At 70.4% G+C, this 57,671-nt stretch carries 46 protein-coding genes and 1 pseudogene (1 of these 47 running past the window's edge); 22 read left to right on the forward strand and 25 right to left on the reverse strand.

The annotated features are described in order from the left end of the window. Window positions 1–50: 50 nt before the first annotated feature. From F4X11_16595 to F4X11_16605, 3 genes are all read right to left on the reverse strand, one after another. The gene (locus F4X11_16595; protein MYN66623.1) at window positions 51–755 is read right to left on the reverse strand and encodes an ABC transporter ATP-binding protein; all 705 of its coding nucleotides are present in this window, start codon (window positions 753–755) and stop codon (window positions 51–53) included. 144 nt (window positions 756–899) lie between these two features. After that, the gene (locus F4X11_16600; protein ID MYN66624.1) at window positions 900–1,382 is read right to left on the reverse strand and encodes a hypothetical protein; all 483 of its coding nucleotides are present in this window, start codon (window positions 1,380–1,382) and stop codon (window positions 900–902) included. 5 nt (window positions 1,383–1,387) lie between these two features. After that, window positions 1,388–2,653, reverse strand: a complete 1,266-nt coding sequence (locus F4X11_16605; GenBank protein MYN66625.1) for an inositol-3-phosphate synthase — start codon at window positions 2,651–2,653, stop codon at window positions 1,388–1,390. 168 nt (window positions 2,654–2,821) lie between these two features. Between F4X11_16605 and F4X11_16610 the strand changes: the two genes are divergently transcribed. Genes F4X11_16610 through polA form a run of 5 tightly spaced genes read left to right on the forward strand, consistent with a single transcriptional unit; the run spans window position 2,822 to window position 9,009 of the window. Beyond that, entirely contained in the window at window positions 2,822–3,373 is a 552-nt protein-coding gene (locus tag F4X11_16610) for a methyltransferase domain-containing protein (protein MYN66626.1), read from the forward strand. Between the two features lie 17 nt (window positions 3,374–3,390). Next, window positions 3,391–4,476 carry an energy transducer TonB gene (locus F4X11_16615; GenBank protein MYN66627.1) on the forward strand — a complete coding sequence of 362 codons (1,086 nt, stop codon included), beginning with the start codon at window positions 3,391–3,393 and terminating at the stop codon, window positions 4,474–4,476. 16 nt (window positions 4,477–4,492) lie between these two features. Then, window positions 4,493–5,236, forward strand: a complete 744-nt coding sequence (locus tag F4X11_16620) for a hypothetical protein (GenBank protein ID MYN66628.1) — start codon at window positions 4,493–4,495, stop codon at window positions 5,234–5,236. After that, window positions 5,233–6,312, forward strand: a complete 1,080-nt coding sequence (locus F4X11_16625; protein MYN66629.1) for a VWA domain-containing protein — start codon at window positions 5,233–5,235, stop codon at window positions 6,310–6,312. Before F4X11_16620 ends, F4X11_16625 begins: the two co-directional genes overlap by 4 nt. 21 nt (window positions 6,313–6,333) lie before the next feature. Then, the gene (polA, locus tag F4X11_16630; protein ID MYN66630.1) at window positions 6,334–9,009 is read left to right on the forward strand and encodes a DNA polymerase I; all 2,676 of its coding nucleotides are present in this window, start codon (window positions 6,334–6,336) and stop codon (window positions 9,007–9,009) included. A 36-nt stretch (window positions 9,010–9,045) separates the two neighbouring features. On the opposite strand, the gene F4X11_16635 is transcribed toward polA, so the two are convergent. The 3 genes from F4X11_16635 to F4X11_16645 all read right to left on the reverse strand — a co-directional run bounded on the left by F4X11_16635 (window position 9,046) and on the right by F4X11_16645 (window position 13,428). Further along, on the reverse strand, window positions 9,046–9,567 hold the full coding sequence (locus tag F4X11_16635) for a hypothetical protein (GenBank protein MYN66631.1): 522 nt from the start codon (window positions 9,565–9,567) through the stop codon (window positions 9,046–9,048). Between the two features lie 67 nt (window positions 9,568–9,634). Continuing rightward, the gene (locus F4X11_16640) at window positions 9,635–10,993 is read right to left on the reverse strand and encodes a DUF1552 domain-containing protein (GenBank protein ID MYN66632.1); all 1,359 of its coding nucleotides are present in this window, start codon (window positions 10,991–10,993) and stop codon (window positions 9,635–9,637) included. Then, entirely contained in the window at window positions 10,990–13,428 is a 2,439-nt protein-coding gene (locus F4X11_16645) for a DUF1592 domain-containing protein (GenBank protein ID MYN66633.1), read from the reverse strand. Before F4X11_16645 ends, F4X11_16640 begins: the two co-directional genes overlap by 4 nt. 392 nt (window positions 13,429–13,820) lie before the next feature. On the opposite strand from F4X11_16645, the gene F4X11_16650 reads away from it, so the two are divergent. The 3 genes from F4X11_16650 to F4X11_16660 all read left to right on the forward strand — a co-directional run bounded on the left by F4X11_16650 (window position 13,821) and on the right by F4X11_16660 (window position 18,391). Continuing rightward, a complete protein-coding gene (locus F4X11_16650; protein ID MYN66634.1) occupies window positions 13,821–15,443 on the forward strand; it encodes a hypothetical protein in 1,623 nt (540 codons plus the stop codon). Then, a complete protein-coding gene (locus F4X11_16655) occupies window positions 15,440–17,602 on the forward strand; it encodes a carboxypeptidase regulatory-like domain-containing protein (GenBank protein MYN66635.1) in 2,163 nt (720 codons plus the stop codon). Before F4X11_16650 ends, F4X11_16655 begins: the two co-directional genes overlap by 4 nt. 210 nt (window positions 17,603–17,812) lie before the next feature. Beyond that, on the forward strand, window positions 17,813–18,391 hold the full coding sequence (locus tag F4X11_16660) for an NYN domain-containing protein (protein ID MYN66636.1): 579 nt from the start codon (window positions 17,813–17,815) through the stop codon (window positions 18,389–18,391). Between the two features lie 153 nt (window positions 18,392–18,544). Here the strand turns inward: F4X11_16660 and F4X11_16665 are convergent, their stop codons facing one another. After that, window positions 18,545–20,308, reverse strand: coding sequence for an FtsX-like permease family protein (locus tag F4X11_16665; GenBank protein MYN66637.1), 1,764 nt, complete (start codon window positions 20,306–20,308; stop codon window positions 18,545–18,547). Further along, on the reverse strand, window positions 20,284–21,006 hold the full coding sequence (locus F4X11_16670; GenBank protein ID MYN66638.1) for a hypothetical protein: 723 nt from the start codon (window positions 21,004–21,006) through the stop codon (window positions 20,284–20,286). The genes F4X11_16665 and F4X11_16670 overlap by 25 nt, the downstream gene beginning before the upstream one ends. 285 nt (window positions 21,007–21,291) lie before the next feature. On the opposite strand from F4X11_16670, the gene F4X11_16675 reads away from it, so the two are divergent. From F4X11_16675 to F4X11_16690, 4 genes are all read left to right on the forward strand, one after another. Next, complete coding sequence (locus tag F4X11_16675; protein ID MYN66639.1) at window positions 21,292–21,720, forward strand: NIPSNAP family protein; 429 nt, start codon at window positions 21,292–21,294, stop codon at window positions 21,718–21,720. 183 nt (window positions 21,721–21,903) lie between these two features. Continuing rightward, complete coding sequence (locus tag F4X11_16680) at window positions 21,904–23,085, forward strand: ATP-binding protein (GenBank protein MYN66640.1); 1,182 nt, start codon at window positions 21,904–21,906, stop codon at window positions 23,083–23,085. 229 nt (window positions 23,086–23,314) lie between these two features. Next, entirely contained in the window at window positions 23,315–23,731 is a 417-nt protein-coding gene (locus F4X11_16685) for a hypothetical protein (protein MYN66641.1), read from the forward strand. Next, window positions 23,728–25,749 (forward strand): PQQ-binding-like beta-propeller repeat protein, encoded by a 2,022-nt coding sequence (locus F4X11_16690; GenBank protein MYN66642.1) that lies wholly within the window; start codon window positions 23,728–23,730, stop codon window positions 25,747–25,749. Before F4X11_16685 ends, F4X11_16690 begins: the two co-directional genes overlap by 4 nt. A 22-nt stretch (window positions 25,750–25,771) precedes the next feature. Here F4X11_16690 and F4X11_16695 read toward each other — a convergent pair whose 3' ends face one another. The 4 genes from F4X11_16695 to F4X11_16710 all read right to left on the reverse strand — a co-directional run bounded on the left by F4X11_16695 (window position 25,772) and on the right by F4X11_16710 (window position 27,212). Continuing rightward, window positions 25,772–26,290 (reverse strand): putative toxin-antitoxin system toxin component, PIN family, encoded by a 519-nt coding sequence (locus tag F4X11_16695; GenBank protein ID MYN66643.1) that lies wholly within the window; start codon window positions 26,288–26,290, stop codon window positions 25,772–25,774. Then, window positions 26,193–26,495 (reverse strand): hypothetical protein, encoded by a 303-nt coding sequence (locus F4X11_16700; GenBank protein ID MYN66644.1) that lies wholly within the window; start codon window positions 26,493–26,495, stop codon window positions 26,193–26,195. The genes F4X11_16695 and F4X11_16700 overlap by 98 nt, the downstream gene beginning before the upstream one ends. Before the next feature lie 44 nt (window positions 26,496–26,539). Further along, window positions 26,540–26,791, reverse strand: coding sequence for a VapC toxin family PIN domain ribonuclease (locus F4X11_16705; protein MYN66645.1), 252 nt, complete (start codon window positions 26,789–26,791; stop codon window positions 26,540–26,542). A gap of 136 nt (window positions 26,792–26,927) precedes the next feature. Continuing rightward, entirely contained in the window at window positions 26,928–27,212 is a 285-nt protein-coding gene (locus tag F4X11_16710) for a ribbon-helix-helix protein, CopG family (GenBank protein MYN66646.1), read from the reverse strand. A gap of 131 nt (window positions 27,213–27,343) precedes the next feature. On the opposite strand from F4X11_16710, the gene F4X11_16715 reads away from it, so the two are divergent. Next, the gene (locus tag F4X11_16715) at window positions 27,344–28,069 is read left to right on the forward strand and encodes a hypothetical protein (GenBank protein ID MYN66647.1); all 726 of its coding nucleotides are present in this window, start codon (window positions 27,344–27,346) and stop codon (window positions 28,067–28,069) included. A gap of 3 nt (window positions 28,070–28,072) precedes the next feature. On the opposite strand, the gene F4X11_16720 is transcribed toward F4X11_16715, so the two are convergent. The 5 genes from F4X11_16720 to F4X11_16740 form a co-directional block, all read right to left on the reverse strand. Continuing rightward, window positions 28,073–29,491, reverse strand: coding sequence for a hypothetical protein (locus F4X11_16720; protein MYN66648.1), 1,419 nt, complete (start codon window positions 29,489–29,491; stop codon window positions 28,073–28,075). Continuing rightward, a complete protein-coding gene (locus F4X11_16725) occupies window positions 29,491–29,706 on the reverse strand; it encodes a hypothetical protein (GenBank protein MYN66649.1) in 216 nt (71 codons plus the stop codon). Before F4X11_16725 ends, F4X11_16720 begins: the two co-directional genes overlap by 1 nt. 84 nt (window positions 29,707–29,790) lie before the next feature. Next, window positions 29,791–31,149, reverse strand: a complete 1,359-nt coding sequence (locus F4X11_16730; GenBank protein ID MYN66650.1) for a DUF1552 domain-containing protein — start codon at window positions 31,147–31,149, stop codon at window positions 29,791–29,793. After that, complete coding sequence (locus tag F4X11_16735; protein ID MYN66651.1) at window positions 31,146–33,662, reverse strand: DUF1592 domain-containing protein; 2,517 nt, start codon at window positions 33,660–33,662, stop codon at window positions 31,146–31,148. Before F4X11_16735 ends, F4X11_16730 begins: the two co-directional genes overlap by 4 nt. Window positions 33,663–33,776: 114 nt before the next feature. Further along, window positions 33,777–34,766, reverse strand: coding sequence for a hypothetical protein (locus F4X11_16740; protein MYN66652.1), 990 nt, complete (start codon window positions 34,764–34,766; stop codon window positions 33,777–33,779). 106 nt (window positions 34,767–34,872) lie between these two features. On the opposite strand from F4X11_16740, the gene F4X11_16745 reads away from it, so the two are divergent. Genes F4X11_16745 through F4X11_16755 form a run of 3 tightly spaced genes read left to right on the forward strand, consistent with a single transcriptional unit; the run spans window position 34,873 to window position 38,352 of the window. Beyond that, a complete protein-coding gene (locus tag F4X11_16745; GenBank protein MYN66653.1) occupies window positions 34,873–35,715 on the forward strand; it encodes a hypothetical protein in 843 nt (280 codons plus the stop codon). 55 nt (window positions 35,716–35,770) lie between these two features. Further along, window positions 35,771–37,102: a cytochrome c gene (locus F4X11_16750; protein ID MYN66654.1), complete on the forward strand. Its 1,332-nt coding sequence runs from the start codon at window positions 35,771–35,773 to the stop codon at window positions 37,100–37,102. 38 nt (window positions 37,103–37,140) lie between these two features. Continuing rightward, a complete protein-coding gene (locus F4X11_16755) occupies window positions 37,141–38,352 on the forward strand; it encodes a hypothetical protein (GenBank protein ID MYN66655.1) in 1,212 nt (403 codons plus the stop codon). 4 nt (window positions 38,353–38,356) lie between these two features. On the opposite strand, the gene F4X11_16760 is transcribed toward F4X11_16755, so the two are convergent. Beyond that, on the reverse strand, window positions 38,357–39,046 hold the full coding sequence (locus tag F4X11_16760) for a class I SAM-dependent methyltransferase (GenBank protein MYN66656.1): 690 nt from the start codon (window positions 39,044–39,046) through the stop codon (window positions 38,357–38,359). Between the two features lie 115 nt (window positions 39,047–39,161). Beyond that, window positions 39,162–40,055 (reverse strand): hypothetical protein, encoded by an 894-nt coding sequence (locus F4X11_16765; protein MYN66657.1) that lies wholly within the window; start codon window positions 40,053–40,055, stop codon window positions 39,162–39,164. A 654-nt stretch (window positions 40,056–40,709) separates the two neighbouring features. Here F4X11_16765 and F4X11_16770 point away from each other — a divergent pair. From F4X11_16770 to F4X11_16785, 4 genes and pseudogenes are all read left to right on the forward strand, one after another. Further along, window positions 40,710–40,931: pseudogene (locus tag F4X11_16770) on the forward strand (chitinase). A gap of 725 nt (window positions 40,932–41,656) precedes the next feature. Then, window positions 41,657–43,351, forward strand: a complete 1,695-nt coding sequence (locus F4X11_16775) for a hypothetical protein (protein MYN66658.1) — start codon at window positions 41,657–41,659, stop codon at window positions 43,349–43,351. Next, the gene (locus F4X11_16780; GenBank protein ID MYN66659.1) at window positions 43,351–45,714 is read left to right on the forward strand and encodes a DUF1592 domain-containing protein; all 2,364 of its coding nucleotides are present in this window, start codon (window positions 43,351–43,353) and stop codon (window positions 45,712–45,714) included. The genes F4X11_16775 and F4X11_16780 overlap by 1 nt, the downstream gene beginning before the upstream one ends. A gap of 20 nt (window positions 45,715–45,734) precedes the next feature. Beyond that, window positions 45,735–47,090 carry a DUF1552 domain-containing protein gene (locus tag F4X11_16785; protein MYN66660.1) on the forward strand — a complete coding sequence of 452 codons (1,356 nt, stop codon included), beginning with the start codon at window positions 45,735–45,737 and terminating at the stop codon, window positions 47,088–47,090. A 184-nt stretch (window positions 47,091–47,274) separates the two neighbouring features. On the opposite strand, the gene F4X11_16790 is transcribed toward F4X11_16785, so the two are convergent. After that, window positions 47,275–47,793: a hypothetical protein gene (locus F4X11_16790; protein ID MYN66661.1), complete on the reverse strand. Its 519-nt coding sequence runs from the start codon at window positions 47,791–47,793 to the stop codon at window positions 47,275–47,277. Window positions 47,794–47,903: 110 nt separating this feature from the next. Between F4X11_16790 and F4X11_16795 the strand changes: the two genes are divergently transcribed. Together F4X11_16795 and F4X11_16800 are read left to right on the forward strand one after the other, a co-directional pair. After that, a complete protein-coding gene (locus tag F4X11_16795) occupies window positions 47,904–49,676 on the forward strand; it encodes a bifunctional metallophosphatase/5'-nucleotidase (protein ID MYN66662.1) in 1,773 nt (590 codons plus the stop codon). Beyond that, window positions 49,600–50,517: a 1-acyl-sn-glycerol-3-phosphate acyltransferase gene (locus tag F4X11_16800; protein ID MYN66663.1), complete on the forward strand. Its 918-nt coding sequence runs from the start codon at window positions 49,600–49,602 to the stop codon at window positions 50,515–50,517. Before F4X11_16795 ends, F4X11_16800 begins: the two co-directional genes overlap by 77 nt. 51 nt (window positions 50,518–50,568) lie before the next feature. On the opposite strand, the gene F4X11_16805 is transcribed toward F4X11_16800, so the two are convergent. From F4X11_16805 to F4X11_16825, 5 genes are all read right to left on the reverse strand, one after another. Beyond that, a complete protein-coding gene (locus tag F4X11_16805; protein MYN66664.1) occupies window positions 50,569–53,034 on the reverse strand; it encodes a TonB-dependent siderophore receptor in 2,466 nt (821 codons plus the stop codon). A 280-nt stretch (window positions 53,035–53,314) separates the two neighbouring features. Continuing rightward, a complete protein-coding gene (locus tag F4X11_16810) occupies window positions 53,315–53,563 on the reverse strand; it encodes a hypothetical protein (GenBank protein MYN66665.1) in 249 nt (82 codons plus the stop codon). A gap of 167 nt (window positions 53,564–53,730) precedes the next feature. Further along, complete coding sequence (locus F4X11_16815; GenBank protein ID MYN66666.1) at window positions 53,731–55,677, reverse strand: c-type cytochrome; 1,947 nt, start codon at window positions 55,675–55,677, stop codon at window positions 53,731–53,733. A 4-nt stretch (window positions 55,678–55,681) separates the two neighbouring features. Continuing rightward, window positions 55,682–57,055 (reverse strand): DUF1552 domain-containing protein, encoded by a 1,374-nt coding sequence (locus F4X11_16820; GenBank protein MYN66667.1) that lies wholly within the window; start codon window positions 57,053–57,055, stop codon window positions 55,682–55,684. Continuing rightward, window positions 57,052–57,671, reverse strand: the 3' portion of a protein-coding gene (locus tag F4X11_16825; protein MYN66668.1) for a DUF1592 domain-containing protein. The gene runs 964 nt beyond the window's last position; the window shows 620 of its 1,584 coding nt (coding positions 965–1,584); its start codon lies off the right edge, out of view — the gene reads right to left on this strand; it ends in the stop codon at window positions 57,052–57,054. Before F4X11_16825 ends, F4X11_16820 begins: the two co-directional genes overlap by 4 nt.

The following is a 57,671-nucleotide window of genomic DNA, read 5'->3' on the forward strand; positions in this document are numbered from 1 at the left end:
CGTGGACTGGCGACCCGTTTCGTGCCGCAAACGTCCTGCGGCGCAGACTCCTAGGTGACCACGGAAGCAGCGGCGGCGGCCGGCGTCGAGTCGTCCAGTGCTATCGACCCGTCCCTGATCTGAATCACCCGGTGGGCGTGCCGAGCCACTTCCGGCTCGTGGGTGATGAGCACGATCGTGTTGCCCCCGCGGTGCAGCCCTTCGAGCACCGCCATGATCTCGATGCCGGTCTTGGAGTCGAGGTTGCCCGTGGGCTCGTCGGCCAGCACGAGGGAAGGGTTGTTCACCAGCGCGCGGGCTATCGCCACCCGCTGGCGCTGCCCCCCGGAGAGCTCGTTCGGCCGGTGGCTCATCCGATCGTCGAGCTCGACCAGGCTGAGCGCGGCGGTAGCCCGCTCGTGCCGGGCCGCCGCCGGCACACCGGCATAGATCAGGGGCAGCTCGACGTTGTGCAGCGCGGAGGCCCGCGGCAACAGGTTGAACGTCTGGAAGACGAACCCGATCTCCTGATTCCGGATGCGCGCGAGGTCGTCGTCGTTCATCCGGCTGACGTCCTTGCCGTTCAGCAGGTACTCGCCCCGCGTCGGCGTATCGAGACAGCCGATGAGGTTCATCAGCGTCGACTTGCCCGACCCCGAGGGTCCCATGATGGCGACGAACTCGCCGCGCTCGATGTCGACCGACACGCCGCGCAGCGCATGGACCTCCTCCGTCCCCATCCGGTAGGTCTTCCAGAGATCGCGGGTGTAGATCAGCGGCATAGGCTCGAATGTAAGGTGTGCGGCTCCCCCGTGTCTCGTGCCAGTGGAGGCACTAGCACCACAGACGCAGTGCGGGGCCCTCAGGTTCCCGGAAGCCCGCCCGGGGACATCCGGTCCGGCGCCCGGAACGGGCCGGCGTCAGATGGGCGGCGGCGGGGGCGGCACGATGTCCGTGCCTCCATGCGCCGCCGGCGGGGCCGCCCGCCGGAAAAGGAAGGCGCCCAGCAGACCGCCGAGCGTCGAGAAGATCGCGCTGACGATCAGCATGATGACGAACCCGAGGAGGACTCTCAGCGCCACGCTGGCCGACAACGCCTCGATGAGCTCGCGCACCTCCGGCGGCACATCGAGAGCGCCGACGTCGAGCATGCCCAGCGATCCCAGCACCATCTGGACCGGCACCGAAACGACCGCAAAGATGACCGCCCCGGCCACCCCCGCCAGCAGCCCCGCGAGCGCCCCTTCGCCCGGATCGAGAGGCTCGGCCCGTTCGCGCTGCAGCAGCCACGCGGTGATCGCTCCCCCGCCGGTCACCCACAGACAGCAGCAATTGCCCAGCTCGATGAGGGGCAGGGCCGACAGCACGCCGTTGAACGCACCGCCGATCAGGATCGCCTGCATGCGGGTCAATCGTAGTACTCCAGGCCGAGGTGGGTGATCAGCTCCTCGCCCCGCAGGTGCCGGAGCGTGTTCTTGAGCTTCATCAACTGGATGAACAGGTCGTGCTCCGGATAGAGGTCGCGGCGGTGGATGGGGCTCTTGAAATAGAACGACAGCCATTCCTGGATGCCGCTCATGCCGGCCCGTGTCGCGAGATCGAGGAACAGCGCGACGTCCAGCACGATGGGGGCGGCAAGAATGCTGTCCCGGCAGAGAAAGTTGATCTTGAGCTGCATCGGGTAGTCGAGCCACCCGACCAGATCGATGTTGTCCCAGCCCTCCTTGTTGTCGCCGCGCGGCGGGTAGTAGTTGATGCGGACCACGTGGTGCAGGTCGTCGTAGAGCGTCGGGTAGAGCTCCGGCTGCAGGATGTGGTCGAGCACCGACTTCTTGCTCTCCTCCTTCGTCTTGAACGACTCCGGATCGTCGAGCACCTCGCCGTCGCGGTTCCCCAGGATGTTGGTGGAGTACCAGCCGGACACGCCCAGCAGGCGCGCCTTCAGTCCGGGGGCGACCATCGTCTTCATCAACGTCTGGCCCGTCTTCAGGTCCTTCCCCGCGAGCGGCGACCCGGTCTGCAGGGCCAGCTCCTCGAGCGCCGGTACGTCGGCGCTCAGATTGGGGGCCGCGTTGGCGTAGGGAATCCCCTCCTTGAGGGCGGCGTAGGCATAGATCATGCTCGACGGGATGGCGAGATCCGACGCCTCGAGACCGCGCTCGAACGCTTCGAGCGACTGGTGGACGGGCGCCTCCTCCAGGTAGACCTCGGTGCTGCCGCACCAGACCAGGACGAGCCGCTCGACCCCCTGCTGCTCCCGAAACCGGCGGATGTCGGCACGGAGCTGCTCCGCGAGATCGCGCTTGCTGGCGCCCGACTTCACGTTCGGGCCGTCGAGCTTCTTCACATACGATTGATCGAAGACCGCCGGCCAGGGCTGCACCGCCTCGAGCTCCGGGCGGACCTGATCGAGCAGGTCGCGCCGCAGCACCTCGGCGTTGCACGCGGCCTGGTAGCAGTTGTCCTCGAAGATGTCCCAACCGCCGAAGACGAGATCGTCGAGGGCGGCGAGCGGAATGAAGTCCTTGATCAGGGGCGAGCGCCCGTCGGTCCGCTTGCCGAGTCGGATCGTGCCCATCTGCGTGAGCGACCCGGTCGGCGCGGCGAGTCCCTTGCGGATGGCGTGGACACCGGCGATGAGGGTCGTGCTGACGGCGCCGAGACCGGCGAGCAGAATCCCGAGGCGCCCCGTGGCCGGAGCGATCTGGCGGGAGCCTTGCACAGGCGGAGACTATATCATGGTGTTTTGGGCCTTGGCTTCCCCGCCGGCCGCTGCCGCCGGGCCGGGAAGCCGACTCGAGGAAGCCCGGCGCGGGCGCCGGACACGGATGGGGCGACGCCAGTGTTCAAGCTGAGAAAGAGCGGAGGTCCACGCGACCTGGAAGTGTCGATGGTCGGTCTCAAGCTCGGCGCGTCGGTGCTGCAGCTCGGCGGCCGGGATGCGGTGCTGATTGCCGAGCTCGCCAAGGCGGTGGGCATAAGCGGCGAAGCCGGCGTCGTGGCCGAGACGGACGCCGAGTGCGACGGCGTGCGGCGCGCGGCGAAACGCGCCGGCGTGCTGGTGGAGGCCAGAACGGGCCGGCTCGGAGCGCTGCCCTGCGACCCCGAGTCGTTCGACGTGGTCGTGGCGCCCGACCTGCTCGGGAGCCTGCGCATGAACGAGCGTGTCCTGTGCCTCCAGCAGGCGCTCAAGGTGCTGCGGCCGAACGGCCGGTGCGTCGTGATCGAGGCGGCCCCGCGCGGCGGCATCGGCGGCTTCTTCTCCCAACGGGAGCTCGATCGGACCTACCTGCTGAACGGCGGGGCCGCCGGCGCGCTCGAGGCGGAGGGATTCCGGGCCGTACGCCTGCTTGCCGAACGCGAGGGCAAGAGCTTCTTCGAGGGGACGAAATAGGGTGAGCGGAAATGTCCGTGCACCATCCGGCCCAGACCGCCCGCTCGGCGCCCTGCGCGCCTGAGGTCTACTCGGCCGACGAGATCGCGCAGGCGGCCGGCGTCGACCGAAGCGTGATCCGCCGCCTGATCGCCGCCGGCGAGGTGGCGACCGTGGATGGCGTGTTCGTGGCCGAACGGGAGGCGGCGCGGGCTTCACGCCGGCTGCGGCGCGAGCCGATTTCCACGATTCGTCCCGTCTTCGGCGGCGCCCTCCTCGACCGGGAACTCGGGGACTCTCCTTCCGGCGCCGTCTCGGCCGCCATGTCGACGCTGGCCCACGGCGCCCTCATACCCCTGCTGGTCATGTTGACCGCGGTGCAGATGACGACGGCGGCCGATCGCGCGTCCGATACCGACGGCCCCGCTCTGTCGCGCCTGGTGTTCGTGGCCGAGCCCGGGCCGGGCGGCGGCGGTGGCGGAGGCGGGTTGCGGCAGCCGCTGCCGCCGCCGCGGGCGGAGCGCCGCGGCGACAGCCGCACCAGCAGTCCCGTGCCGCCGCGCGAGGAGCCCGTCGCCGTGGAGGCGATCGAGGAACCGCGTCCCCCCGAGCCTCTGGAGCGCGAGGCGCTGCCCCGCATCGTGGCGCCGCTGATGGCGATGCGCGCGGACGGCCGGGATCTGCGCGGCCTGCTCGATCCTCCGCGGGCAACGACCCGGACGGTGTCGAGCGGCCCCGGCCGGGACGGCGGCGTCGGGGCGGGAGCCGGGCGCGGCGTCGGACCCGGTTCGGGGGCCGGTGTCGGCCCCGGCAGCGGCGGCGGGGCGGGCGGAGGACCTTACCGCATGGGGAGCGGCATCTCGCCGCCCGCGATCCGGCACGAGGTCAAGCCGGTCTACACCGCGGACGCGCTGCGGCGTGAGATCGAGGGCGACGTCGTCCTGGAGGTCGTGGTTCTTGCGAACGGGGAGGTAGGCGACATACAGGTCGTCCGCAGCCTCGGTTACGGCCTCGACGAGACGGCCGTGAACGCGATGCGCCAGTGGCGCTTCCATCCCGCCCGGAGACAGGGCGTCACGGTCGACGTCGTCGTCGAAGTGGCGATGGAGTTCCGGCTGCGCTGAGGGAACGATGGTCGAGATGACGCTGATCGCCGTGACGCTGCTGTCGCTGTTCCTGGCCATTGCGATGGGCGTGGTGACGTGGCGGCTGGTACAGGAGGAGCGGCAACGGTCGGCCGCACGGCTGGCGGCGCTCGCGGCCGAGCTCGGCGGCGAGGGATGGTCCGCGAGCGACGATCCCGATCCACTCGCGCCGCGGTCCGCGAACGAACTGCCGGATCGGTCCGCGGGGGACGGTGGCGCCGCGCGCGAATCGGAGGCCGGCATCGGCGGGCTGTTCTCTTCGCCCGTGCCGCCGACGCCGGCGGGCTGGGGGCGCCTCGCCGCCCTCGCGGGAGCGGCGGGCCTCGTACTGGCAGTCGTGGCAACCGTGTTCCTGTCCGGATCCGGTGCCGGTGACGCGGCGGAGTCGCTCGACGACGCCCGTCCGCCGCTCGATCTGATCGCGCTGCGGCACGCGGCCGAGGGACCGTTTCTCGACATCAGCGGGTCGGTGCGCAACCCGCCGGCGGCGGCCGGCGCCGCGCGGCTGTCGGTCGTCGCGATGGCGTTCGACGAAGCCGGAACGCTGGTCGCCACGCGCCGGACACCCGTGGAGACTCCCTCGCTCCCGCCCGGCGCCGACTCCCCGTTCACCATTCGTCTGCTGGCCGCCGGCATCAGCCGGTACCGGATCAGCTTTCTGCTGGACGAAACGACGATTCCGCATATCGATCGCCGCTCGGGCGTGCAACCTCCGGTCCCCGTGGGAGATGCGTCATGAGACACGCGTGCGCCGCCACAAGGTCGATTCCAGCCCTCCTCTCCGCCGTTCTGGTGACCGGTCTCGCGGCCACGGCGCCCGTGGCGGCCGCCGCCCAGGACGCGGATCGGCCCGCCTTCCGGTTCCGCACCGGCGTCGACCTGATCAACGTGAGCGCCACGGTGACCGACCGCCGCGGGCGCTTCGTGTCCGGCCTGGACAAGGACGACTTCCTCGTTTACGAGGACGGCGTGCCGCAGACCCTCACCCACTTCAGCCGCGAACGGGTACCCGTGAGCCTGGGCATCGTGCTCGACACCAGCGGCAGCATGGAGGGCGAGCGGATGGCGGCCGCGCGGAGCGCCCTCGACCGCTTCCTCTTCGACCTGCTCGGCCCGGACGACGAGTTCTTCCTGTATCGGTTCAACTACCAGCCGCGGCTCGTGCACGACTGGACCAACGACCCCGAACGGGTGAGCCGCGCGCTCGGCGGCATTCGCCCCCGCGGGGGCACCGCACTCTACGATGCGGTGGCCGACGCGGTGATGCTGGCCGAGCAGGGGCGGCACCGCAAGAAGGCGGTGGTCGTCATCTCGGACGGCAACGACACGAACAGCGAGATCCGCGTCCGCGACCTGCAAAGGTTGATTCGCGAGACCGAGGTGATGGTCTACGCCGTCGGCATCGACAGCCCGGGGCCGTCCCGGTCCCGCGGCGGCCGGCCGCCGGCCCCGCGCACGCGCCCGCCCGTGCGGGTCCCCTTCCCGATTCCCGGCGGCGGCGGGAGGGGACGCCTGCCGATCCCGCCGACGACCCGCGCGCCCGGCGGCGGCGTGGTGTTCGGCGCCATTGACCGCGTCAACGCGTCCGCGCTGCGGGACCTGACCGACGACAGCGGCGGCCGGACGGAGGTCATCCGCGGCGCCGGCGACCTCGCTGCCGCCACCGCGGGCATCGCCGACGAGCTGAGCCGCCAGTACTTCCTCGCCTATCCGGCGCCGGGCCACGCCGACGGACGCTGGCACGAGATCGAGGTCGAGATCCGGGACTCGCGGTATCGCGTCCGGGCGCGCCGGGGCTACATCGCGACGCCGTAGGGATACACTCCTACCCGCGCGATGGACGCCACCGACACCGTCTTCCTCATCGACGGCAGCTCCCAGATGTATCGCGCGTATCACGCGATACGCGGACTGAGCGCACCGGACGGGCGGCCGACGAACGCGGTCTATGGCTTCGTCACGATGCTCCGAAAGCTGATCGCGGACCAGCGGCCGGCGCTCGTCGCCGCCGCCTTCGACGTCCGGGGACCGACCTTCCGGAACGAGCTCGCCGCCGACTACAAGGCGAATCGCGCGCCCATGCCGCCCGACCTGCGCGAGCAGGTGCCGCACGTGCACGAGGCTTGCGCGGCGCTGGGCGTGCCGGTGCTCACGTACGAGACGTTCGAGGCCGACGACGTCATCGGGACACTGGCCGTGCAGGCCCGCGCCGCCGGTTTTCGGGTGGCCATCGTCACCGGCGACAAGGACTTCTTCCAGCTCGTGGGCGACGGCGTATCCGTCTTCAATCCGCGCGACCCCGGCACCTGGTACGACACCGACGGCGTGCAGGCGAAGTTCGGCGTCCGTCCCGGGCAGGTGATCGACGTCCTCGCCCTGATGGGCGACTCGGTCGACAACGTGAAGGGCGTTCCCGGCATCGGCGAGAAGGGCGCCCGCGAGCTGATCGCGGCGCACGGCTCTCTCGACGCGCTGCTGGCGCACACGGCCGACGTCAAGAAGAAGCGGCAACGAACGGCGCTCGAGCAGCACGCGGACGACGCGCGCAGGAGCCGCGAGCTGGTCACCATCCGCACCGATGTCCCGGTCCCGTTCGAGCCGGACACGCTGCGCTACCGCGGCCCGTCGCCGGATCTCTGCTTCACGCTCTTCAGCTCGCTGGGCTTCCGGACGCTCGTCGCCGAGTACGCGCCGACCGCGACGACGATCGAGAAGGACTACGGCGTGGTGCGGTCGGAGGCGGAGCTTTCCGAATTGCTCGACGCCGTCGGGCGCGCCGGGCGGGTCGGCCTCGGGGTGGTGGCCGGCGAGCCGGACGCGATGCGCGCCGACCTGGTCGGCATCGCGCTCTCGGCCGGGCCCGGTCACGCCCGCTACGTGCCGCTCGGGCACCGGACGCTGGAAGCGGACACCGGCATGGGACGCGAGGCGTTGCTCGGCGCGCTGGCGAAGCCGCTTGCCGACGCCGGCGTGGCGAAGGCGGGCCACGACCTGAAGCGGGCCGCTCTCGTCCTCGGCCGCCATGGCGTCCGGCTGGCGGGACTCGATGTCGACACGCTGCTCGCCAGCTATCTTCTCGACGCCACCCGGCCGGACCACGACCTCGGCGACCTCGCCCTGGAGAAGATCGGCTACAAGGCAATCGCGTCGGAGGACGTCTTCGGCAAGGGAGCCAAGGCGCAGAGTCCCGCCGACCTGCCCGTGGAGGCGGTGGTCGACTACGCCGGCGAGCGCAGCGACCTGGCGCTGCAGGTCGCGGACCATCTCCGCGCACAGCTCGAACGCGACGGGCTCGAGCCCCTCTACCGGGACCTCGAGTTGCCGCTCGTGCCGGTGCTCGCCGACCTGGAGCGCGCCGGCGTCCGACTCGACACCGACGCGCTGGCCGCACAATCGGTCGCGATGGACGCGCAACTTTCGGCGTTGCAGGACGAAATCCACGAGTTGGCCGGGGAGCCGTTCAACGTCAACTCGCCGCGCCAGCTCTCGACCATCCTGTTCGAGAAGCTGCAGCTACCGTCCCGCAAGCGCACCGGGAAGACGAAGGTCGCCTCCACGTCGGTGGACGTGCTCGAAGAGCTCGCCCTCGTCCACGATCTCCCGCGCAAGGTGCTGGAGTGGCGCAGCCTCGCGAAGCTCAAGGGGACCTACATCGACGCGCTGCCGCAACTCGTCAATCCCGAGACCGGGCGGCTGCATACGTCGTTCGCCCAGGCCGTGGCGGCGACCGGACGGCTCAGCAGCCACGACCCGAACCTGCAGAACATCCCGATCCGCACCGCCGTCGGGCGCGAGATCCGCGGCGCCTTCACCGCACCGCCCGGATCCGCCCTGATCTCCGCCGACTATTCGCAGATCGAGCTGCGGGTGCTGGCGCACCTTTCCGGCGACCCGAACCTGAGCGGCGCCTTCGAGCGGGGCGAGGACATCCACGACCGTACCGCGTTCAAGGTCTTCGGGGCCGACAGCGGACTCGACCCGCACGAGCTGCGGCGGCGGGCCAAGATCATCAACTACGCCCTGCTCTACGGCAAGACCGCCTTCACCCTATCGAAGGACATCGGGGTCGCTCCCAAGGCCGCGCAGACGTTCATCGACGCCTACTTCGAGGGCTTTCCCGCCGTGCGCGCCTACCTGGAGCGCACGCTCGAGACCGCGCGTGAGACCGGTGTCGTGACCACGATGCTCGACCGGCGGCGGCGCGTGCCCGACATCGCGAGCCGCAACGGCCAGCTCCGGAGCGCCGCCGAGCGGGTCGCCGTGAACATGCCCATCCAGGGCAGCGCGGCCGACATCCTGAAGCGCGCGATGATCAACGTGCACGCGGCGCTGCCGCCGGACGCCCGGATGATCCTGACCGTCCACGACGAGTTGCTGTTCGAGGCCCCCGAGTCGGATGCCCGGGAGATCGCCGACCTGGTCCGGATGAAGATGGAGTCCGCCGTCGAGCTGTCTGTGCCGCTGACCGTCGACGTAGGAATCGGACGGAACTGGAAGGAAGCGAAGGGCTGAGCGGGGCGCGTCGAGAGCCGACGCGCCCCGTGCGTACTACTCCTCCTTGTGCAAGTCCATATCTCCCTCGTCGTCGGAGACGCAGTCGTCGGTGTGCCAGTCGCCCTCCAGTTCGTCCTCCGTGAACTCGACGTGGGCGTGGACCACGCAGTCGTGGCCAAGGACGTCGTGGAACGCCTCTGCGAACCCGAACTCGAGATCGGCGTGCGCTTCTCCTTCTTCCACCATGCCCATCACGGGACCCCCGAGCTCCTCATCGGTCGACATGCCTGCCGCCATGAGCAGCGCGGCGATCGCCTCGGGCATCTCCTCCATGTGCCAGTCGCCGGTCACGTCCATGCCGGTCTGCATCAGGTGCACATGCGCGTCGCCGTCGATCAGCATGCCATGGACGTGTCCGTGCCACTCGCCGGTAATCATCACCGGCTCGGGTTCGGGCTCGGGCGCCGGCGGCGGTGTCGGCGTCGGCGCCGTCGGGGCGGGGTCATCGCCACAGGCGGCGCCCATCAGCGCAAAGCAGAGAACGACAGCCCAGCGGGCACGGTTGCTCTTGAACATGAAACGATCCTTTGCCTTTCTGCAAGCGCCCCGCCCTCCCTCGGGGCCTTGCCGGGGGTAGCGCCGCTCAGAGGCTGAGCGGCGCCGTGTTGAGTAATCCCGTGCTGTCGCCGAGCTTCTCGGCCGGCACGCCGGCCTTGTCGAGCACCGTCAAAAGCAGGTTCGTATAGGGCGTGTCCGCCGCGTAGGCACGGTGCCGTCCGCCGTGCAGCCGCCCGCCGCCGCCGCCCGCCACGAGGCACGGCAGATTCGTGTGCTCGTGGAGGTTTCCGTTCCCGATACCGCCGCCGTAGACGATCATCGAGTGATCCAGCAGGTTGCCGTCGCCGTCCGGCGTCTCCCGCAGCTTGCCGAGCAGGTACGAGAGCACCTGGACGTGATACGTGTCGATCTTCGCCTTCTTGGCGATGTACTCCGGGTCGTTGCGATGATGCGAGACGGTGTGGTGCTGGTCCGGCACCCCGATCTGCGGGTAGGGCCGCGGACTCGCCTCGCGCGCCATCATCAGCGTGAAGACCCGCGTGACGTCGGCCTGGAACGCCAGCGCCTGCAGATCGAACATCAGCTTGGCGTGATCCTCGAAGGTCTCGGGGATGTCGACCGGCCGCTCCGGCAACTCGACGAAAGACTCGTCGCCGCGCGACTCGGATCGCTGTACCCGCTGCTCGACATCGCGCACCGCGTCGAGGTACTCGTCCAGCTTGTTGCGGTCGTTCGGGCCGAGCGTCCCGCCGAGCCGCGCGACCTCGGCGGTCACCGAGTCGAGGATGCTCCCGGTCTGCCGGACCACCGCCAGGCGGTCGGCGGCGCTGCCGCCCTCGCCGAACAGCCGCTCGAAGACGACGCGCGGGTGCGCCTCCATGTCCAGCGGCGTGGTCTCGTTGCGCCAGGAAATCGTGTTCGAGTAGAAACAGTCGCCGGTGTCGCAGGCGATGGCGGTCGGCTGCTCCAGGGCCAGCTCCAGCGACGGCAGCGGCGTCTCCTTGCCGAACTCGCGCGCCGCGATCTGGTCCGCCGTGATGCCGAGCTTGATCTCGGTCGGCCCCTGGCGCCCGCGGCGCTCCCAGGCATGGACGCCGCTCAGCCAGGCGGCGGTGGCCCGCGGATGGTCGCCGTTGCCGTCGCCGAACGAATCGGCCTGCCGGTGCGCCAGCCCGCTCAGGACCAGCACCTGATCGCGGAACGGCTCGAGCGGACTCAGGATCCGCGAGAATTCGAACCCGCGGCCGGTCTGGGCGGGCACCCACTGCTCCTGGATGACGCCGTTCGGGATGTAGATGAACCCGAGCCGCCGGGCCGGCGCGGCCGCGGCGCGCGCCGCCGAGGACGCGGCCGGCACCATGGCGTCGAGGAACGGGAGGGCCAGCGTGGCGCCCACGCCGCGCAGGAACGTCCGCCGGGGCAGGGCTTTCTGCGTGATGATCATGATTGCGACATCCTCATCTGAAACGGCGTGCTCCGAACGATGCCCAGGACGATGGACGAGAAACGATAGTCGTTCTCCGCCGCCTCGCGCACGATGGCGCGGACGGCGGGCATGTCGTACGACTCGACGTTGCGGCCGAGCGCGTAGGTCAACAGCTTCTCGGTGACGGTGGCGACGAACCGCTCCGGCTCGCGCAGCAGCGCCCCCCGCATCCCGCCCGGGCCTTCGAACGAGGTGCCGTCCGGCAACACGCCCGAGGCGTCGATGGCGTCGTTCGACTCGCTGCGCACGCGCCAGCGGCCCACCGCGTCGAAGTTCTCCAGGGCGAAGCCGAGCGGGTCCATCTGGGCGTGGCAACTCGCGCAGGCCGGGTTGGCGCGATGCCGCTCCATCGCGGCCCGCATCGAGAGCGCCGCGCCGTCGTCGGTCCTCTCCGCCAGGGCCGGAATGTCGGGCGGCGGGGGCGGCGGCGGCGACGCCAGCAGGTTCTCCAGGATCCACTTGCCGCGCAGCACGGGCGAGGTGCGCGTGGCGTAGGAGGTCAGAGTCAGGATGCCGCCCTGCCCCAGCAATCCGCGCCGCGCCGTGCCGTCCAGCGATACGCGCCGGAAGTGGCTGCCGTAGACGTGCGGGATCCCGTAGTGCTTCGCGAGCCGCTCGTTGAGGAAGGTGTAGTCGGCGGTCAGCAACTCGCTGACGCCGCGGTCCTCGCGCAGCACGCTGTCCATGAACAGCGCGGTCTCTCGCTGGAACGCCTGGCGCAGGTTCTCGTCGAACCCGGGGAAAAAGCCGGGGTCCGGCTCCTTGGCCGCGACGTCCCGCAGGTAGAGCCACTGCTCGGCGAAGTTGTCGATCAACGCGCGGGAGCGGCGGTCGCCGAGCATCCGCTGCACCTGCGCCTCGAGCACCGCGGGGTCGCTCAGGGTGCCGTCGATGGCGTGCGCGAGGAGCTCGTCGTCGGGAATGCTGCTCCAGAGGAAGAACGACAGGCGCGAAGCGAGCTCGAGGTCGCTGACGCGGTACGGCGCGCCGGGGGCGACATCCCCGGGGTCGCGCTCGACGCGGAAGAGGAACTCGGGGCTGACGAGCATCCGTTCCAGAGCCCGCTGGACGCCGCGGTCGAACCCACCCTCCGCGCCGCCCTCCTCGTAGAAAGGCAGCAGCAGGTCGAGGTCGGCCTCCGTCACCGGGCGGCGGTAGGCGCGGCGCGCCAGGGCGGAGAGAATCTCGCGCGCGCACGGCTCGGCCGCCGTGACGCCGCCGTCCGGGCGGCAGGTGAAGATGCGCTCGCGGCTCGGCGTGTCGCCGGCCCCGTCGACCCCGTAGGGTCCGCTGAGCGTCACCGTCGAGATGGCCGGCTCGCGACGTTGCCCGCGACGCGACGCGCGTACCAGGCCCTCGTGCCGGGCCCCGGTCTTCTGCAGGAAGGCCACGGCGATCTCGCGCGGCCCCGCCCCGAGCGGCACCCGCACGTCGACCGGCGGCTCGGCCTCGAACGCGAACACGCCGCTCGCCCCCCGCACCAGCGGCCGGCCGCCGATGCTGAACAGGCTGACGCGCTCGCCGTCGACGCTCACCTCCACCGCATGTTCCTCGCGGGCGGCCTGGGCGAACTCGACCGTCAGCACGTACTCGCCGTCCGCCGGCAGGTGGCTGCGGATAACCGTCCCGCCCCGGGTGCCGAGGGGCAGGCCGTCGAGGTGGCTGTCCTGGATCAGGTCGCGGTCGAGCTGGTAGCGGTCGACGATCGGCGGCATGCTCGTGTCGCCGACGGCCAGGCGGCTGATCCTGCGCGCGGCGGCCAGGTAGCGCTCGAGGGTCGACGGAGAAACGAACAACAGCTCGGCGAGGTTGTCGAAGCCGCTGGTGACGTTGTCGGCCGGCAGCAGGGTCGAGACGTCGAACTCCTTCGGTAGATCATCGAGGGCCAACAGGTCGCGCACGGCATTCTGGTACTCGGTGCGGCTGAGGCGGTGCAGCGCGGGGCGCCGCCCCGGATTGGGGGCGGCGGCGGCGGCCCGGTCGAGCTCTTCCTCCAGCCAGCCGACGACCTCGCCGTACGTGGCCTCATCCGGCCGGGGACGGCCGACCGGCGGCATCGTCCGCGCCTCGAGCTTGCGGATGACGCGCTCCCACGCGTCGGAGTCCTCCCCTACGTGACTCGCATCGAGCGCATCGAGCGCGAGGCCGGCGGTGCGCAACTGCGAGACCAGCATCGACGGCGCCGTACCGCGGCCGTTGACGATGCGCTCGTTGTGACAGGTCACGCAGTAGCGATTGAGTGTCGCCTCCACGGACGCGGCGTTCACCCCACCCTCCGCGGCGGCCGGCGCCGACATGGCCGGCGACGCTGATGCGAGCAGGCAGCCCGAAGCCACCGCCGCCACCGCGCTCCGAACCCGGCGCAAGGCCCGCTCGTCTCGCCGCGTCGTCATCACACCACCCCTCGGCACTGGCTACGGGAGGACCGATCCTCGGAAGACGCTCGTTGAATCCCGACGGCTCGCGGCTCTCGGCGGACCGGCCCGAGCGCACGCGTCCGCAGAAATTCGCCCAGCTTCGATTTCGTTACCTGCCCTTTGTACGCTTCTCGCCGGGTGTTGTCAACGCAGACGCGAAGCGATAGCGCCGCCAAAAGGGGTCGCAGGATTCCGCGTGCGGCCCCAGCCCACGCCCCAGGACCCGGCGCCTCGGACCGCACCGCGTTGCGTTCTACGGCGCAATCTCCTAGCATCCGCAATTGTCTATAAACGCGAGGCGCGATGCATCGCCGGTCGGATGCCGCGGGCGCTGGCCACGGGCCGCCGGAACCTGGGAGGGATGTCTCATGCGCGAAGAACGGGGCCGCCAGCCGTCCATGCTCGTCGCGGCTGCACTCGTCGCCGGTACGATGGTCCTGCCCTGGACCGCCGCGGCCGCCGATGCGCCGCTAATCGAGGCCGCCCGCGCGGGCGATGCCGCTCGGGTAGCGGCCCTGCTCGCGGCGGGAGCCGACGCGGCGTCCGCAACCGCGGACGGCACCTCGGCGCTGCACTGGGCGGCTCGCGCCGCGTCGGCGGAAGCCGTCGGGCGCCTGCTCACGGCCGGCGCCGACGCGAAGAGAGCGAACCGCTACGGCGTCACCCCGCTCGCACTCGCGGCGGAGAGCGGCGAGCCGGCAGTCGTCGGCGCACTGCTGGCAGCCGGGGCCGACCCGAATACCGCTACCCAGGCGGGTGAGACCGTCCTGATGGTAGCTGCGCGGACCGGGCGCGTTCCGGTGCTCGATCAGCTCCTCGCAGCCGGCGCCGCGGTCGACGCCACCGAGAGCTGGCGCGGCCAGACCGCCTTGATGTGGGCCGCCGCCGAGAACAACGCGGACGCGGTCGCGCGGCTGCTCGCGGGCGGCGCCGACGTCGAGGCGCGCTCGAGCACCGGACTGACGCCGCTGCTGTTCGCGGTCCGCGAGGGGCAGATCGACGCCGCCCGGACGCTGCTGGCCGCCGGCGCCGACGTCAACGCCGGGGTGAACAACACGACGGCGAGCACCGGCTCCTACTCGCCGGCCGCCACCGGCCACACGTCGCCGCTGGCGCTCGCCATCATCAACGCGCACTACGAGCTGGCCGCGTCGCTGCTCGATGCAGGGGCGGACCCGAACGCCTACGATGCGCGCGGCTCGCTGCTCCATGCCCTGGCCTGGATCCGCCGCCCCGGCTCGGGCCGGCCGCCGGCCCCGACGGGGAATCTCGCCAGCCTCGACCTGGCCCGGCGCCTGCTCGCGGAGGGCGCCAATCCGAACGTGCGCATCGCGTGGCGGGAGATCCCGTTCGAGGTCGACCTGGGCATCGTCAAGCCGCCGCCCAACATCTCGGTCGGCCGCAACTTCATCAGCTTCGTCGGCGCGACGCCGTTCTACCTGGCCGCCAAGCACGCGGACCTGGACCTGATGAAGCTGCTGGTCGACTACGGCGCCGACCCGCTGGCCGCGACCGGCCAGGGCGTGACCCCGCTGATGGCGGCGTCCGGCCTCGGGTTCTGGGACGGCGAGAGCCCCGGTCCGCTCAACGGCACCCCCGAGCGGGTGCGGCTCGAGGCGGTGAGGATGACCCTCGCCCTCGGCAACGACCTGCACGCGGTGACCGACTTCGGCGACACGAAGCTGGAGGGCGACGGGGTGGACCTGCTGCTGCGCCACCCGCTGAACCTGCTGCAGATGGACGCGCAGCGCGACCGCGGGGACATGCGCTGGGGCGGCTGCACGGCGCTGCACGGCGCGGCGATGATGGGCTCGAACCTGATCGTGCAGTACCTGATCGACCAGGGGGCGGACATCAACGCGCGCAACGCGATCGGCTGGACGCCCCGGATGGTGGCCGAGGGCGTCTTCGTGGCGAATACGGAGAAGGCGTGGCCGGAGACGGTGGCGCTGCTCAGTGAACTCGGCGGAGAAACGGTGGAACGACGATGACCATGACAAGACTGGGAAGCCTGACGGCCGCGCTGGCGTGCGCGGCGCTCGTCGCCGCCGCGGCGCCGGGAACGATCGCGGTGGAAGCGGCGGACAACGACGGCGTCATTCGCGGCACCGTCACCAGCGCCAACGGCCCCGAGGCGGGCGTCTGGGTGATCGCCGAAACGGACGAGCTCGAGACGGTGTTCCGCAAGATCGTCGTCACCGGCGACGACGGGCAGTACGTGCTGCCGGAGCTGCCGGACGCGACCTTCGACGTCTGGGTCCGCGGCTACGGGCTGGTCGACTCCGAGCCGGTCGCCGGGCGGCCGGACCAGGAGCTCGACCTCACCGCGGTGGTGGCCGCGACCCCCCAGGAAGCGGCGCAGGTCTACCCCTCCACCTACTGGCTGTCGCTCATCAACCTGCCCGCCGCGCACGAGTTCCCGGGCACCGGTCCCGAGGGCAACGGCATCAACCCGCAGATGGGCAGCCAGGCCGAGTGGATCAACAACCTGAAGGGCTGCCAGCGCTGCCACCAGGTGGGCAACAAGCGCACGCGCGAGATCCCGGACCTCGACGACTTCGATTCCGCCCGCTCCGCCTGGGCGGACCGGGTACAGCGCGGGCAGCGGGGCTCGCTGATGAACAGCTTCGTCACCCGCTTCGGCCCCGACGCCGGCCTCGACATGCTGGTCGACTGGACGGATCGCATCGCCGCCGGCGAGGCGCCCCCGCCCCCGCCCCGGCCGCAGGGCATCGAGCGCAACGTCGTGCTCACGATGTGGAACTGGGGCGACAACGTCGCCTTCGTCCACGACGAGATCGCGACCGATAAGCGCAACCCGCGCGTCAACGCGAACGGGCCGCTTTACGGCGTGGACATCGGCAACGACTTCCTGCTGGTGACCGACACGCTCGAGCACAGCTCGAAGATGATCAAGATCCCGCTGCGCGAGAACGACCCGCCGGTCCCGTCGATGTTCCAGACCGAGGGCTTCAGGCCATGGCGCGACTTCGGGGCCGAGGCGGTCTGGAACGATCCCGCCAACCCCCACAACCCGATGATCGACGCCACGGGGCGCGTCTGGCTGACCACGCGGGTCCGCCACCCGAACAACCCCGACTGGTGCCGCGAAGGGTCGGACAACGCCTACGCGCAGTACTTCCCCGTCGACCGGGCCGGCCGCCACACCGGCTACTACGATCCGGAGACCGAGGAATTCGTGCTCATCGGCACCTGCTACGGCACGCACCACCTGCAGTTCGCCGAGGACGCCAACGACACGCTGTACTTCAGCGGCGGCGGCGCCGTCATCGGCTGGCTCGACACGAAGGTCTACGACGAGACCGGCGACGAGCAGCTCGCCCAGGGCTGGTGCCCGACCGTCATCGACACCAACGGCGACGGCGTCATCACGAAGCCGTGGAACGAGCCGGCCCCGCGCGGCAGCCGCGAGGAGCCGCCGTTCGACCCGGCCCTCGACACGCGCGTGCGGGTCGGCGCCTACGGCATCATCGCCAACCCGCTCGACGACGCGGTCTGGATCGTCTCGGACGACTTCCCCGGCCGGATGCTGCGCCTCGAGCGCGGCGACAACCCGCCGGAGACCTGCATCAGCGAGCTCTACACGGTGCCGGTGGAGAAGGGCTACCGCACCCGCGGCCTCGACGTCGACCGTAACGGCGTGCTGTGGACCGCACTGGCCGGCAGCAGCCACTTCGCCTCGTTCGACCGCAGCGCGTGCACCGTCTTCGGCGGCCCCGAGGCACGCGACGGGCGGCAGTGCGACGCCGGCTGGTCCTTCTACAAGGCGCCGGGCCCGAACTTCCGCGACACCGACATCGGAACCGACTTCCACTATTACAACTGGGTCGACCAGTTCAACACGCTCGGCCTCGGCGAGAACATCCCGATCGCCAACGGATCGAGCTCGGACTCGCTGCTGGCCCTCGATCCGGAGACCGGCGAGTGGACCATCCTGCGCGTCCCGTATCCGCAGGGCTTCCACAGCCGCGGGCTCGACGGTCGCATCGACGATCCCGACGCCGGCTGGAAGGGCCGCGGCGTCTACGCCACCTACGGGGCGGACGCGGCGTGGCACGTGGAAGGCGGCCCGGTGGAGCCGGGGAACCTGGTGAAGTTCCAGATCCGGCCGGACCCGCTGGCGCACTGAGGTCGGCTACTGCGGTTCGTGTCGTTTCCCACAGCCCGACCGTCCGGACCTCCGGGGCGGTCGGGCTGCTGTTCGTACCGGCCATGCCCACTTCTGCTGGTTGTCGTCTGCACACCAGGGGAGAAAGACGCCGTTGACGCGAACACCTGCTCCGATGTACGATTCATTCCTCGTACGACTCCCCGGCGTTCAGCCGGTTGGGCGGCCTAAATGGCCGCCTTTTCCATGTGTGCTCGCAAGCCCCGAACCATCGTGTACGTGGACGGCTTCAACTTCTACTATGGAGTCGTCAAGAACACCGGTTACAAGTGGCTCGATTTCGAACGGTACTTCACACGTCTCCGCGCCAACGACGACATTCGAAGGATCAAGTACTTCACGGCACTTGTAGAACCGGGTGCTCGCCGCGTACGTCAAGAGACCTTCCTGAACGCTCTGCAGACGCGCCCGCTCATCGAGACGATTCTGGGACGCTTCAAACGGAAGCGGGTCAAGTGCATGTACCCCGCTTGCACGACAACCGGGCTCGGCGACCGTGTGTTCGACGTGCCGGAAGAGAAGCGCACGGACGTCAACATCGCCATCCACATGCTCGACGACGCCTATCAAGGCTCGTGCGAGCAGCAGATACTCGTGAGCGGCGATTCTGACCTGGTTCCGGCGCTGCAGATGGTCCGGCACCGCTTCCCGGCCATCGGGACGGTCGTCTATGTCCCAGCGAGAACGCAGACCAGGGTAGAGCTTTCGAGCTCCGAGGAGCGGCCCACCACCACCGAGACCTTCCGCTGACGTTGCTGGCGAAGGCACAATTCCCTGCACTGGTTGCGGACGGTACTGGTGGGTTTATCGAGAAACCAGCCGAGTGGTAGATGCTGCTCGTCTCGGCTGTGGCGTCTGCCGGCGGAGCGCGAACGGAACCGGCGCCGTGCTCGACGATTCCAGCTACTCGGCCAGGGCGATGGCCGGCGCGATACGGGCGGCGCGCAGCGCGGGGGCCAGGCCGGCGAGCAGGATGACCAGCACGATTGTCCCCGTCACGGCGACGAACGTCGCCGGATCGCGCGGCGCCACGCCGAACAGGAACTGCTCGACGAGGCCGGTGAGTGCGAACGTCGCCCCGACGCCGGCCGCGGTTCCGACGCCGGCATGGAGCAGCGTTCTCGACAACACCGTTCCGACAATCGCCGCGCTGCTCGCCCCGAGAGCGATCCGGATGCCGACCTCCCGCGTCCGGCGGGTCACGGCGTACGCGACCGAGCCGTAGACCCCCATGATCGCCAGGACCAGCGCCAGGCCGCCCAGTCCACTCAGCAACGAGGCGCCCATCTGCTGCGGCATCGCGAGGGTCAGAACGCGGTGCTCCAGCGTGGACGCTCCGAGGATCGGCACGCCCGGGTCGAAGGCGCGGATCTCCCGCTGCAGCAGGGAAACGAGGGAACCGGCGTCGCGGGAGGCGCGGCCGATGATGGTTCCGTTGAAGCTGGCGAGTTCGCGATTCTGCGCCCACGGAAGGTAGATGGCGAATCCCCCGACCTCACGGAACCCGCGGTACTTGCCGTCGCTGACGACGCCCACCACCAGCACGTCCTGCAGCGGCATGGAGGTGAAGCGCTCGCCGAGAGGGCTCCGGCCCGGCCAGAGCTGCCGAGCGAGGGATTCATTGACGAGCGCTACCGGCTGCGCCCCCGCGACGTCCCGTTCGCCGATGTCCCGCCCCGACCGCAGCGCCAACCCCACAGTCGGGAGGTACTCCGGACCACAGAAGAAGACATGGGCCATTCGAAGCAGGTGCTGCGTATCCCCGCGAACATCGACCTGCCGAACGCCCGGCGAGTTGCCCGCCAGCGGAAGACCGCCGAAGGTCACGCGCTCGACGCCCGGAACCGCGCCCATCCGAGCGACCAGCGACTCGTAGAAGCTCGCCACCCGCGCTCCCTCGTAGCGCGACGTCGAGAAGTTCACCGACGCATAGAAGATCCGGTCGACATCGACGCCGACGTCCGCCGTCACGGCGGCGCGCAAGCTGCGGACGAACAGCGCCGCCCCGATCACGAGCACGAGGGTCATTGCGACCTGTCCCGCCAACAGCACCGCGCGCATGCGCCCGGCTCCTGCGCGCCCGCCCATCGGGTGCCCCTGCAATACGGGCAGGGCCTCGATGCGCAGGATCTGCAGCGCCGGCATGAGTCCGCAGAGAAGTGCTGTCGCGACAGCCGCAACCAGACCGCAAGCCACCAGCGACCCGGACCACTCGAAGTCCAGCGCGCCAATCGAAACGCCTCCCGGCAGCACGAACCGGCCCACCACCTGCAACAGCCAGACCGAGACCAGCAGGCCGGCGAGCGAACCGCTGCCCGCGAGCAGGAACGTCTCGGTGAGAAAGAGCCGCAGCAGGCGGAACCGGCTCACGCCGAGAGCCACCCGGATCGCGGCCTCCCCCCGCCGGTGCTCGTTCCGCGCCAGCATCAGCCCGGCCAGATTCGCGCACCCCACGAGGAGAACCAGACCGACCACGGCGACGAGCAGGCCGACGAAGCGTTCCGTCTCCGCCCGGGACCGGAACGGCAGGGCCGCCGACGCGGTCGGCACGAGCGTCACCGCTTCGGACTCCTCGGCCGCGGAGCGCGGGGCGGCGAGCACGGTGAGCCCCGCTTCGGCGCGGGCGGCGCTCACTCCCGGTCTCAGCTTTCCGGTGATGAGATCCAAAGCTCGGGCGAGAACCCCAGGCCATCGATCGTGATGACGGTATCGGCAAGGTAGTTCGACGGCGGCAGGACCAGAGGCGCCGCCCGCAGCGGCAGGAAGAGGTCGGCCGGGCGAGTCAGATCCAGGCCGCGAAACCCCCTGGGCAGGACGCCCACCACGGTCGCGTCGCGGTCGCCTGCCCGTACGCGGGCGCCGAGCACGTTCGGGTCCGCGCCGAGCCGCGAACGCCAGAAAGCGTCGGTCAGGACGACGACCGGGTCCGCGCCGAGCCGGTGTTCCGACGTCGCGAAGCCGCGGCCGAGGACCGGCCGCGCGCCCACCACCTCGAAGAACCGCTCCGTCACGAAGCCGGCGGAAACCACGCGGGCGCCGGCCGGCGTGGTCACGCGCGCACCACGGACTCCGCTTCCGGCCACGCCCTCGAACAGCTCCCCGGATGCCTCTCGAATCCGTTCGAACTCCGGGTACACGAACCCGCGGGATACGCCATCCTCGAAGTGCCTCTGCAGCGTGACGGTCCGATCCGGATCCTCCAGCGGGAGCGGCCGCAGCAGCACCGCGTCGAGGAGTGCCAGGACCGCGATCGTCGCCCCCGTGCCGACGCCGAGCGTCAGCACGTTCGCGGCGGTGAACCCGGGGCTGCGCAACAGCGACCGGCATCCGTAGCGGAGATCGGCGAGCACCAGGACCTCTACGATTCATCGCAAGCGCGGCCGGCGCAACGGACGCCGCCGTCGGTCAGAGACGAACCCGACGATCGTCGTCTGCGGCTCCGATTGCCGGCCAGCCGGGCCTGCCGGAAGTCTACGCCGCTTCTGCGGCGCAGAACTCCCGACCTGACCGACCGTCGTTCCCACGCCGGCGGGCACGGCTTCTTCCATACCACCCTGCGACGCGTTCCCCCCGCGTCCGCCGCCGGCCGGCCTATAATCGGCGCTCTCCGTATCGCAACGGACACCTAACACGTTCAACCGGAGGCAACGATGCGCAAGTGGCAGATTCTCGCGTTCGTCGGGTTCACGTTCGGGATCATCGGCAGCGGCTGGGCGATCGCCGAGCAGCAGCGCGCGGCATCCCAGGTCTACGAGCTGCGCGTCTACAAGACGACGCCGGGCAACCGGGAGGCGCTGGCGAACCGCTTCCGCGACCACACGGCGGCGATGTTCGAGCGGGCCGGCATGACGAACGTCGGCTACTGGAACGCGGTGACGGGCGACGACGTCGAGGATACCTTCGTCTACATGCTCGCGTATCCATCCCGCGAGGCGCGCGACGAGATGTGGCGGGAGCTCGCCACCTTCGAGGACTTCCAGGAGATCATCATCGCGGTCGAGCGGGACGAGAACCGCGCGCTGGTCGACAGCATCCGCGCGCGGATCCTGGAGCCGACATCGTACTCTGCGCTGAAGTAGCCCCCGGGCGGGCCGCCAAACGGTAGTCCCGCGTCGTGGGAGTCTGCGCCGCCGAGAGCCTGACGCAGACACAGTGGGACAAGGGTCTGCGCACAGAAACCACGGAGCGCGGACGGTTGCGCTGAACAGATCGCACCCGCGTGGTAACCTTGCAATTACGGATCATCGATCCCGAATTGCAAGGTGATAACCAGATCCCTCGCCGCAATCGTCACCGCCCGCCTCCGCCAGTTTCCCGCCGTCGCCCTGATCGGGCCGCGGCAGGTCGGCAAGACGACCCTGGCGCGCTGGCTGGCCGGGACCGCCGACAGCGTGTACCTCGACCTGGAGGACCCCGCCGACCTGGCGAAGCTTGACGATGCGGCCGGCTACCTGCGCACCCTGCCCCGCGGGCTCGTGGTGATCGACGAAGTGCAGCGCGCGCCCGGGCTGTTCCAACTGCTGCGCGTACTCGTTGACGAACGGATTCGGGCCGGCGAAGCGGCCGGACAGTTCCTCTTGCTCGGATCGGCCGCTCCGGATCTGCTGCGGCAGTCCGGCGAGAGCCTGGCGGGACGCATCGCGTACCTCGAGCTCTCCCCCCTGGACGTTCGCGAAACGGGCGGCGACCTCGCATCGCGGTTGTGGGTTCGCGGCGGATTCCCCCCGAGCTTGCTGGCGGAGAGTGACTGGGCGAGTGCCGAGTGGCGGGAGCAGTTCATTCGCACCTACCTGGAGCGGGACGTCCCGCAGTTGGGGCCGCGCGTGCCGTCCGAGACGCTGCGGCGGCTCTGGACCATGCTCGCGCACGGACAGGGAAGCCTGCTGAACCTGGCCGCCCTTGCACGCTCGTTGGCCATCGACGGCAAGACCGTGGCGCGATACGTCGACCTGCTGGCCGACTTGTTCCTGGTGCGCCGCCTGCCGCCCTTCCACGCCAACGTCCGCAAACGGCTCGTCAAGTCCCCGAAGGTCTACGTGCGCGACAGCGGCCTCGTGCACGCGTTGCTCCGCCTCGACGACAAGGACAGCGTGCTCGGTCATCCGGTCGCCGGCGCAAGCTGGGAGGGCTTCGTGCTGGAAACACTGATCCGGGCGGCCCCCGCCCGGGCGCGCGCCAGCTTCTATGGCACGGCGACGGGCGTGGAGATCGATCTGCTGCTCGAGCTGCCGGACAATCGACTCTGGGCGATCGAGATCAAGCGGGGAACCGCCCCCAGGGTCGAGAAGGGTCTGCGGATCGCAATGGACGATCTGCAGCCGGACAGGACGTTCATCGTCTATTCCGGCGACGAGCGCTACCCACAGGCCGGCGGCATCGAGGTGATCGGACTCACGGCCATCGCCGACGCGCTGGCAAAACTCGATCCAACGCAGGGGACATGAAGATTCCCTCTCATGGCCAGTTGCCGGACCTGCCTGTCGGGTAGTTCGATGGTCATTCGCATGGCGCGCGTCGGTGCAGGACGACGAGTCTTGCACTCCGGCGCTGCTTGCGGCAAACCTCCGGCCTGCCCTCGCAAAGAGAGCACTCCTATAATGTGAGGCTCTGCGCTTGGCGGCCCGCCTCATCACCCGGCGGGAACGCTGACGCGCGCGGCGGATGGAGGGGCTCATGAGTGCGGAACGACTGGCAGTGGCAGGGCCGCGGGCTTGGCAGGTGTGGCTCCGCACGATCCTCGGGGCGGTGGCGGCCAATCTCGTCCTGCGCGCGGCGGCGCTTGCCGTCTTCGACATTCCACCCGAGTTCGAGCCGTTGGCGACCGCAGGGCCGACGGCGTTTCTGACGGTTGTGGGCGTCGCGGCGGGGCTGGGTGTAGCCCTCGCTGTCGACCACAGGTCCGAGCGTCCGGTCCCCTTGTTCCGCCGGATCGTTCTCGTCGCCCTGCTGCTCTCTTTCATCCCGGACCTGTGGATGCTCACCGACGGCGGAGGTGAGGCGAATCCGGGCGCCACCGTTCCCGCCGTGGTGGTCCTGATGCTGCAGCACGTGGCGGCCGCCGCCGTCGTGCTGTGGGGCGTGGAGCGATGAACCTCACCGACCGAAGCAGCGGCCTCGCACGGCCCGCAACGAACGCGGAGACGAAGGAAATGGCAGACAGCAGGACGGCACGCATTTCTCAGCGGCGGCACATCGGCGCCCTCGTTTTCATAGCGGCGCTCGCCTGGGCCGGCACGGCCCCGGCGCAGCAGGGCGTGAGCGGCGAATGGCGCGTCCACGGCGGCGACGCCGGCTACACGCGCTACGCGGCGCTGGACCAGATCGACGCGGGGACGGTGGGCGACCTGCAGATTGTCTGGCGGCGCGAGGCGGTCGACCCGTCGCTGCGGGAGCGCTGGCCGGAGCTGCGCTACTCGAACCAGCTCCGCTCGACGCCGATCATGGTCGACGGCGTGCTGTACGCCTCGAACGGCATCGGCCTGGTGGAAGCCTTCGACCCGGGCACGGGCGAGACCCTCTGGGTGCAGGATGCGGCCTTCCTGGGCGCGGAGACGCCGCGCGGCGCGCCGAACCGAGGCGTCGCCTGGTGGGAATCGGAGGATGAACGGCGGCTCTTCGCTATCCGTCCGCCGTACCTGATGGCGGTCGACGCCGGGACGGGCGAGTTGATCGACTCTTTCGGGGAAGCGGGACTGGTCGACCTGACCTACGACGCCGAGACCGGCTATTCGGGCACGTCGCCGCCGATGGTGGTCAAGGACGTCGTGATCCTCGGCAGCGCGATGGCGGACCATCCGTTCACGATGGAGCAGCACCCGGGCGACGTCCGCGCCTACGACGTGCGCACCGGCGCGCTGCGCTGGACGTGGAGCCCCATCCCGCGGGCCGGAGAGCCGGGCGTGGAGACGTGGCTCGACGACTCGTGGGAGTACTCCGGGATGTCGAACGTCTGGACGATGTTCAGCGCCGACCTCGAGCTCGGCTACGTGTATCTGCCGACCGGGGCCCCGACCAACGACATGTACGGCGGCCACCGCCCCGGCAACAACCTCTACGCGAACAGCCTCGTCTGCGTCGACGCCGAAACCGGCGAGCGGGTCTGGCACTTCCAGATGGTGCACCACGACCTGTGGGACTACGATAACAACGTCGCGCCGATCCTGATGGACGTCACCGTCGACGGCCGCGAGATCAAGGCGGTGGTCCAGCTTACCAAGCAGGCGATGGCCTACACCTTCGACCGCGTGACCGGCGAGCCGGTCTGGCCGATCGTCGAGCGCGAGGTGCCCGGCTCGAACACGCCGGGCGAGTGGATCTCGCCGACGCAGCCGTTCCCGACCAGGCCGCTCCCCTTCGACCGCCACGGCATCGGCATCGACGACCTGATCGACTTCACGCCGGAGCTGCGCGCCGAGGCGATCGAGATCGTCGAGCCGTACATCCTGGGGGAGATCTTCACCCCGCCCTCCATCCGCGGCGAGGATGCGACCGACACGAAGGGAACCCTGCAGCTACCCGGTTCCGTAGGCGGGGCCGAGTGGGGCGGGGCCGGGTTCGACCCCGAGACCGGCATGCTCTACGTGCCATCGGTCACCGGCGCGTTCGCGGCCGACCTGACGCCCGGCAACCCGGACCGCATGAACGTGCGCTACACGCGGGGCACCCGCGCGTTCCCGAACGGGCCGGAGGGACTGCCGCTGACCAAGCCCCCCTACGGCCGGATCACCGCCATCGACATGAACACCGGCGAGCACGTCTGGATGGTCCCCAACGGCGACGGGCCGCGGAACCATCCGGCCATCGCCCACCTCGATCTGCCGCCGCTCGGGCAACCGGGCCGCTCGATGACCCTGCTCACGAAGACGCTGCTCTTCGTCAGCGAGGGCGACCCGGTCATGGTCCGCACCCCGCCGGGCGCGGGTCCCGACGCGGGCCGCAAGTTCCGGGCGTTCGACAAGGAATCGGGCGACGTGGTCTGGGAGACGGAGTTCCCGGCGGGCACCAACGGCTCGCCGATCACCTATATGCACGAGGGCCGGCAGTACATCGTCCTGCCGATCGGGTCGTTGCGGCACCCCGGCGAGTGGGTCGCGCTGGCGCTGCCGTAGGAGTCGGCCGCGTTCTCGTCCGTCACGGCTGTTTCAGGCGGAGGAACCGCTCCCACGCGGCGCGCGGCGAGCACACGGTTACGGGCCCTCGGCACCTCGGCGGGAAATGCCTGACGTTCCCGGTGACCAACGTGCGCTCGGGCACCCGAAGGGCGACCTCGAGGAACATGGTGTCGTCCTCGTCGGGCGGCGCGGCGTGCATCCAGGGTGGAGCCGAAACGTGCTCCTGGAATTGCACGATCGCCAGAAACGCTTCGCGACGGGACGAGTCGATGCCAAGGCGGGAGCGTGCCAGAACATCCCGATACTCGGCCTCGATGCGGTCGTCCGTTGCGATCCGCAGGCGTCCGCTCTCCACAAGATCGACGAGCCGGCCGGGTGGCCCGAAGGGCGACAGTAGCCCCGAAACCAGCACGTTGGTGTCGAGCACCCACGTGGGTGCATCACTCACCGTGAGATCTCTGCCTGCGCGCACGCCTCGACGCCTTGATCTCGCGATCGATGTCGGCGCCCGTGAGATTCGCGGTACCCGTTTCCGCAGCGCGCGCTCGAATCTGCCGGACGGCCTTGCGTGCCCGTGCGAAGACGATTTCGCGAACGTCCTCGATCAGCGTGGCGTCGCTGGTAGGGACCATGATGCTGCGAGGGACCCCGTCCTTCGTGATGATGATGGCGCCTTCCTTCTCCAGATCGGCCCAAACCCTGCCGGGGCTCGCTGCCAGCACTCGAGATGCGATCGTCTTCATGCACTACGATTATACGATGAACTGTTGTGCACGCATCGGCACCATTACGTCCCGTACAACCGAAAGCCAGCCGCCGCGAAGTGGCGGTCGAACGCGAGTGCTTCGTCGATTTGGCACCGGCGCATCACGAGAAAGCTCACCTGATCGACGAGACCGACACTCCGTGGCGCGCCGCGAAGCGCAGCAACGGCCGAGGCGTGCAGCGACTCGTCCACCCACTCGATCTCGAACGCCCGCGCTTCGGACGCGAAGGCGAGCGCCGCATCCCGGCCGAGGCGATGTTGCAGCAGCGCCATCGATCGGAGAGCACGTAGCTGTGGGTCAGGACCCGGCGCCGGGCCCGGAGCAGTGCGTCGAACCTTCGCCGCGCGTCGTGATGGTTCAGGTCGCGAGCGCTCGCCAGTGCGAATACCGCCGACGAATCGATGAAGATCATGTCTCGTCAGACTCATCCCCGCGACTGGCGATGGCCTCGGCAAGCCACTTGTCGTGATCGACCGACACCGGCAGATCCTCGGGCGGCTGCGGATCGACACCCATGCCGACGAAGGTGAAGTCCTCGATGGTCCTCTGCGGCTTCTGCGACGGGCTGGCCGTTCCGAAAGCCTCTGACAGCGTCTCGCGGACCACCGACGCCATCGAGCGGCCCCGTTCGTAGGCTCGTCGTCGAACCGCTTCGTAGGTGGCGTCGTCGAGTTGAATCTGTGTGCGTCTCATGCGCGCGCCTCCCACCTCATGATCTTCCGTACGCTCACTACAGCATGACAGCATGCGCTGGGTGCGCGGGCAAGCGTGGACGTTGTGTAGTACGTTGAATCGAGCGCCTAGTCGAGAGGGAGGAGTACGGCATGTCACCCACGCTGATTCGCCCAGTTTCGGTGCTGTTCTTCGTGCTGGCAGCAGGTCAGCCGGCCGGTGCGCAGGACGAGAACGGCGGTCGGTGGGACGGTTCGCCACATTCCGTTGCCGATCACGTGGCACCGCAGTTCCCCGCCTACGAGCGCGTGATTCCGAGAAGTAGCGATCCCGACGACGCGAATCGGGAGCCGGACTTCCGGATACTGGCCACTACCCGCGTGTCCACCATGGAGCGGGAGCTCAACGAAGCGGCAGCCGAGGGCTTCCGCCTAGTGGTCGTCGGCGACGACATCGATTCCGGCGAGGGCCTGGTCGACGAGATCTTCGCGCTCGTGCTCGGTGATACACGACCGGGCAGGTTCAGCTATCGGCTCGTAACTCTGAAGGACCTGACGACGATGGAAGCGGAGCGTGCCCGGGCGCTCACCGCGGCGGCCGCGGAGGGCTTCCGCTACCGCGGACTGGTGCAGGCGCCGCTGGGAGGACACGCCGTGGTGGTCCTGGAGCGCGACGCCGACACGGCGATTGTTCCTCTCGAGTATCTGGTAATCGCGACGACGCGGCTGTCGACTCTCGAGCGGGAAATCGAGGAGGCTGCAAGTCTCGGCTACCGCGTCATGGCCCTCACGATGAACGGCGGGGGCGCATTCGACAGCAACGACAGGATTGCCGTGCTGACCCGTCCCCACTCCGCCGACGCACCGGCGGGACCGTAGCGGCTACTGCTCGACCACCGGCTCCCGCGCGCCGAGGGCGCGCAGGAGCTCCGCGGTGCTCTCGGAGGGGGCGTTGGCGTTGCCGTACTCGACCAGGTAGAGCGGCGTGCGGCCGCGGTTGTCCTCGGCGTTGACGTCGGCGCCCTGGTCGACGAGGAGCTGGATGACCCCGTCCTCCCACATCGCGGCCGCCCCGTGGAGGGCGGTGGTGCCTGCCGGTGTGACCGCCGCGACGTCGGCGCCCAGCTCGATGAGCAGCGCCACGGTCTCGATGACCCGGTGGTCAGCCGGGCGGCGCGCGTCGTTCTCACCGAGCCCGGCGGCGACCATGAGCGGCGTGGTGCCGAACGCGTTCGGAACAAACGGATCGGCCCCGGCATCGAGCAGCAACCGCATCATCTCCAGGTTCGCGGCGCGGGCAGCGAGCCAGAACGGGGTGGCCCCCTTGTACGGCCTGCGCGAGATGTAGTCGCCGCGCAGGGCGGCCACGGGATTGGTGAAACGGGCGTCGATGTCGGCGCCCGCTTCGATCAGAGCCCCCGCGAGCCGCGGCCTGTTGGTCTCGACCGCCGCATGCAGGGAGGTGCGGCCAAGCCGGTCCGCGGCGGCCACGTCCGCGCCCCGCTCGATGAGATAGAGCGCCGTCTCCTCGTGACCGCTGGCGTACGGGATGATCCGCCAGTCGATGCCGGCCAGCGCGTCCGTGCTGCGGCTGGCGACGAGTAGCGGCGTGCTGCCGTCGATGGCCCGCGCCTCCAGATCGGCGCCTGCCTCCAGCAGGAGCTGCACTGTCTCCAGGTCACCGGCGCGGGCCGCGAACATCAACGCCGTGAACCGGCCGGTCGTCCGGGCTCGCACGCCTCCCCCGGACTCCAGCAGCCGGCGCGCCACGTCGGAATGCCCGCCCGCGGCGGCCCACATCAGCGCGGTCTGGCCCCGCTCGTGCTCGGCGAGCCGTGCGTCGGCGCCGCGCTCCAGCAACCGGGCGACGATGGTCCCCAGCCCGTGCCGTGCCGCCGTCATGAGCATCGTCTCGCCGGTAGTGAGACTGGCGTTCGGATCGGCGCCGGCCTCGATGAGCCGCAACGCGACATCGACGTTCGCGCTGTCGAGCGCGATCCAGAGGGGCGGCACGCCGAGATCGTTGAGGGCGTCGACTTCGGCGCCAGCCGCGATCAGCCGGCCGGCCGTCTCCGCTTCGTTCCAGTGCGCGGCCCAGTGCAGCGCCGTGGCGCCGTCCGGCTGGGTTGCCGTGACATCCGCGCCCGCGTCCGCCAGCGCGCTCACCGCTTCCCAGTCCTGGCGCTCGGCCGCCTCGACGACGCGGAGGCCATCATCGGCGCCCGCCGCCGGCGCCGGGACACCGTAGACTGCAAGAAGGAAGAGAGCGGCCAGGAATCCGGCCCTGACGTGGCTGCGCATCAGATCTGTCTCCGTTTCCAAGTGCGGGCCGCGACGGCCAGGAACCAGACGGACGCGACCGCGACCATCGCCCACTCCAGCAGGAAACTCGGCTCGACGCCGGTCGTGATGTCGTCGAGGGCCAGGAGCACCAGCAGCGCCACCAGGCACGTGACGACTCGGCCGGCGTACCTCCGCAAGCGAGCCGGCGTCTCCGCGGAGACCGGATCGCTCATCGTCATGCTCCTCCGCTGCGCGCCCGCAGGCATCCGAACCCCGCACCGCTCGTCGACGCGGCGCGGGGACTCCGGCGCGGAACGCTAGACGCCCGACAGCTCCTTCAACTCCCCGGTGCTGTCGCCGATCGTCTCCGGATGCACGCCCAGCTTCCCGAGCACGCTCACAAACAGGTTCGTCACGGGCGGATCGTCGTGGTAGCTGAAGTGGCGCCCACCCTTGAGCGTCCCCGAGCCGCCGCCCGCCAACACCATCGGCAACTTGTGGTGGTTGTGCGTGTTGCCGTTGCTCATCCCGGCCCCGTACATCACCATGGCGTGGTCGAGCAGCGAGCCGTCGCCGTCCTCGGTCGCGTCGAGACGCCCGAGGTAGTACGAGAACAGCTCGGCGTGATAGGTGTTCACCCGGATCAGCTTCTGGACCTTGTCCTGGTCGCCGCCGTGGTGCGACAGCGGGTGGTGGGCGTCCGAGACGTCGATCTCCGGGTACGCCCGGTTGCTCGTCTCGTGGGCCACCATGAAGGTGATGATCCGCGTCAGGTCGGCCTGGTAGGCCAGCACCTGCAGGTCGTACATCAGCTTCGCGTGCTCGCCGAACGTGCCGGGGATGCCGGCCGGCTGCTCCATGGCCACCGACAGGTCGGTCAGCCCCTGCTGCTCGGCCATCCGGATGCGGCGCTCGACGTCGCGAATGGCCTCGGTGTACTCGTCGAGCTTGCCGCGGTCGCGCGCGCCGAGCGAGCTGCGCAGCCGCGCGAGCTTGTCGGCGACGGCGTCGAGGATGGTGCCGTCCTCCTCCATCCGCGCCAGCCTTGCCGCCGCGTCCGTGGTGCCGCTGCCGCCGAACAGCCGCTCGAAGACCACCCGCGGGTTGTTCTCCATCGGGAGCGGCGTCGTGTCGCCCAGCCAGTTCAGCGTGTTGGCGTAGACGCAACTGTAGCCGGGGTCGCAGGCGCCGAGCGGCTCCTTCGAGTCGAGCGACAGCTCCAGGGAGGCGAGCTGCGTCTCCGTCTCGAGCACGCGCGCCGCGATCTGGTCCATCGAGATGCCGGCGCGGATGTCGGCGCCCGCCGTCTTCTTGGGATGGACGCCGGTCAGGAACGCGCCGGCCGCCCGCGCGTGGTCGCCGGCCCCCTCCCCGGGGAGCGCGTCGCCGTGCTTGTTGGCGAGGCCGCTCAGCACGGTCAGGCGGTCGCGGTACGGCGAGAGGGACTGCATCACCGGCTTGATGTCGAACTTCGTCCCGGTCGCATCGGGCGTCCACTGCTCCATGACGATGCCGTTCGGAACATAGACCACCCCGAGCCGCTTGACCGGCGCGGCGGCCGACAGGCGTAGCGGCGTGAACGCCGGGACCATGCCGTCGAGCAGCGGCAGCGCCAGCGTCGCGCCGACTCCGCGCAGGAACGTCCGTCGTGGCAGATGCGTCTTGGTGATGATCATTGCTCTCGCGCCTTCCTCATCTGAAACGGCGTGCTCTCGACGATGCCGAGGATCAGAGACGACCAGCGGTAGTCGTCCGCCTCGGCCTGCCGCACGATGCGCCGGATCCACGGGAGGTCGTAGTACTCCACCCCGCGGCCGAGCCCATAGGTCAACAACTTCTCGGTGACGGTGCCGACGAACTCCTCGCGGTTGGCGAGCAGCATCTCGCGCACGCTCGCCGGCCCGTTCAGCTCCCGCCCGCTGGGCAGCGTGCCCGAGGTCTGCTCCAACGGCAACTCCCGATAGCCGCCGATGGCGTCGAACCCCTCGAGCGCGAAGCCGAGCGGGTCCATCCGAACGTGGCAGCTCGCGCAGACCGGATCGGTCCGGTGCCGCTCCATCCGCTCGCGGACCGACCGGGGGCGGCTCTCCGGATCCGACGGATCGGCCACCGAATCCGAATCTTCCAACCCCGGCACGTCCGCCGGCGGGGGAGGCGGCGGCGCGCCGAGCAGGTTCTCCAGCACCCAGACCCCCCGTTTCACCGGCGACGTCCGGTTGGCGTAGGAGGTCGCGGTCAGCACGCTGCCCTGGCCCAGGATGCCGCGGCGCCGCTCGTCCGGCAGCGTGACCCGCCGGAAGTGGTTCCCCTCGACGTCGGGGATGCCGTAGTGCTTCGCCAGGCGCTCGTTGGCGAAGGTGTAATCGGAGGTCAGCACCTCGATGACGCTGCGGTCTTCCTTGATCTGGCTCTCGAACCACAGCTCGGTCTCGCGCGTGAACGCCTCGCGCAGGTTGCCGTCGAACTCGGGGAACGCGACCGGGTCCGGCTTGACCGACCGCATGTTCCGCAGGAACAGCCACTGGCCGGCGAAATTGTCGACCAGGGCGTCGGCCTTCGGATCGGCCAGCATGCGCCGCACCTGCGCTCCCAGCACGCCCTCGTCCCGGAGCACCCCGCGCGCCGCCGCGTCCAGCAGCTCGTCGTCCGGAATGCTGCTCCAGAGGAAGAACGACAGGCGGGAGGCCAGCTCCAGGTCCGAGATGCGGTACGGCTCGCCGGGCGCGGCCGCCGCCGGATCCTGCTCGATGCGGAACAGGAACTCCGGGTCGACCAGGATGGCCCGCAACGCGAACTCGACGCCCGACTCGAAGCCGCCCTTCGCGTGTCCCACGTCGTAGAACGCCATCAGGGCGGCGACGTCGTCGTCCGTGACCGGCCGCCGGAACGCGCGACGGGCCAGCGTGGCCAGAATCTCCTCCGCGCAGGCCGGCTCTGCCGACGCGTTGTCCGGCGCGCAGGTGAAGATGCGCTCGCGGCTCGGCGTGGCTGCGTCAACCGCCGCCGTGGCGCCGTTGAACGGCCCCTCGATCTCGACGATCCAGACTGCCATCGGCGCGTCGCGGTCCCCCGCATAGTGGTAGGTCTCGGCCGCGCTCACCGGCTCGAGGACCCCCTCCGGCAGTGCGCTCCGACGCAGGAACGACAGCGCCACCTCGCGCATCCCCGCCTGCACCGGCATCCGGAACCGCAGGTCGGAGTCGGCGTTGCGCTCGTAGGGGGTCAGGTTGAAGACCGCGTTCCAGGCCTCGCGCTGCCCGTCGGCGCCGATCTCGAAGCGGGCGACGCGGGCGCGGTCGAGCCGCACCTCCAACGTGTTGCGGCGCTGCAGCCCCTTGATGGCGTCGCCGTGCGTCCGCTCCAGCGTGACCCTGATCTCGTACTCTCCGTCGACCGGAAAGTAGTGCCGGGTCGCAAACCCGCCGCGGCTGCCGAACGGGTGCATCTCGCTCATCCGCGCGTGCTGCATCAGCACCGGCGACGTGGTGTAGACCGCGGTGGTCGACCGGATGGACGGGTCGCCTACAGCCGTCTCGGCGATCTTGCCGGCCGCAAGCATGTAGCGTTCGAGCAGGGCCGGCGACAGCGACAGGACGTCGGCGATGTTGTCGAAGCCGTAGCTCAGATCGTCGGCCGGCAGCAGCTCGCGGCCATCGATCTCCAGGGCCAGCAGATCGCGGATGGCATTGGTGTACTCCGTCCGGTTCAATCGGTGCACGGTCTCGGTGCCCGGGTTCAGGTCGGCAGCGGCGTCACGGTCGAGCCCCGCCTCGATCCATTCGACGAACCCGCCGTACGTCGCGTCGTCCGGACGCGGCCGACGCGGCGGCGGCATCTCCCGCGCCCGCAGCTTGCGGATCACTTTCTCCCAGACTTCCGCGCCCTCGCCCACGTGGACCATGTCGAGCGACTCGAGCGTCAGCCCGGCCGTCCGCAGGCGATCGTTGTGGCAGGTGGTGCAGTACCGATCCAGGACGGCTCGGTACTCGGCGCTTCCGGCGGCGTGCGTCGCGGACGCTTCCGCGGGAACCTCGGGCGGCTGACCGGCGGCATGCGCCGCGGGTGGCGCAACGAACAGAACGGCCAGCGCGACGACCGCCGCCGATACGGACAAACGTCGGAAAATCGCGAGCACTGGACGCCTCACTCTCGATATGGCGGCGAGATCAGCCCCAAAGTATCCGTGCATTATCCGAATCAACCGCCTCGGGTGTCAACCCGGGCGCCACGGAGGCACCACCCTTCCCGCGGAACCGGAGGGCCGGTTTCCTGCGGGGCCCAGGGGGCCCCCGACTTCGAGTCCTTACGGACGCTCCGCAGCTTCGGCCTGTGCGCCGGCGAGGATGTTGTACAGGCCGTAGTTGCCCTCGTGGCACGCATACTCGTACAGCCGGCCGCCGGACCGCGTCATCGTCATCTCGACGCTCCAGGGGCGGGTGAACGCGGTCCGATCGTCGACCGTGAAGCGATAGAGCAGCGTGTCCGCATCGAGCAGGCTGAAGCGTTCGAGCAAGTGAAGATCCGCGCCCAGGGCCTCGAGCAGCTCCATGTTGGGCGCCGGGTGCGCGGTGCCGAGATCCCTGAAGTTCCGGGTCTCGACGACGAGCGTATCGCCCTCCCAGCGGCCTCGCGAATCGCCCCGCCACTGGCGCACCTCGCCGGTCAGCGACGGCTGCCCATCCAGCGGGACGAGCCGCACGTCGTTCACCATCTCGTTGAGAATCGCCACGTGCCCCGGCGTCTGGAACAACTGCACGAAGTTGTTGTACGCCCCGGGGATCATCGGCGGCCCGGAATTGAAGCCGAGGATGCACCGCTCGTCCACGTCGCGGTCCTCGGGGCCGGCGTTCCGGCCGCGCGCCTGCGCGCGGGCGGCCATGCGCGACCTCCCCTCGGGCAGGTACGAGGGCAGCCGCCCGTCCGGCGGGTCGACGATGAGCGACGTGCGGCGGGTCCCGACGACCGTCGTGCCGTCGTCGAACCAGAACCGGTTGTAGCTGCCGGGATCGCCCGGGCGCGGCGCAGCGTCTACCCGCGCGGCGGCCCGCGCCTCGAGCGCCGACACGTCCTCGTCGGTAAGGAACTCCCGGCCCGCCAGATCGGCGGGTCGTTGAAGCGGCGTCAGGGAGCTGAAGTCCCACACGCCCTGCAGGTCGGGCCGGCCGTCCGGCGCGCGCGGCACGGACGACGCGGCGGACGCTGCCGGCTGCGCGGCGGCGAGTGACGGCGCCAGCGCTCCCGACGCGATCACGACGAGGAAAAACCGCCCCACGACAGCAAGCCGTACGTTCATCTGGATATCCCCTTTCGCCGCCACGATCGGTTACCGCAGAGAATAACCTGTCCGACAACCGTCGCTTGCGCGCAGCCGGACGGCGGCGGACTATAATCGGTCGGAAATGCGCCCGTTCACAGTGCTTGCGGCCGGCATGCTGGTCGTTCTGTTCGCGACGCCGTTCGCCGCCGACGCGCAGTCGCGCGACGCGCCCATCCCGTACGACGTCGGCCAGAGCGCGAGCCCCTCGTTCGAGGGCTGGTACCCCAACGACGACGGCTCGTTCTCGCTGTCGTTCGGCTACTTCAACCGCAATTACGAGCAGACGCTCGATATCCCGATCGGCCCGGCCAACCACTTCACCGCCGGCCCCGAGGATCGCGGCCAGCCGACGCACCTGCTGCCGCGCCGGCACACCGGCGTGTTCACGGTGGTGGTTCCCGCCGACTTCGGCGACCGGACGCTGACCTGGTCGCTCACCGCCGGCGGCGAGACGTTCGCCGTCCCCGGCCACCTGCGGCCGGAGTGGCGGATCGACGCGCTGGAGGAGGTGACCAGCGGCAACCGGCCGCCCGAGCTCTCGTTCGATGCCGACGAAGACGAGACCCGCGTCGGCCAGGGCCCCGGCGGCGTGCGGCAGTCGCTGACCGCGGCCGTCGGCGCGCCGCTGACGCTCGCGATCCGGGTCCGGGACGACCGGGTTCAGAAGCAGAGCCTGCAGGGACGTCCGACCCGCATGGGCCTCGTCTGGAGCAAGTACCGCGGCCCGGGAACCGTCGAGATCGCCGATCCGGCGCCGGAGATCCCGGAGGGCGGCCTGACCACGACGAGCGTCACCTTCGGCGAGCCGGGCGACTACGTGCTGCGCGCGCTGGCCTGGGACGACTCGGGCGGGCAGGGCGCCATCATGGCCGGCGGCTTTCAGTGCTGCTGGACCAACGCGTACGTCGACGTTCGTGTAGAGTGATCGATTCGGGGCCGCGCCCGCGGCTACAACGACCCATGACGGCGGAGAAACAGCCATGAAGACGCACAGGCTCGTGCTCGCGGCGGTTGCCTCGATTCTGGCCGGCGGCGCCCTGCCGGCGACGGCGCAGACGGCCGGCTCGAACGACGTCACGTTCGCAAGGGACATCGCACCGATTCTGCAGCGAAGCTGCCAGGCGTGCCACCGCAGCGGCAGCATGGCGCCGATGTCGCTGGTCACCTACCAGGAGGTGCGGCCCTGGGCCCGCGCCATCCGCGAGAAGGTGGCCGAGCGCAGCATGCCGCCGTGGCACATCGACAAGACGGTCGGCATCCGCGACTTCGCCAACGACATCTCGCTGAGCGACGCGGAGATCGCCGCGGTCGTGCGCTGGGTGGACGCCGGGGCGCCGCTCGGCAACCCGGACGACCTGCCGCCGCCGATCGAGTGGCCGGCGGACGACATCTGGCGCCTCGCCGCCGAGTACGAGGAGCTCGGCGAGCCGGACCTCGTGGTCCGCTCGACCCCGTGGACGCAGCCGGCCGAGGGCCAGGACCAGTGGTACCAGCCCGTGGTCGAGACCGGGCTGACCGAGGATCGCTGGGTCAAGGCGCTCGAGGTGCGGCCGTCTCTGGAGGGCCGTCCCATCGTGCATCACGCGGTCACCTACCTGATGCAGGAGGAGAGCCCGGAGGACTTCGAGGCGGCCGTCGACGTGCCGGGCACCGGCTCCTACTTCACCGAGTTCGCGGTCGGCAAGATCGGCGACGTCTTCCGCGACAACACCGGCAAGCTGCTGAAGGCCGGCTCGCGGATCCGCTACGACCTCCACTACCACTCGGTGGGCGAGGAGATCACCGACTCGACGGAGCTCGGCATCTGGCTGTACCCGAAGGGCTACGTGCCGAAGTACCGCGTCTACGCGCAGGCGATGGGCGTGCGGCAGGCCATGCAGACGCTCGACATCCCGCCCGGCCAGGTGACCGAGCACGAGGCGTTCGTCCCGCTGCGGTTCCCGGCGCGGCTCGAGAACTTCCAGCCGCACATGCACATTCGAGGCAAGTCGATGGCGATGGAGGCGATCTACCCGAACGGCCGTACGGAGATGCTCAACTACGTCGACAAGTTCGACTTCAACTGGCACGTCAACTACGTCTACGCCGACCACTCCGCGCCGATCCTGCCGGCGGGCACCGTCATCAAGATCACGGCGTGGCACGACAACAGCACCGGCAACCGCGCCAACCCGGATCCGACGCAGTGGGTCGGCTGGGGCCAGCGCAGCTACGACGACATGTACCACGCGCACGTGAACGTGGTGTACCTCACCGACGAGGACTACGAGCAGATCGTCGCCGAGCGGACCGCGGCGACGGACAACGACTAGCGCACGCTCCGGCTTTCGACCACGGAAGGACGCCGCTCATGCCGGGCGGCGTCCTTCACGTCAGGGGCGAAATCGCCGGTCGACGGCCGGCGCAAGGTGCAGCAACGGCCATGACTCTCACCCGCCTGCGTCCTGCGATCGCGACCTGCGCCGTTCTGCTCCTGACCGTATCCCAACCTCTCGACGAGACCGCGGCCGAGACTTCAGCCGGAGGCGGCTCGCAGTCGGCTTCCGTGCCGACGTTCGAGGTCGACCCCTTCTGGCCGCGGGAGCTGCCCGCGGACTGGCTCCTCGGCAACGTCGTGGGCGTCGCCACCGATTCGAGCGACAACGTCTGGATCATCCACCGGCCGAACAGCCAGCGGGGGGGTGAGCACACACCGCCGGTGATCGCTTTCGACCCCGCCGGTAACGTCATCCACGCCTGGGGCAGCCCCGGCGACGGCTACGACTGGGGAACCCAAACGCACGGCATCCACGTCGACCATGAAGACAACGTCTGGGTCGGCTTCGGCGGCGGGCTCCCCTACGACCTGTCGACCCGTGCCACGACCGACAACGCGCACGTTCTGAAGTTCACGCCGGAGGGCGAGTTCCTGTTGCAGATCGGCGACTTCGGCAGGGGCACCGAAGGAAGTGGCAGCACGGAGTTCCTCGGCCAGCCGACGGACGTGTTCGTCGACCCCGCGAGCGACGAGGTCTATATCAGCGACGGCTATACCAACCGGCGGTTGATCGTCTTCGACTCGAACAGGGGTGAGTACAGGCGTCACTGGAGCGCCTACGGCAATCCGCCGGACGATGGGTTGCAGCCCCGCTTCTCGCGGGACGGGCCGCTGCCGCAGCAGTTCAACACGCCGCACTGCGTCGGCCGCGCGGCGGACGGCCGCGTCTACGTCTGCGACCGCGGGAACCAGCGGCTGCAGGTGTTCGAACCGGATGGCACATTCGTGGCCGAAGCGCTGATCGCCGCGGAACTGCGTAACGGAACCGTCGGCGGCACACCGTGGGACCTGGCGTTCTCACGCGATCCAGCCCAGCGTTTCATCTTCGTCGCTGACGGCAGCAGCCACGCGGTCCACACGTTGTCGCGGGAGACGCTCGAGGTCGTGGCCACGTTCGGCCGCCGCGGGCGGTGGGCGGGCCAGTTCGAATCGCCCCACAGCCTCGCCATCGATTCCCGGGGCAACCTCTTCGTCGGTGAGACCCTCGACGGCCGTCGCGTGCAGAAGTTCGTGCCGGCCCGGTGAGCCGTCAGCCGGACTTGCGGCCCACCACCACCGTCATTCCCACCTCGCGCCAGACGCACTCGGCGTCGAAGCCGGCCGAGGCAACGGCCGCCAGCTCGTCCTCGAGCGGGAAGTAGGTGTCCTCCTCAGCCCACTCCTCGAAGTGCCGGAAGGCCCGCTCCCGGGTGATGCCCTGTCTCACCATGTGATCGGCCCAGGCGCTCCAGATCGCTTCGCCCGCCGCCGGATCCGCCGGCATAGTGGCGTCGGCGTTGACGAAGACGCCGCCTGGATCGAGCGCATCGTGGATCCGCCGGTAGAGTGCCCGCTTGGCCTCCAGCGTCGGCACGTGGTGCAGCGCCAGGGACGCCGCAGCGCCGCTGCAGCGCGGCAACGCCGCGAGGAACGACGTTTCGGTGAAACGGACGCGCCCTGCGTAGGGCTCGAGCCTCGTCCGGGCCCGCGCGAGCATCTCCCGGTCCACGTCGATCAACTCGACGGTCCCGCTCGCGCCCGACTCGAGAATCGCCTCGGCGAGAGCCCCGGTGCCGCCCCCGAGGTCGAGCACCAGGCCCGAGGCCACGCGCACCAACTCGCGGGCGGCCACGTGGAGCATTTCCTCGTAACCGGGAATGAACTGCCGGATCGTCGCGTCGTAGGCGTCGATGGCGACGCGCAGATGACGGCGTACGGAGTGGGATGTGTCGTCCGCCATGCCCGATTGCCGGCCGCCAGGCCGACGCTAACGAGTGAGCCCGAAGATGTCGGTCCCTGGGGCCGGCAGCGGCGACGCCGGCGCACTGGGGTTCATGGGGTGACGGCGGCGCTCCTCACGGCGTGACGGTGACGATGACGTCGGCGGTCGTGGCCAGGCCTCCGTCGTGCGCGATGGCGCGCAGCACGTAGTCGCCCGGCTCGGCGAACGTGGCCTCGGCGACCCAGCGGCCGTCCTCCGGCGGCTCGGGCGTCTTCCACCCGGGCGACCAGGGAGAATCGACGTTGTCGCGGGTGTCTTCCCAGACCTTGATCTGCGGTGGGTCGAACGTCACCGTCCCGGCGCCCCGGTAAACGAACCACGACAGGCGGTGGCCGGTGGCGGTGTCGGTGGTAATGGGACGGGGATAGCGCGGATTCGACGAGATGGACCGGGCCCTCGGCTTGCCGTCATCGGTCGACAGCGCTACGAGTGACAGCGGCTCACCGGAAGGCACTGCAAGGTCTCTCCCGCCTTCGATCTCCAGCGTCGGCGGCTGGTTGTCGGGCAGCTCCGGCGTGGACCCGGCGGCCCCGCCCGCACCGTAGTTGGCCTGAATGACCAGATTGTCGATGAAGTAGTCGCGCTTCAACGTACCGTAGGCGCGCTCGGTCTGCCCGTTGGCCGTCAGTGTCCAGACGAGCTCCTTGTCGCCGAAGTCGGCAGGGACACGGATACGGAAGATGAACCGGTTGCGCCGCGGGTGGAAGCGGGTCGGCTGCCCGTGGTCCGGGCCGCCCGGCTCGATGCTGTTGTCGGGACCGACCGGGACGTCGATCTCCTCCTCCCAGTTCCGGTTCATGTATCCGAAGACCAGGTTGAACGACCCGTCGTCGTTGCGCTCCCAGCCCTCGTAGGCGGGCGAGATGGTCTGGCCCGTCGCGTACAACTCCTGGGCGAGCCCCAACGAAGGAGCCGCGAGCAGCGCTGCCACCACCACCGCGATGCCGAAACGGGCGGTACCGTTCATGACGCGCCTCTCAGTTGCCGCCGCCAGCCGCGTCCGACCCGCCGTCCGAGCCGCAGGTGATGCAGCCGATGTCGCCGACGAGGTCACCGTCGTCGAGCGTCGACTCGCGCTCCGCGACCGCCTGCGCGAACTCCTCTTCGTCCAGGTAGATCGCCTGCATCAGGTTGATGAACATGTTGTCCACGGAGCGATGGCCCGAACCGGACCAGTTGCGCGGATCCGGGACGTTCGGATTCGTCGGCGAGTTGTCGAAGTACCCCTTCAGGTGGAGCACGGTGCCCTTCGGGAGCAGCGGCGCCGCATCGTCCTCGTACTTGTAGACACGCACCCAGTTGTGGTCGTAGCCAGCGCAGTTGAGCGTCCGCACGGTCGATCCCCAGATCGCGTCGAGACACATCCGGACGCCGGGCGCGTGCATGTGCGGCTCGAAGACGCTGATCTTCGCGTTCTCCGGCATGGTGAAGTACGCGTCCGCGCGCTGATTGGACTCCATCGGGCGGATGTCGAGGTCCGGGCCGTTGCCGAAGAAGAGGAGTTGCATCTCCTTGTCCGGCTCGTAGCCCCGCGGATGGAACTTGAAGCCCACGTCGATGTGGGCGCGCGTATCCGTCCCGTTCGCGTGCAGGTGCGTCGACGGAAACAGCACCGTGGTGCCGGCCTCGAGCAGCCGGCCGGCCTGCGCGTCGAACACGTCGGCGTTGCGCCCTACCTCGTGCACGGGCCAACTCACCACGTCGCTCGGCTCGGCGTCCGGTCCGAGGGTGTAGAGCGCCGAGTGATGCACGACGAACAACCCCCCCACGGTGTCCGACCGCACGCCGCGCTGCAGGTCGTTGCGCTCCTTGTATTCGATCGCCGCCACGTAGCGGTCCTCGGTCAGTCCGGTCTCGACCTCGCCCAGGCTGCCCCACCAGTCGGGCGCGTCGCCCGCGATCTCGAACGCCGGCGACGACACGATCAGATCGGGTTCGCCGATTTCCCATTCGTCCACGTCGATGAACGGCGGCGGCTCCGGCATGTCGGCCGGGTCGCCCTGCGGCGCCCCGTTGTCGGCCCAACGGCCAATCGTGGCGATCTCGTCGTCGCTCAGCGACCAGTCGTCCTTGAACCGCTGGATGCCGATGTTCTTCTCGATGTACCAGGGGGGCATGACGCCCGGCTGGTCCCGCAGCCCGGTCCGGTACTTGATGGCGCGCGCCCAGGGCCGCACCTCTTCGTAGGAGATGAGCGACATCGGCGCGAGCGAGCTCGGCCGATGGCACTTCTGGCAACTCCGTTGCAGAATCGGCGCGATGTCCCGGCTGAACGTCGGGTCGTCCGGAACCTCCCCGGCGGACGCGGGAATCGGCAACGCGAGCGCTATGATCGCGGCGGCGCCGCAGAGACCGACCAGCTTCGAAGTCGTCATGATGCGAATCCTCATACGTTTCCCGGAGCCTGAAGACCAAGCTCGATTATATCGCACGCGCCCCGGCCGGCGCCGCAGCGGACCGTGGCGCTTCGGATCAGCCTGTCCGCGGTCGGTACCGGCCACATGCAACCACACTCCTTTCCTTCGGCTGGAACTTGCGTTCGTGGTGCGATAGCATGCCGGTCACGCCATGAACAAGCGCTTTCATGCGCTCGCGCCGGCACTCTGCGCCCTGTTGACCGCGACGGACGCACCGGCGCTGACCGCGGGTGGCATCCACGCCGCTCCCGTTCGGCCCCGCGCCGCGCCGGTCTCGGTCGAGCTTTCGGCGCAGCAGGCTTCCGGCGGCGCGGCCCTGGCCGATCGGCGGCTCGCGGACGCGGCGCAGCGCCGGGAGGTCGAGGCGGTGCGGGCGCTGCTCGACGAAGGGATCGACGTCGACGCGCCCCAGGCCGATGGAGCCACGGCGCTGGCGTGGGCGGTCCACTGGGACGATCTCGCGACGGCCGGTCTGCTGTTGGCCGCCGGCGCCGATGCGAACGCCGCGAACGACCTCGGCGTCACGCCGCTGATGCTCGCCAGCCAGAACGCCAGCGTGCCGATGGTGGAGCTGCTCGTGCGGGCCGGGGCGGATCCGAACGCGGCCCGCCCGGCGGGCGGGACCGCGCTGATGATGGCCGCGCGCTCGGGCGACGCGACCGTGCTGCGGCGGCTGCTCGCGGCCGGAGCCGACGTCGACGCGGCGACGAGGAGCGGGCATACCGCATTGATGTGGGCGGTTGCCGAACGGCACCCCCGCGCGGTGGCGCTGCTGGCGGAGGTCGGGGCCGACGTGCAGGCGCGCACCGCGGTGCATACGCCGCGGGCCCGGACGATCGTCCGCGAGGCGAAGGTGTTGAGCCGGTTCGAAGCCGTCAACCCCGCCGTGCTCCCGCGGGACGGGGACCGGGATCCCCCGCGGCCGGAGGGCGGATTCACGCCGCTGCTCTACGCGGTCCTGGCCGGTGACGCGCCGACCGTGCGCGTGCTGCTGTCCGCCGGTGCGGACGTCGACGATGCCGGACCCGACGGCGTCACCGCGCTGATGCTGGCCCTGGTGAAGCGCCACGAGGAGTTGGCCCTTCTCCTGGTCGCCGCGGGCGCGGATCCGCATCCGGCCGATGCCGGCTTCACGGCGTTGCATCTGGCCAGCGCCACCGGCAGCTTGGCCGTGGCCGAGGCGTTGCTCGCCCGCGGCGCGGATCCGGATGTCCGCCTCGAACGCCCGCAGCGTCTCACCAACTCGTTCGAGATCGGCGTCTTCACGTCTCCCGGCTCGGGACGGCTGACCCAGATCGGCTCCACGCCGCTCATCGTGGCCGCCAAGTCCGCGGACGGCCGGATGATGCGCCTGCTGGCCGCGGCGGGGGCGGACCCGCACCTGACGACCGATGACGGATCGAACGCCCTGATGCTCGCGGCCGGGCTCGGCAAGCGCGCCGCGACCGACATCACCTACTACGCCTGGACCGAGGAGAAGGCGGTGGAGGCGCTCGCCGCGGGGCTGGAGCTTGGCCTCGACGTCAACGCCGCCAACGCGCACGGCGAGACCGCCCTGCACGCCGCGGCCTACCACAACGCGAACCGCGTCATCGAATTCCTCGTGGACAACGGCGCGGACATCGATGCGCTGAACGCGGCCGGGCAGACGCCGCTGCGCCTCGCCGAGGGGCATCTGATCTGTTGCACCACCTTCGTGCGACACCCCGCGGCGGCGATGCGGCTGCGGGAGCTGGGGGCAGACCCCGCCGCCGGCATCCGGTTGACGTTCGGACTGACGAACTACGGCGATCGGGATCAGGCCGCGCCCGAGCCCCGCGGCCCTGCGGCCCGCACGGGACGCTGATGGAGACGATGGCGCTGAAACGGACGGCGGTCGTCGCGGGCATCGTCGTGGCGTCGGGTCTGACCGGCGCGGGTCCGGTACCGGCGCAGGAAGCCGAGGACACCCGGGCGGCCGTCACGGCCCGCGCCGCGCTCGACCGCTACTGCGTCACCTGCCACAACGAACGCCTGCGCACGGCGGGGCTGGCCCTCGACACGGCCGATCCGGGACACGTCGGCGACGCCCCCGAGATCTGGGAGAAAGTGGTGCGGAAGCTCCGCACCGGCATGATGCCGCCCGCACCGCGCCCGCGGCCGGACGCGGAAACCTACTCCGCGGTCGTCGGCTACCTGGAAGCCGCTCTCGACCGCGCCTCGGACGCGAGCCCCGATCCGGGGCGGCCCGCGTTGCAGCGACTCAACCGCGCCGAGTTCACCAACGCGGTCCGGGACCTGCTGGCGCTGGAGGTCGACGGGCGGGCCCTGCTGCCGGCGGACGATTCGGGCTACGGATTCGACAACATCGGCGACGTGCTGTCGGTCTCGCCGGGGCTGTTGGAACGCTACCTGCTGGCGGCCGCGAAGATCAGCCGCCGCGCTGTCGGCGACCCGACGCTGCGCCCGGCCACCGCCGTCTACAAGACGTCGCCGCTGCTCTCGCAGGACGGCCGCGTCAGCGAGGATCTGCCGTTCGGGTCCCGCGGCGGTCTCGCGGTGCGGCACCACTTCCCACTCGACGCGGAATACGTGGTTCGGGTGGCCCTGCGGGGACGCGCACGCGCCGGGCACCAACTGGAGATCCGTCTCGATCGCGAACGCGTCCGGCTCTTCGACCTGGCGGGAAGGGAGCCGCTGGCGGTACGCATTTCGGTGACCGCCGGCGCCCGGCTGCTGGGCGCTTCCTTCGTCGAGGAAATCGGGCGTTCGCTGCCGGTCGACGGGCGGCCGGCGCCGCCCCCGATCACCAGCTTCGCCTTCACGCTCTATCCGAACGCCCCGTCCGTGGAACGCATCGAGGTCGTCGGTCCCTTCGACGGACGAGCGCCCGCGGACACCCCGAGCCGCCGGGCCATCTTCATCTGCCACCCGAGCGAAGAAACCGACGAACGGCCGTGCGCCGAGCGGATCCTCACGTCGCTCGCACGCCGTGCGTACCGGCGGCCGGTGACCGCCGCCGACACCGCGCCCCTCCTCGCCGCCTTCGAGGCGGGCCGGGACGCGGGCAACGGCTTCGACGACGGCATCCGGTGGGCCCTCGAGGCGCTGCTCGTGTCGCCGAAGTTCCTGTTCCGAGTGGAACGCGAGCCGGCGGACGCGGCGCCGGACGCCCCCTACCGTATCGCCGACCTCGACCTGGCCTCGCGGCTGTCGTTCTTCCTGTGGAGCAGCATCCCGGACGACGAGCTCGTGGAGCTGGCCGCCCGCGGGGAGTTGAGCGACCCGGCCGTGCTGGAATCGCAGGTCCGCCGGATGCTCGCCGACCCGCGCTCTCGGGCTCTGGTGGAGAACTTCGCCGGCCAGTGGCTCTATCTCCGCAACCTGCGCACGGTGACGCCGGACACCACGCGGTTTCCCGCGTTCGACGACAACCTCCGGCAGGCGCTCCAACGAGAGACCGAGCTGCTCTTCGGAAGTCAGCTCCGAGAGGACCGCAGCGTCCACGACCTGCTGCGAGCCGACTACACCTACGTCAACGAACGGCTGGCCCGGCACTACGGCATTCCCAACGTCTACGGGAACCACTTCCGCCGCGTGCAGTACCGCGACGACCGGCGGGCCGGCCTGCTCGGTCACGGGAGCATCCTGACGGTGACCTCCTATCCGCACCGCACCTCCCCGGTGCTGCGGGGGAAGTGGCTGCTCGAGAATCTTCTGGGCGCGCCGCCGCCGCCGCCGCCCGACATCCCGGAGCTCGGCGGAGACGACGCCGCCGCTGTACCGGCCACGATGCGCGAGCGCATGGCGCAGCATCGGGCCAGCCCCGCGTGCTCGACCTGTCACGCGAAGATCGATCCGCTGGGATTCGCCCTCGAGAACTTCGACGCGGTCGGACGCTGGCGCGCGAGTGAGGACGGAACGGCCACCGCCATCGACGCCTCGGGCGAGCTGCCCGACGGCGCCCCGTTCGACGGCCCCGCCGCGTTCCGCGACGCGCTGCTGCGCTCGCCGTGGGCCACCGAGTTCGCCACCGCCGTCACCGAGAAGCTGCTGACCTACGCGCTCGGGCGCGGGCTGGACCACCGCGACGCGCCGGCCGTGCGCCGGATTCTTCGGAACGCCGAGGCCGGCGGCTATCGCTGGTCGTCGCTGATTCTCGGTATCGTCGAGAGCGCGCCGTTCCGGATGCGGAAACCGTTGGACGCGAGCGACCACAGCGCACCGTAGCGGACGATAGAGGTGCAGAGATGATCATCACGAAGAAGACGCTTCCCCGCCGTACGGTGCTCCGCGGTCTCGGCGCCTCGCTGGCGCTGCCCCTGCTGGACGGTATGGTCCCGGCGTTTGCGGCGATCCGCAACTCGGCGGCCAGCCCCGTCCGTCGCTTCGGCGCCGTCTACGTGCCGAACGGCGTCGAGATGCGCGCCTGGACCCCCGGGGGAACCGGCACGGCGCTGGAGTTGACGCCCGTCCTCGAGCCGCTGGCGCCGGTGCGCGAGCGGGTCAACGTGCTGAGCGGCCTGGCCGACAAGGTGGCCATCCCGCGCGAGGGCGAAGGGGTCGGAGATCACGCCCGCGCCGCGTCGACGTGGTTGACCGGCGTGCACGTCAAGAAGACCGAGGGACCCGACATCCGGGCCGGCGTCTCCGTGGATCAGATTGCCGCCCGTGCTTTCGGCAACGAGACCCAGCTCGCCTCACTGGAGCTGGCCATCGATTCGGTCGAGGTGCTCGGCGCGTGCGATCAGGGCTATAGCTGCGCCTACACGAACACCATCGCCTGGCGCACGCCGACCACGCCGTTGCCGATGGAGAACAACCCGCGCGCGGTGTTCGAGCGCCTTTTCGGCGCCACCGACAGCACGGACGTCCAGGCGCGGCTGGCCCGCCTCCGCCAGGACCGCAGCATCCTCGATTTCGTGACCGACGAGGCGGACGCGCTGCAGCGCACCCTGGGCGCCGGTGACCAGCGCAAGCTCGCCCAGTATCTCGACGCGGTGCGCGACGTCGAGCGGCGCATCCAGATGGCCGAGCGCCAGAGCGACCGCGAGATCCCGGTCGTCGAGCAGCCGGCCGGCATCCCGGACACGTTCGAGGAGCACTGCCGGCTGATGTTCGACCTGCTGATCCTGGCCTACCAGACCGACCTGACGCGCGTCAGCACGTTCATGTTCGGCAGGGAGGTCAGCGGCCGGTCGTTCCCCGAGATCGGCGTGCCGGGCGGCCACCACGGCTACTCGCACCACCAGAACGACCCCGAGAACCTGGCGATGCTCGCCCGGATCAATACGCATCACATCCGGCAGTTCGGCTACTTCCTGGAGAAGATGCAGTCGATCCCGGACGGCGACGGCTCGCTGCTCGACCACTCGCTGTTCGTCTACGGCGCGGGCATCAGCGACGGCAACCTGCACTTCCACCTCGACCTGCCGACGCTGCTGGCCGGCGGAGCCGCGGGGCGCGTGCGGGGCGGCCGCCATCTGCGCTACGACCACGACACGCCGCTGTCGAACCTGCACGTCGCCGTGCTCGAGAAGCTGGGGCTGCCGGTGGAGACCTTCGGGGACAGCACGGGCAAGCTGCAATACCTGACGGGAATCTAGGACGTTCAGGCGACCCGTCAGCGAGCGGCGCGGCCCACGAGCCCCTGAAAGGTGCGCTCGACGAAGTCGTCCACACCGGGGACGAACAGCACCGAGAGGACCGTGACGGCCACAGCGGCGGCGATGCTCCAGTAGAAGTAGTTCATCGCCCGGTCCGGGGACAGTTCCGGGAATCCCATTGCCGTCAGTCCCTCGGGGCCGCCTCGAAGACCCAGGAATCGCCTGCTTCCACCGACGCGCGGGTCACCTGCGACGGGTACTTGTCGCGGATGGCGGCAGCGATGCCGTCCAGTATCTCCCCGGATTCGATCCGCACCAGCCGGCGGTCGTAGCGCTTGCCCTCGATCCGGAGAACCGCCCGGCCGTCGCGCTCCGCCTGCACCGGCCACCGCTTCCACAACCGCCCCACGGCGGTGCCCATGTAGCCGGACCAGACGTAGAGCCGGCCGTCGTGCTCCGTCGTCCAGATGCGGCGCGACCGGGGAGGATCCAGCAACTGCAGCTCGATGGTGGGGATGTCCCTCACGAAGCTCCAGTCCGGTTCGGGGCCGGCGTACAACTCGCCGGCCACCAGGGGGCCGCCGGAGAACAGCCGGTTCGGTCCATCGGCGAACCGCTGCTTGACCGCCGCGGTGGTGACCGCCGCCACCGGGATCGACAGCAGGCAACCGGCGACGATCAGCACGCGAATGACCATGCTCATGACGCATTCAGTCTAGGGGTCTGCGCCGCAGAACGCAACGGCGTGAGTCCTGCGGCGCAGGCTCCCGCCGCATCCCCCCGGGAGAGGGTCGAGCCCGGTAGAATTCCGCCATGAGGTGCCTGCTCCGGCCGATTGTCGCCGCGCCCGCGCTGGTTGCCGCCTGCGTTCTGCTCGCGGGGGCGTCTCCGGCGGAGCAGGTTCCCTCGACCGATCAGGACGGCGCCATCGACCGCGTCACGCTTTCCATCATCGGCACCACCGACCTGCACGGCCGCGTCTTCCCGAACGACCGACAGGGAGGGGTCGCGCTGCTGGGCGGGTACCTGCGCAACCTGCGCGCGGCGAGGGCGGCCGACGGGGGCGCCGTGCTGCTGCTGGACGCGGGCGACACCTTCGAGGGCGGAATCGCCGCCAACATCTCGGAAGGGGCCCTCGTCGTCGACGCCTACAATGCGCTCGGCTACGACGCGCTCGCCATTGGCAACCACGAGTTCGACTACGGGGCCCTCGACACCGCGGCGCGGGACGGCCGAACGCCCGACATGCGCGGCGCGCTCAAGGCCGCCGCCGCCCGCGCACGGTTTCCGTTTCTCGCGGCGAACTTGATCGATGCGGCGACGGGACGCCCGGTGGCGTGGCCGAACGTCCGGCCGTCCACACTCGTCGACGCCGCGGGCCTCCGGGTGGGCATCGTCGGCATCATGACCCGCTACGCGCTCACGAGAACGCTCGCCGCCAACGTCCAGGGACTCGACACGACGGCGCTCGAACCCGCCGTCGAGCACGAGGCGCGTCGCCTGCGCCGGCGCGGCGCCGACCTCGTGCTGGTGCTCGCGCACGCCGGCGGCGCCTGCTTCCGATTCGACGATCCCACCGACCTGTCGTCGTGCGACGACGATGCCGAGATCTTCGAGCTGGCCCGGCGGCTGCCACCCGGCCTGGTCGACGCGATCGTCGCCGGCCACTCCCACGGGGCGGTGGCGCACGAGGTGGCGGGCATCCCGATCGTCCAGGCCTACTCGCGCGGGAGCGCCTTCGCGCGGGTCGACCTGACCGTCGAGCGCGGCGCCGGGGTCGTGTCCGCCCGGCTCTTCCCGCCCCAGGCGGTCTGCGCCGCCGTCGCGCCGGACGGCTGGTCCTGCGCGACCGGCGGCGGCACGCCCGCGGCCTACGAGGGTGCGCCCGTCCGGCCCGACGCATCGATCGTCGCTGCGATGCAGCCCGCGCTCGACCGGGTGAACCGCTGGCGCGCCGAGCCGCTCGGCGTCACCCTGGACACACCGCTCCCGCGGAATCCCGACGGCATCGAATCGCCGCTCGCCAACCTCTTCGCGGATGCGATCCTGGCTGCCGCGCCGGGCGCGGACCTCGCGATCGGCATGGGCGGCAGGCGGGCGGGGCTGCGCAGGGATCTGCCGGCGGGGGCGCTCACCCGCGGCCCCCTCTACGACGTGTTCGCCTTCGACAACCGCATCGCCGAGCTGGTGATGACCGGCGCCCAGGTGCGGCAGGCCCTGGCCCGCGAGTTGACGCGCGAGCTGGCGCGCAGCCGGCGCGGAATCCCCAGCGTGTCGGGCATCCGCGTGCGGGTGACGTGCGACGGGGATCGGCGGGAGTTGGAGATCTTCCGTCCATCGGGAGCCCCGATCGGCCCGGACGATACGCTCGTCGTGGCGACCACGGATTTCTTCGCCCGGCGCGCCGCGCGCGACGCTGTCGCCGCGCCCCCGGCCGCGGCGCAGGCGTCGGCGCCGCTGGTCCGGGAGGCGGTCTCCGACTGGCTCATTGCCCGCGGCGGACGGCTCGATGCCGCCGATTTCGTTACACCGCCGCGCTGGGACACGCCGGCGCGCGGATCCTGCCTCGCCGGGACATCTCGATAGCGCATATGGCGGATCAGGTCCGGGGGGCCGATTGAGCCGCACCGCCCCGCCGCGGCTCCTGCGCCGCTACCTGCGCATCGCGTCGCTGGCGCTGGTCACCGGGGTCTTCTTCGCCATCCTGTGGACGGCCCTCGCCCTGCTCCTGCCGGCGCCGCGCCTGCGACGGCCTGCCCGCAACGCGATCTTCCGCGCCTGGGCCCGCATCTGCCTGCGCATCATCGGCGGACGCGTGCGGGTGGAGGGGCCTGCCCCGCGGACGCCCTTCCTCCTCGTGTGCAACCACCTCGGCTACGTGGACATTCCGGCGCTGGCGTCCTGCGCCGACGCCTGGTTCGTCGCCAAGATGGAGATGCGCTCGTGGCCGATCGTCGGAATCCTCTGCCGTTCGGTGGGCACCATCTTCATAGACCGGAAGACGGGCCGTGACGTGCTGCGCGTCAATCGGCTCATCGAGGACGTGCTGCGCCGCGGCTACGGCGTTGTCATCTTCCCCGAGGGAACGAGCACGCAGGGGTTCGAGGTCCGCCGCTTTCGCACCTCTCTTCTCGACCACGCGGCGCGCACCGGGATGCCGGTTCACGCGGCGGCGCTCACCTACCGCACGGCCCCCGAGGAGCCGCCGGCGCACCTGTCGGTCTGCTGGTGGGGCGACGCCCCCCTCTTCGCCCACGCGCAGCGGCTCTTCGAGCTTCGGCGCTTCGACATCGTCGTGCGCTTCAGTCCCGTCGCGGCCAGCGCCAGCGACCGCAAGGAACTGGCCGGGCGCCTGCACCGGGAGGTAGAACGCATCTTCGAGCCCGTCGTCCCGCCGGACCAGCGCGCCGTCGAGACCGGCTTCTGACGAAACCGGTTCGCGCTCGCCACGGTCGGGACCCGGGAACCCGTCGCCGCGTCAGAACTCGAAGTGCAGCATCACCGAGTAGGTCCTCGGCGCCCCGAGCATGACCTGGTTGGCATAGATGAACGACGGATCGGTCTGCCCCAGGTAGAAGATGTCGGACCATGAGGCGTACGCCGCGTCGGTCAAGTTGTCGACGTTGAACGTCACGCGCACGGGGTCGAGCGTCAGCGCGACGTAGGCATCCGCATGCGCGTAGCCGTTGAGGACGATCGCGTTCGCGTTGTTGGCCTGGCGATCGCCGACGATGCGCACCGTGGCGCCCGCCTCCAGCGGCGCGCCGCCGATGTTCCGGTAGCTGCCCCAGAGATTGCCGGCGGCAGTCGGCACGTTGGGCGGGGTGTTCCCCGCGAACCGGACGAAATTGGCCGACGGCACGAACTCCGCGTCCGTGTAGGCCACGCTCGCGCCGATCTGCGCGTCGGTGTTCGGGCGAGCGGATACCGACAACTCCAGTCCGCGCGACTGGATGCCGCCGATCGTCGTGGCGCTGTCCAGGGCGAACCGCTCCAGGATGTCGTCCCGCTCGATGTCGAACCAGGCGGCAGTGACCTGCGTGCGACCCCCGTCGAGGTCGGCCTTCAGACCGACCTCCCACTGCCGTGCGTCGGTGAGGTCGAAATCCTGGTTCGCGTTGACCAGAAAGATGTTGGCGTTGACGGGATCCTTCGCGTTGCTCAACTGGCCGTACGCCACCAAGTCGTCGCGCAGGTTCACGACCGCGCCGGTGCGCCAGCTCCACCAGCGGAAGTCGCGCACGAAGCCGCTCGGCTCCACCGCGCCGACGGCGTCGCGATTGACCCGCTCGAGGCTCATGCCGTCATGCCGCAGGGCGCCGGCCAGCCTGACGCGATCGCCCAGCGGCAGGGAGTCCTCGATGAAGAACGCCCACGAATCGATGTACGTGGGACTGACGCCGCGCAGCTCGCGCTGCCCGTAGGTGCCGGGCACCGGGTTGAAGACATCGACCATGTCGCCCGGTACGAGCGGGAGCTGCCGGCGGAATCCGCGACCGCGCTCGAAGTCGAGCGTGGACGCCTCGAAGCCGACGGTGGCCCGGTTCTCGAGCCCGCCGACCGGGGTCCTGATGTCGAGGTGCACGCGGTCCCCGAACAGTTTCTGGTCGTGGTCGACGAAGAAGTAGCCGTAGTAGCGCTGGATCTGGCCCACTGTCGTGCAGACGTCGACGACGGCGGTGCAGTACGGAAAGCCTTCCGCGTTCTGCCAGTTCCGCTTGGCGTTGAAGTTGTAGACCGTGTTGCGCAGCGTGACCTGATCGCTCAGCTGCACCTCGGCGTCGGCGCGCAGCAGGAGCTGCGTCGAATCGTTCACCGCGTCCGTCACGTTGTAATTGAGGAAACGCGTGCGCGCATCGATTCCCTCGCCGGTGGTGGTGGAGATCACGTCGAGCGGTTCGCCGATCACCGCGGCGGGCAGCAGCGGGGTGCCGAAATACGACCCGACGTCGTCGGTCAGGTAGTCCACGCTGAACCGCAACTCGGCCCGCGGGGCGGGTCGCCACAACAGGTTGCCGGTGACGTTGGACGAGCTCGGACTCATGCGCTCGACGAAGCCGTCGGAACCGTATCGGCTGACGTCGAAGCGGTACCAGAGCGTGTCGCTGATCGGCCCGTTCGCGCCGACGGCCGTCTGATGCGTGTTGAACCGTCCGTACGAGAACAACGCGTTGTACTCGGGCGCGTCCGTCGCCATCGCCTGCTTGGTGACGGCGTTCACCGTGCCGGCTACCGCGCCCTGGCCGTTGAGCACCGACGCCGGTCCGCGGAGCAGCTCGACGCGATCGAGGTTGAAGGTGTTCTGCGGCCGCATGACCATGTTGGCGGGGCCGAGCCAGATCCCGTCCCGCAGGACCGTGATCTGCGAGCGCGTGAACCCGCGCACCGAGAAGCTCGACGGCGCGGCCGGACTGTGACCCGCGAGCACGCCCGGCACCGTCTCCAGCGCGTCGCTGATCCGCTGGAAGCCGCGCGTCTGCATGACCGCGCTGTCGATCACGTCTATCGAGGCCGGAATGTCCATGGCGCGCAGGCCCAGGCGGCTGCCGGCCTCCGTCGATTCGCCGAGCCCCAGCTCGCCGCGAATGCCGGTGACCGTAACGCGCTCTTCGAAGGCCGCTACCGGCAGCCGCAGGTCGAGGCGCACGGGCGAGCCCGCGGCGACCGTGATACGTGAGGTGAGCGGCGCGAATCCCTGCCGCCTGACCGTCAGGCTGTAATCCCCGGCCGGCACGTCGCTGAAGCTGAACGCGCCGTCGGATCCCGTGGTGGCCGACCGATCGAGCTCCTCGATAGTGACCACAGCCGCCGCCAGCGGCGCCCCGCCGCCTTCGTCCACGACCGTTCCCTGCACCATGCCCGACGGCTGGCCGGCCGCCGGAACCGCCACAAGCAACCCGAGCGCTGCAGTAAGCGCGGTGATAGCGCCACAGCTACTGCGCACGCGCGTTGCATCGATTACCGGTCCTGAATTCGAATCCGATCTCAATTGTCTTTCCTCTCCATGCTTGTTCGGGCCACCGTACGCGGTCCAATTGATGAGTATCCAATGAAGCGGCCGGCCACTTGCTTAACAGTTGCTTAAGTTTTGCTGAAGCCTCCCGGCGCATCCCTGTCGCCGGCGAGCGTCGCGGATGGCTGCGGGTGATGACGCCCGGCGCAAAGCTGCGGGGATCGCGATGTGGAAATGGAGCGGCGACGCTGGCTAGCGCCGACCGGCCTCCTTACGGCGCCATGTCCAGGTCCCGCACGAGAACCAGCCGCCGCAGCGCCCGCGCCAGCAGCGCCCGCGCCCTCCCGTCACCTCGGCCGCGGCGCACCTCCGCCGCCGCTTCCATCAACGAGGCCGCCGCCAACTCGCGAGCCCGCACCACGGCCGCCGGCCGCGACCACCGGTGCCCGCGCAGCAGCGCCCGCAGAACCCGACGACGTCGACGCGCCTCGACCGAACCGCCCGGATGCTGCAACGTCACACCCCCCCCACCGCGGCCCGTCGAACACGGCGCGCCCGCGACCTGGCCCGCAAGCGCCGCCGGCTGGACCGCGGGCGCCAGCGGCGTAGTCCGCAGCTCGGATCCGCCTCCGCGGTCAGGTCGACCAGGTCGGGGGCGCTCCAGCGTGCGGCATGCACGGCCGGCTCTCAGCGCAGGCTCCGCAGGTAGTTCACCAGGTTCCAGATGTCCGGCTCGCTGAGCCGGCCGCGGAAGGCATCCATCGCGTAGTCCGGTCCGATGCCGTCGCGGATCGCCGCGAAGATCTCTCCGTCGCTGCCGCCATGCCGCCACGTCGTGTCGGCGAGGTTCGACGGACGCGCACCGTAGGCGGCGGTGGCGGCCGCCAGCCGGCCGTCCCCGCGTCCGGTCGGGCCATGGCACGTCGCGCAGTGGGCGCGGTAGAGGGCGGCGCCGGCGGCCACCGAGGCCGAGGTCGCGACTATCGGGTTCGTCAGACCCTGCGCTGCGGGACGTTCACGCGGCCGGACCGGGTGCGCGACGTCCACACTGGCGTCCTCCGTCGCCGCCGATTCCGACAGCGAACGGAGAAGCGCCGCGGTGTCCTCGCGCACGAAACGGTCGCCGCCGATGCCGTCGGCGTAGAAGGCCAGCGCCAGCGGCGTCTCGCCGCGCCGGTTCTCCACGTCCGGGTCCGCGCCGCGTGACGTCAACAACTCGATGACGCGGTTCATGCCGTGCGAGGCCGCGGCGTGCAGGGCGGTGTCGCCGGCATCGTTGGCCGCGTTGACGTCCGCGCCCAGCGCCAGCGCCGCAGCGACCGCCGCGCGGGCCAGGCGCTCCTCGGCGGCCGGGATCGTCGAGCCGAGCGCGGCCGACTCGACCGGGTTGTAGGAAGAGAAGTCGCGCCGATCCCGGATGAACGCGCTGCCGCCGCCCCGGTTGTAGCCCTGGCCCGCCGCCGCCATCAGCGGCGTGGTGCCGTCCCGGCTCGGCTGCCGCGAATCCGCGCCGGCGGCCGCGAGCACCCGCAGCATCTCGACCTCCAGGAACCGGGCGGCGAGCCAGAACGGCGTGGCGCCGACCCACCGATCCATGAAGGCGAAGTCGTGGCTCCAGCGGCGCACCGGCGTGCCGCTGGTCAACCGCGCGTTCGGATCGGCCCCGTGCTCGAGGAGCGCGCGCACCAGCGGCAGCCCGGCCCCCGGATCGTCGTTCGCGACGCCGCGGTCGCGCAGCGTGCCCCGCAGCACCGCCGCGTGCAGCGCCGTGTAGCCGAGCGGCGCCGCGTTCGGGTCCGCCCCCGCGTCGAGCAGGAACGCGGCCAGCGATCCGTGACCGCTGTGGGCCGCGATGTTGAGGGCGGTATTGCCGTCGGCCGCGGTGTCGTGCACGTCCGCACCGGCGGCGATCAGCAGGCGGGCCGACTCCAGGTCGCCCGAGCGCGCGGCGAACAGCAGCGGGGTGGTCCCGCCCTCGGCGACCTCCTCCAGGGCGATGCCGCGCGACGCCGAGCCGGCCGAGCGGCTGCCGCCCATGTTGTAGACCCGACGCCGGGTGCCGGTGCGGGCGTGAATGTCGGCCCCGTGGTCGAGGAGCATCCGAGTGACCGCCGGCCGCCGGTTCGCGACCGCCCACATCAGGGCCGACTGACCGCGCGTCGTCTCGATGGCGTTCACGTGCGCCCCGGCATCCAGCAGGGCGTCCACCGCCCCCGGGCTCCCCGCGCGCGCCGCCGCCATCAGGGCCGTCTCGCCGCTGGCGAGCGCCCCGTTCGGATCCGCGCCGGCCGCCAGGAGGCGCTCGACCAGCGCGCCGTGCCCGCGGGCGCAGGCCATCAGGAGCGGCGTGACGCCGAGATCGTTCGCCGCGTCGACGTCGGCGCCGGCGCCGAGGAGCAGGTCGGCAATCTCCACGCTCTCGCGGTGGACCGCCCAGTGGAGGGCCGTGGCGCCGTCCGGCTGCCGCCCGTCCGCATCGACCGCTGCGAAGAGCAGCGTCCGCACGGCCGCAACGTCCACGGCTCGCACGGCCGAGATCAGACGTGACGCCCCGGATGCGGGTTCCGCCTGACCCTGGACGGCGGCCGGCGCCGCAGCCAGAAGTGCTGCAAGCAGCAGCGCGCATCTCGCCATGGCGCTACAGGTCCAGCCGCCCGGTGCTGTCGTGGAGACTGTCGAGCCGCATGCCCAGCTTCTCCGCCACCGTCAGGTGCAGGTTGGCGAGGGGCGTGCCGCCGGCGACGGACCGGCCGCCGCCCGCGCCGCCGTCGTAGCGCAGGTGCCGGCCGCCCTTCAGGCGTCCCCCACCGCCGCCCGCCACCACCAGCGGCAGGTTCCACGGCTGGTGATCGCCCTCGGACATGCCCGCGCCGTAGTAGAGGACGACGTGATCCAGCAGCGAGCCGTCGCCGTCCGGAGTCGCGGCCAGGCGGCCGAGGTAGTAGGCGAACTGCTCGGCGTGGTGCGTGTTGATGCGGATCAACTGCTCGCGGCTGATCGAGCTGTCCTCGTGCGACAGCGGATGGTGTCCGCCGGGCGCGCCGATCTCCGGATAGGTGCGGCTGCTGAACTCGCGGCCCACCATGAACGTGATGACGCGCGTCAGGTCGCTCTGATACGCGAGCACCTGCAGGTCGAACATCAGCCGCGCGTGGTCCGCGAAGCTCGCGGGCACGCCGGCCGGCTGGTCGAATGCCGGAAGCTCCCGCGCCGCCTGGGCCTCGATGCGCTGGATCCGCCGCTCGATGTCCCGCACGGCGTCTAGGTACTCCGCCAGCTTGGCCGCGTCGCCCGGACCGAGATCGCGGGCGAGGGCGGCCGCCTTCTCGCCGACCGAATCGAGCAGGCTGCGGTTCTGCGCCAGCCGCGCCTGGCGGACGGCCGGGTCGGTGCTGCCGCCGTCGCCGAACATCCGCTCGAAGACCACGCGCGGGTTGTGCTCCATCGGGAGCGGGGTCCGCGGGCCGCGCCACGTGATGGTGTGGCTGTAGGTGCAACTGTAGCCGCCGTCGCAGGTGCCCGCCCCCTTGTCGCCGGACTCCAGCGACAGCTCCAGGGATCCGAGCGCGGTGTCCTGCCCGAACTCCCGGGCGAGGAGCTGATCGAGCGAGACGTCGGCCAGGAAGTCGTTGCCCTCCTGCCCGAAGGGGCGTGGGATCGCCCCGGTCAGGTACTTCGTCGCACAGCGGCCGTGGACCGCTCCGCTGCGCGCGGTCAGGCCGTTCACGTTCTGGGTCAAGCCGGTCAGCACCAGCAGCCGGTCGCGGAACGGCTCGAGCGGCTTCAGGATCGGCGAGAGCTCGAACCCGGCGCCGGCGGCGGACGGCGTCCACCGGTCGATCACCACCCCGTTCGGCACGTAGACGACACCGAACCGTCGCACGGGGCGGGCCGCCGAGCGGTGGAGCGCGGTCAGCGCCGGCGCCATGCCGTCGAGCAGCGGCAGCGCCACCGCCGCGCCGAGGCCGCGCAGCACCGTCCGGCGGGGAACGGCCTTCCTGGTGATGATCATGACTCCGACCTCCGCATCCGGAACGACGTGCTCTCGACGATGCCCAGGATCAGGGACGACCAGCGGTGGTCGTCCTCCGCGGCGGCGCGCGTTACGGCGCGGATCACCGGGCGGTCGTAGTGCTCGATTCCGCGGCCGAGAGCGTAGGTGAGCAGCTTCTCGGTAACCGTCTCCACGAACTGCTCCGAGCGGTCCAGCAACACCCGCCGCAGACCCGCGGGACCGTCGAACGACGTCGTCCCGTCGGCAAGGACCGCCGAAGCGTCGACCGGGAGGCCGGCGTCGCGGGTACGCCAGGCCCCGACCGCGTCGAAGTTCTCCAGCGCGAAGCCGAGCGGGTCCATCGGCGCGTGACAGACGGCGCAGGCCGCGTTGCGCCGGTGTTGCGCCAGGCGCTCGCGCACGGTGCGGGGCTCGCCCGCCTCCCCGCGTGCCGGCAACGGCGGGATGTCCGGGGGCGGCGGGGCCGGCGGCGTCCCGAGGATGTTCTCCAGGAGCCATTTCGCCCGCAGCACCGGGGACGTGCGGTTGCCGTAGGACGTCGCGGCGAGGATGCTGCCCTGGCCGAGCAGGCCGCCGCGCCGCTCGTCCGGCAGCGTCACCCGCCGGTAGTGGC

It is taken from the genome of Acidobacteriota bacterium (genome assembly GCA_009861545.1).
Classification (GTDB): domain Bacteria; phylum Acidobacteriota; class Vicinamibacteria; order Vicinamibacterales; family UBA8438; genus WTFV01.

Excerpts from the sequence above, each read along its gene's own strand:
- F4X11_16775 (MYN66658.1), top strand. The coding sequence starts at position 41,657 with ATGAACAAGCGCTTTCATGCGCTCGCGCCGGCACTCTGCGCCCTGTTG.
- F4X11_16650 (MYN66634.1), top strand. The coding sequence starts at position 13,821 with ATGCGCGAAGAACGGGGCCGCCAGCCGTCCATGCTCGTCGCGGCTGCA.
- F4X11_16690 (MYN66642.1), top strand. The coding sequence starts at position 23,728 with ATGAACCTCACCGACCGAAGCAGCGGCCTCGCACGGCCCGCAACGAAC.
- F4X11_16620 (MYN66628.1), top strand. The coding sequence starts at position 4,493 with ATGACGCTGATCGCCGTGACGCTGCTGTCGCTGTTCCTGGCCATTGCG.
- F4X11_16815 (MYN66666.1), bottom strand. The coding sequence starts at position 55,677 with ATGGCGAGATGCGCGCTGCTGCTTGCAGCACTTCTGGCTGCGGCGCCG.
- F4X11_16715 (MYN66647.1), top strand. The coding sequence starts at position 27,344 with ATGTCACCCACGCTGATTCGCCCAGTTTCGGTGCTGTTCTTCGTGCTG.
- F4X11_16725 (MYN66649.1), bottom strand. The coding sequence starts at position 29,706 with ATGAGCGATCCGGTCTCCGCGGAGACGCCGGCTCGCTTGCGGAGGTAC.
- F4X11_16735 (MYN66651.1), bottom strand. The coding sequence starts at position 33,662 with ATGCACGGATACTTTGGGGCTGATCTCGCCGCCATATCGAGAGTGAGG.
- F4X11_16780 (MYN66659.1), top strand. The coding sequence starts at position 43,351 with ATGGAGACGATGGCGCTGAAACGGACGGCGGTCGTCGCGGGCATCGTC.
- F4X11_16640 (MYN66632.1), bottom strand. The coding sequence starts at position 10,993 with ATGATCATCACGCAGAAAGCCCTGCCCCGGCGGACGTTCCTGCGCGGC.
- F4X11_16765 (MYN66657.1), bottom strand. The coding sequence starts at position 40,055 with ATGAACGGTACCGCCCGTTTCGGCATCGCGGTGGTGGTGGCAGCGCTG.
- polA (MYN66630.1), top strand. The coding sequence starts at position 6,334 with ATGGACGCCACCGACACCGTCTTCCTCATCGACGGCAGCTCCCAGATG.
- F4X11_16655 (MYN66635.1), top strand. The coding sequence starts at position 15,440 with ATGACCATGACAAGACTGGGAAGCCTGACGGCCGCGCTGGCGTGCGCG.
- F4X11_16635 (MYN66631.1), bottom strand. The coding sequence starts at position 9,567 with ATGTTCAAGAGCAACCGTGCCCGCTGGGCTGTCGTTCTCTGCTTTGCG.
- F4X11_16785 (MYN66660.1), top strand. The coding sequence starts at position 45,735 with ATGATCATCACGAAGAAGACGCTTCCCCGCCGTACGGTGCTCCGCGGT.
- F4X11_16790 (MYN66661.1), bottom strand. The coding sequence starts at position 47,793 with ATGAGCATGGTCATTCGCGTGCTGATCGTCGCCGGTTGCCTGCTGTCG.
- F4X11_16730 (MYN66650.1), bottom strand. The coding sequence starts at position 31,149 with ATGATCATCACCAAGACGCATCTGCCACGACGGACGTTCCTGCGCGGA.
- F4X11_16800 (MYN66663.1), top strand. The coding sequence starts at position 49,600 with ATGCCGCCGATTTCGTTACACCGCCGCGCTGGGACACGCCGGCGCGCG.
- F4X11_16685 (MYN66641.1), top strand. The coding sequence starts at position 23,315 with ATGAGTGCGGAACGACTGGCAGTGGCAGGGCCGCGGGCTTGGCAGGTG.
- F4X11_16660 (MYN66636.1), top strand. The coding sequence starts at position 17,813 with ATGGCCGCCTTTTCCATGTGTGCTCGCAAGCCCCGAACCATCGTGTAC.
- F4X11_16750 (MYN66654.1), top strand. The coding sequence starts at position 35,771 with ATGAAGACGCACAGGCTCGTGCTCGCGGCGGTTGCCTCGATTCTGGCC.
- F4X11_16795 (MYN66662.1), top strand. The coding sequence starts at position 47,904 with ATGAGGTGCCTGCTCCGGCCGATTGTCGCCGCGCCCGCGCTGGTTGCC.
- F4X11_16710 (MYN66646.1), bottom strand. The coding sequence starts at position 27,212 with ATGAGACGCACACAGATTCAACTCGACGACGCCACCTACGAAGCGGTT.
- F4X11_16760 (MYN66656.1), bottom strand. The coding sequence starts at position 39,046 with ATGGCGGACGACACATCCCACTCCGTACGCCGTCATCTGCGCGTCGCC.
- F4X11_16645 (MYN66633.1), bottom strand. The coding sequence starts at position 13,428 with ATGACGACGCGGCGAGACGAGCGGGCCTTGCGCCGGGTTCGGAGCGCG.
- F4X11_16625 (MYN66629.1), top strand. The coding sequence starts at position 5,233 with ATGAGACACGCGTGCGCCGCCACAAGGTCGATTCCAGCCCTCCTCTCC.
- F4X11_16820 (MYN66667.1), bottom strand. The coding sequence starts at position 57,055 with ATGATCATCACCAGGAAGGCCGTTCCCCGCCGGACGGTGCTGCGCGGC.
- F4X11_16705 (MYN66645.1), bottom strand. The coding sequence starts at position 26,791 with ATGGCGCTGCTGCAACATCGCCTCGGCCGGGATGCGGCGCTCGCCTTC.
- F4X11_16700 (MYN66644.1), bottom strand. The coding sequence starts at position 26,495 with ATGAAGACGATCGCATCTCGAGTGCTGGCAGCGAGCCCCGGCAGGGTT.
- F4X11_16745 (MYN66653.1), top strand. The coding sequence starts at position 34,873 with ATGCGCCCGTTCACAGTGCTTGCGGCCGGCATGCTGGTCGTTCTGTTC.
- F4X11_16740 (MYN66652.1), bottom strand. The coding sequence starts at position 34,766 with ATGAACGTACGGCTTGCTGTCGTGGGGCGGTTTTTCCTCGTCGTGATC.
- F4X11_16600 (MYN66624.1), bottom strand. The coding sequence starts at position 1,382 with ATGCAGGCGATCCTGATCGGCGGTGCGTTCAACGGCGTGCTGTCGGCC.
- F4X11_16720 (MYN66648.1), bottom strand. The coding sequence starts at position 29,491 with ATGCGCAGCCACGTCAGGGCCGGATTCCTGGCCGCTCTCTTCCTTCTT.
- F4X11_16755 (MYN66655.1), top strand. The coding sequence starts at position 37,141 with ATGCCGGGCGGCGTCCTTCACGTCAGGGGCGAAATCGCCGGTCGACGG.
- F4X11_16675 (MYN66639.1), top strand. The coding sequence starts at position 21,292 with ATGCGCAAGTGGCAGATTCTCGCGTTCGTCGGGTTCACGTTCGGGATC.